This window comes from Kocuria sp. HSID17590, assembly GCF_003989485.1.
In the GTDB taxonomy this organism is placed as follows: Bacteria; Actinomycetota; Actinomycetes; order Actinomycetales; family Micrococcaceae; genus Kocuria; species Kocuria salsicia.
The window spans coordinates 113,550-171,220 of sequence record NZ_RBMB01000003.1; the positions used below are offsets into that span (position 1 = coordinate 113,550).

The window sequence follows — 57,671 nt, forward strand, 5'->3', positions numbered from 1 at the left end:
CCCGTGGGGGAGAAGGCGGAGAACGTGGTGTCCCACGACATCGCCACCGCCCGGCAGATCGGCGTGCGCGGCGTGCCGTACCTCGTGGTGGACCGCCAGTTCGCCGCCCCCGGCGCACAGGACGTGGCAGCCTACCGGCAGCTTCTGCGCCGCTTCGCGGACTGAGTCCGCGCCTCGTCCGGGGGAGGGGACCTGCCTCCGCCCGGCCCGGCCGGTCTCTCTCCGCGGTCCGTTCCGCGAGCCCGCACCACCCACGGGAAACGCCCCGTGCCTCCGGAAAGTTCCGGACGCACGGGGCGTTCCACTGCTGCGGAGGCGGAAAGCCGCCGCTGGCGGGTGCTACTTCTTCAGCTGGGTCTCGATCTGGTCGAGCACGTTGTTGGAGGAGTAGTAGTCCAGGCGGAAGGAGTCCTGGCCCAGGGCGTAGACGGCCTTGTTCTTCACGGCCTCGGTGTTCGCCACCAGGCTGTCCTTGAGGTAGGCGTCCTTGCCCTCGTCGTCGGAGGCGAAGAGGAAGACGGTCTTGCCGGTCGCGGCCTTGGACAGGTTCTCGCCGGTGATGGGCTTGATGTCGCTGCGCTGGCCCATCTGGGAGTTCTTGTCCACGGCGTCCTCGGGGACGTCCGCGAGCTTGAAGCCGAGCTTCTCGAGGAGCTTGCCCTGCGCGGACTCGGAGGTCCAGATGTTGGCGCCGGAGTCGTCCTTGAAGGAGCCGGCGTTGTAGACCATGCCGGTCACGGGCTGCTCGGGCTCCTTGATGTTGTCCTTGACCTCGTTCACGCGCTCGTCGAAGGACTTCACCAGCTCGTCGGCCTTCTGCTGCTTGCCGGTCAGCTCGCCCAGCTGCTGGGAGACCTCTTCCCAGTCCTTGTCGCTGTAGTCCATGACGTAGACGGGGACACCCGTCTCCTTGAGCTGGTCGTAGATGTCCATGGCGGAGTCCGCGCCGCTCTTGGAGACGACGATCAGGTCCGGGTTCTCGGCGAGGATCTTCTCGGCGCTCGGGTCACCGGTGTAGAGGGACTTGACGTTCTTCTCCTTGGCCTTGTCACCCCACTGGGTGAAGAAGCCCTGGTCGTCGGAGATGGAGGTGTTGGCGGAGGTGCCGCCGGAGGCGATCACGGGAGCGTCGATGGCGAGCAGCGAGCCGGTGAGGGTCACGGCGGTGGAGACGATCTTCTCGGGCTTCGACTCCAGCTTCACCTCCTGGCCGTTGTCGTCCTTGACGGTCTTGGGCCAGGTCTCGTCGGAGGCCGACGCCGAGGCGCTGGAGTCCGAGGACGAGCTCTGCGAGCCACCGCAGGCGGTGAGTGCGAAGACGGCGCACAGGCCGACGACGAGCGCCGCGAGCAGGCGGCGCAGGGTGGATGTCTGGGACACGAGTTTCCTCCGTGAGATCGGGACGGGGTCCTGGATTGGCGGGCCAGATGGACAAGCCTGTTAGGAAGCTTAGGCTAACCTAAACTGGAACTGGAAGTGACACGCGGAAGGTGACGCGAAGTTTCCCGGCCTCAGCGGGGGACGATCAGCGGTCCACCGGTGGCCGGGTCCTGGACCACCAGGGCGTCCAGGCCGAAGACCTCGTGCAGCAGCTCGGGCGTGACCACGTCCTGCGGGGTGCCCTGCGCGGCGACGACGCCGTCCCCGAGCACCACCAGGTGGTCGGAGAAACGGATGGCCAGGTTGAGGTCGTGCAGCACCATCACCACGGTCTTGCCCTGCTCGCTCTGCAGCCGGCGCACCAGGCGCAGCACCTCGATGCTGTAGGCGAGGTCCAGGTACGTGGTGGGCTCGTCCAGCAGCAGCGTGGGGGTGTCCTGGGCGAGGGCCATGGCGATCCACACCCGCTGGCGCTGCCCTCCGGACAGCGCGGAGATGGGCCGGGTGCCCAGGTGGGACAGCCCCGTGGCGTGCAGCGCGCGGCGGACCTCCTGCTCGTCCTGCGCGGACCAGCGGCTCATCCAGGACTGGTAGGGGTGGCGGCCGCGGGCCACCAGCCCGGCCACGGTCAGGCCCTCCGGGGCCACGGGGGCCTGGGGGAGCATGGTCAGCCGCCGGGCCCGGTCCGGGCGGCGGATGCCGCGCAGGTCCCGGCCCTCGAGCTCCACGGTGCCCTCGTAGGGCAGCAGGCCGCACAGGGACTTCAGCAGGGTGGACTTTCCGCAGCCGTTGGGTCCGATCAGCGTGGTCACCGCACCGGCGGGGACCTCGAGGTCCAGGTCGCAGAGCACGGGCTCCTGGCCGTACCCCGCGGTGAGGGAGCGGGTGGCGAGTCGGGCGGGGCTCATGCGCTGGCCTTTCGGTTGGTCTTCACGACCAGGTAGATCAGGACGGGGGCACCGCAGAAGGCGGTCACGATGCCGACCGGCAGCTCCCAGGGCAGGACGGTGCGGGCCAGGAGGTCCGCGCCGGAGACGAGCAGTGCACCGCTGAGTGCGGAGCACAGCAGCGGCGGCGTGGGGGTGCCCGCGAGGCGCTGGGCGATCTGCGGGGCCACGAAGGCGACGAACGGCACCGGCCCGGCGGCGGAGACGGCCACGGCCACGAGGACGACGCCGAAGAGCAGCTGCACGGCCTGCGCCGCCCGGATCCCGTGGCCCAGCACCTGGGCGACGTCCGGGCCCAGGGCGAGGGCGTCGAGGCGGAAGGCGAGCCAGCCGGCGAACACCACGGCCACGACCACGCACGCGAGCACGGGCCAGGCCTCGCCCCAGCCGCGCCCGTTGAGCGAGCCCGTGAGCCACAGCTTGGCGGTGGCCGCCTGGTCCACGTTCGTGGTGGCCATGAGCCACGTGGAGATCGCGCCCAGGAACATGGAGATGCCCACGCCGATCAGCACCAGGCGGATCATGGAGTCCCGGTCCTTCCCCGCCACGAACCACACGGCCAGGGCGGTCAGGGTGGCCCCGATCACCGCGACCACCGGGACTCCCAGGACGTTGTAGCCGAAGCCGGCGACGGCCCCCACAACGCCGGTGCCACCGGACGCGGTGATCACGAAGACCGCCGCGGTGGACGCCCCGCTGGTGATGCCGAGGACGTCCGGGCTGGCCAGGGGGTTGCGCGCCACCGACTGGGTCAGGGCGCCGGCGTAGGCCAGCGCCGCGCCCACGAGCAGGCCGAGGACGGCGCGGCCCATGCGCCACGTGAAGACCACCGTCTCCTCGATGTGGCTGCCACCTCCGGCGAGCGTGCGCAGCACCTGCGGCACGCTGAGCTGGTAGTCGCCCATGGCGATGCCCAGGGTGAAGGTGAGGACGCACAGCAGCACCAGCACGAGTCCCACGAGGAACCGGCGGAGGCTGAACGAGACGGACCACGGGCCCGCGCGCAGCGCGGAGATGCCGAGGTCCGGCGCGGTGGTGTGCGCCCGGGCGCGGGGCTCGGCCAGGAGACGGCTCACAGCGAGGTCACCTTCCCCCGGCGGATCAGGACCACGAAGAAGGGCACGCCCACCAGGGCCATGACGATGCCCATCTGCAGCTCTCCGGGACGCCCGATGACTCGCCCGAGGACGTCCGCGCCGAGGGCCAGGGCCGCGCCGAGCAGCGCGGAGTAGGGCACCAGCAGGCGGTAGTCGGGGCCGAGCAGGCCGCGCACCATGTGCGGGGCGGCGAGGCCGATGAAGGCCACGGGCCCGGCGGCCGCGGTGGCCGCTCCGCCCAGCAGGGCCACGGCCAGCAGGCCGAGCACCCGCTGGCGGGTCACGTTCAGCCCGAGCGACTCCGCGACGGGCTCGCCCAGGGCCAGCAGGTTCAGGCCGGGCCCCTGGGTCATGGCGAGCACGGCGCCCACCAGCACGAACGGCGCGGTGACCGCGGCGACCTCCAGGGTGACGCCGGAGACGGAGCCGGTGGCCCACTGGCGCATGCGGTCCAGGGTGTTCTGGTCGGAGAGCACCAGCGCGTTCACCACGGCCATCAGGATCGCGGACAGTGCCGCGCCGGCCAGGATGACGCTCAGCGGGTTGGCCGCGCTGGAGCCGGTGGAGGACAGTGCGAAGACGGCAGCCGTGACCAGCGCGCAGCCGATCAGCGCGGGCCACACGTAGCCCAGGGGAGATGCAGCCCATCCCCACACGATGCTCAGCACCACGGCGGCGGCCGCGCCGGCGTTGATGCCCAGGATGCCCGGGTCGGTGAGGGGGTTGCGCGTGTGGCCCTGGATCACGGTTCCGGCCATGCCCAGCGCCGCCCCCACGAGCAGGGCCACGAGGGTGCGCGGTAGGCGCAGCAGGCCCATCACGGTCACGAGGTCGTCGGCCTGCGCGGCCGGGCTCAGCCGCTCCGGTGCGAACGCGTACGTGAAGGCCTGGGGGATGCGCTGCCACCCCTCGGCCAGGGTGTTCAGGCGCCCGCCCACGAGCAGGCTCAGCAGGCAGAGACCCGCGATCGCCGCGATCAAGAGCACGGGCAGCCAGAAGACGACGCCGCGGCGTCGGGCGGGAGCCACGGAGTCGGCGGCCTCGGGGTCGGGTGTGCCCGCTCCGGCTGCCTCCGGACCGACCGGTGCGGAACCGGTGGCCGTGGAACGGGGCGCCTCGGTGCCGCGTCCTGCGGCACCGGATGCTGTGGAGCCGGATGCCGTGGACGTGCGGGTCGCGCAAGCGCGTGCTCCGGAATCGGAGTCGGTGGCTGCGGCGGGCGAGCGGTCGGCGTTGTCGGCGGAGGCGTCCCGGTCGGGGCCCATGGCCGGTGGGACCGGTCCGGGGGCGGCGGGGGCGTCGGCCGGGGCCGAGGGGCGCGAAGTCACCCAGCAAGGATAGGCATACCTTAGTGAAGCGCCAAAGCCCGTGCGGGGGATGACGGGGGCCGCCCGGGACTGCCCGGGGCGGCCCGGACGCCGTCAGCGGACGTCGATGCCCAGGCGCCGGGCGAGCGCCGGGGCCAGCGCCATGAGCTGCTGCTCGTCGACCACCGTGCCCCGCAGCGCGTCGAGCCCGTCCACGCGGGTGAACTCGAGCCCCCGCAGGTCCACGGCGTCGAACTGGGCGGAGCGGACGTCCAGCGTCTCGGCGCGGCAGCCGCGGAAGGCCACGCGGGTGGCGCGGGCGTTGACAAGGTCCACGTCACGGAACGAGCAGTTCTCGAAGATGACGTCCTGCAGCGTGGTGTCCCGCAGGTTGAGGAAGTCGATCTTGCACCCGGTGACGAGCACCGAGCGCCAGACGCCGCCGTGCAGCACCGCCGCGCCGATCCGCGAGTCCCGTACCGAGGCGGTGGACCACGAGGACTCCGGTGCGGTGAGGGAGGGCGCGCTGAGCTCTGCCACCTCCGTGTCGTGGATCCGCGCGCCCTTGAGGTTCGTGCCGTCCAGCTGCGCGCCCTGCAGGATGCAGTCCAGCAGGGTGAGGCCGTGGAGGTCGCGGTCTGCCCACGCGGCGGCGCGGATCGTGAGGCCCTCCAGGCTCTCCTCCGCGTACACGTCCCCGGAGAAGGTCTCGACGGCGCGCGGTCGACACGGGGCCAGCCGGGGTGCTGTTCGGGAGGTGGCACCGGGGGTGCTGGGACGTCGGGCGGAAGGAGTGGCGGGGCTCATGATCGACGAACCTACCGGCCCCCTCCGACACGCATAACGGGCCCACCTCGTGGAGGTGGGCCCGTTCGTGGAGGCGTGGTGCGACGTCGTCAGCCGATGGCCACAGCGCCCACCAGGACGCCCACCACGAGCATCACCAGCGAGACCACCAGGGCACGCCAGAGCACCTTCTTGTGGTGGTCGCCCAGCTGCACGCCCGCCAGGGAGACGAGCAGCAGGATCGCGGGGACCAGCGGGGACTGCATGTGCACGGGCTGGCCCGTGATGGAGGCGCGGGCCATGTCCACGGCGGGGATCCCGTAGTGCGCGCCGGTCTCGGTGAGCACCGGCAGGACGCCGAAGTAGAAGGCGTCGTTGCTCATGAAGAACGTGGCCGGGATGCTGATGAGCCCGGTCAGCACGGCCATGTACGGGCCCATGCTGGAGGGGATCACGTCCACGAGCCACTGGGACATGGCGTCCACCATGCCGGTGCCGGAGAGGATGCCGGTGAGCACCGCGGCCGCCATCACCATGGAGACCACGGCGATGATCGAGGAGGAGTGGGAGACCAGCATCTTCGCCTGGTCCGTCATCCTGGGGAAGTTCACCACCAGGGCGACCGCGCTGCCCACCATGAACAGGTAGGGCAGGGGGACCACGTCCACCACGAGCAGCACCATGATGGCCACGGTCAGCACCAGGTTGAACCAGAACAGCTGGGGGCGCAGGGACTCGCGGTTGGGGTCCAGGGCGGTGTCGGTCAGGCCCATGCTCACGGGCGCGGGGGAGCCCGAGCCGCCCGCGGCACCCGCGGTGCCGGAGCCCGCGCCCACGGTGGCACCGGCGCCCCAGCGGGCGGGATCGGCCACGGCCAGGCGGCGTCGTTCCGAGCGCCCGAGCAGCACGGCGAAGACGAAGATGACCACGAGACCCGCGCCGAGGGAGGGGAGCATGGGCAGGAAGATGTCCGTGGCCTCGACCTTCAGGGCGGCCGAGGCGCGCGCGGTGGGCCCGCCCCACGGGACGATGTTCAGCGCGCCGTTGGTCAGGCCGGCCACGCACGTGAGCACCACGGGGCTCAGGCCCAGGCGCTGGTAGACCGGCAGCATGGCCGCTGTGACCACGATGTAGGTGGTGGAGCCGTCCCCGTCCAGGGAGACCAGGGCCGTGAGGATCATGGTTCCCACCACCACCTTGGCGGGGTCGTGGCCGGTGGCGCGCACGATCAGGTTCACGAGCTTGTCGAAGAGCCCCACGTCGATCATCAGCCCGAAGTAGATGATCGCGAACATCAGCAGGGCGGCGGTGGAGGACATGTCCTTGACCGAGTCCATGACCATGTCGCCGAGGCCCAGACCCGCGCCCGTGAAGAGGCCGAACACCGTGGGCACGATGATCAGGGCGAGCAGGGGTGTGAGGCGTTTGCTCATGATGAGCCCCATGAAGGTGGCGATCATCAGGAACCCGAGTACGACGAGCATGGGCGTCTCCTGGGGACTGTGGGTGGGTGACGGCGTGTGAGCCGGAGCCGAAGGCGGCGTGTGCTGCATCACACGCTAGGGGCGGGAGGGCCCGCGCGGGCCGTTGTGCTCATTGCCGCTGGATGTGCTCGTTGCGCCGTTTGTGCGCATTGTGCTCACGAGGTGTTCAGAGACCTAGGATGAGCCCATGGCCACCGGACGCACCCCCGCGGGAACGTTCACCACCCGCATGCTGGTGGTGCTGTTCGGCATCGTGGCCGGGATCGTCGTGCTGTGCCTCGCCGCCGTGCTCGTGCTGAGCGTGGAGCGCGTGTACGACCAGGCGGAGCGGGAGGCCCTGGGGATCGGGCGCACGCTCGCCGCGGACCCCGCCGTCGTCGACGCCGCACGGGAGAGTTCCGGCGCCACCTCCCTCGACGCCGCGCGGCTCGCGGACGGGCCCGTCCAGCAGCGCGCGGAGGCGGTGCGCCAGCGCACCGGGGCGCTGTTCGTGGTGGTCACCAACGACCGCGGCGTGCGCCTCTCCCATCCCGACGCCGCCGAGCTCGGCCGGGAGGTCAGCACCTCGCCGGACGCCCTGGGCGGGCGGGAGTCCGTCTCGCGGGACGCGGGGACGCTCGGCGAGTCCGTGCGGGCGAAGGTGCCCGTGCGGGAGGGCGAGCGCGTGGTCGGCGAGGTCAGCGTGGGCGTGCCCGTCTCCGTCGTGACCGGGCAGGTGCGCCAGGCGGCCGTGTCCATCGCGATCATTGCCGTGCTGGCCATGGCGCTCGCCGCGGGGGCGGCCGCGCTGCTCGTGCGGTGGCTGCGCCGCACCACGCTCGGGCTCGAGCCGGAGGAGATGGCGCAGCTCGTGCGGGACCAGGAGGCCGTGCTCTACGGGGTGGAGGACGGCGTGATCGGCATCGGCCCGGACGGCCGGATCAGCATCCGCAACAAGGCCGCGCGCATGATGCTCGACCTGCCGCGGCGCTCGGAGGCCGCGGACGTGGTGGGCAGGCCGTACACGCAGGCCGGTTTCGACGACGCCCTCACCCAGGCCATCACGCGGCAGCGCTCCGGGGAGGGCGCCGAGGCGTCGGTCGTCCGCCTGGACACCTCCCACCGCTCGATCCGCGCCCAGGTGCAGGGCGTCCACCGGGACGGCGTGGACCTCGGCCAGGTGGTGCTGCTGCGAGACCTCACCGCGGTGGAAGACCTGCGCAGCCGGCTCTCCGCGATGCGCGCGATGACCGATGCGCTGCGCGCCCAGCGCCACGAGTTCGCCAACCGGCTGCACACCATCTCCGGGCTGCTCGCCAACGGGGAGAGCGAGCACGCGCGGGACTACGTCGCGCAGATCATGGCCTCCGGGCCCGTGCGGGATCCCGTGGCGAACATCTCCGCCGTGACGGACCCGTTCCTGCGCGCGTTCATCGGTGCCAAGGGGGTCCAGGCCCACGAGCGCGGCGTCGACCTGCGGGTGGGCCCGGAGACGGTGCTGGAGGGCCAGCTCGTGGAGGCGCAGGACGTGACGGCGATCCTGGGCAACCTGATCGACAACGCTCTGACAGCGGTCATCGAGGCGCCCGAGGGTTCTGCGCCGGCCGGGGACAGCTCCCCGGCGGACGGGGACGGCGGGCGCTGGGTGGAGGTGGACCTCATCGGGGAGGGCTCCACGCTCCACCTCGCGGTGGCGGACTCCGGCGCGGGCGTGGCCTCGGGGCTGGACATCTTCGCCTCCGGGGTCAGCACGCGCGAGGAACCGGGCCTGGACGTCCACGGCCACGGGGTGGGGCTCAGCCTCTCCCGGCGGCTGGCCCGCACCATGGGCGGGGACGTGTGGCTCGCGGACCCCGGCGGGGCGGAGGAGGGGCAGGGCGCGGTCTTCGTCGCGCGGCTGCCGGGCGTGCTGGCAGTGGGAACGGACACGGAGCAGGGGGAACCATGAGCGACTTCAGGGTGCTGGTCATCGACGACGACTTCCACGTGGCCGCGCTGCACGTGGGCTACGTGGACGCCGTCCCGGGGTTCACGGCGCTGCCGCCGGTGCACGACCTGCGGGCCGTGAGCAGGGCGGTGGCCGAGACGTCACCGGATCTCATGCTCGTGGACATGTACTTCCCCCAGGGCTCCGGGCTGGACGTGCTGCGCGCCGTGGACGTGGACGCCTTCGTGCTCTCGGCGGCGTCCGAGCGTGCCACCGTCACGGCGGCGTTCCGGCGCGGGGCGCTCGCCTACCTGCTCAAGCCCTTCGAGCCGGAGGCGCTGCAGTCCAAGCTGCGCGGCTACGCCCGCTACCGTCGCCAGCTGGACGCTCCCGGGCCCCTGGACCAGGCGGCGATCGACCGTGCGCGCAGGGCGGTGACGGGTGCGGAGGAGACGTCCTCCGGGCCGAGCGCGTCCGCCACGGAGACCTCGGTGCTCGCCGCCGTGGTGGAGGGCGGGGAGGTCACGGTGATGGACGTGGCCCGCGCCGTGGGGATCTCCCGGGCCACGGCTCAGCGCTACCTCTCGGCCATGGCCCAGCGCGGTGAACTGCGCCTGGAGCTGCGCTACGGCAGCCGCGGCCGCCCCGAGCACCGCTACGTGCACGTGGCCTGACGCGCCGGACCCGCGGTCACCTCGACGCTCACGGCTGCGCTTCGGGACTCACAGCTGCGCCTCGACACTCACAGCCGCACCTCGACGACGCCGGCGACCTCCCGGCACGGGTGCTCCGCGAGGTTCTTGGCAGGGTCCGGAGGTGCAGTGCGTCCGGCATCCAGTGCCAGACGCGAACCCCCGAACGTCCCCGCGAGGTCGAAGACCCAGAAGTGGTTGGGGCACTCCAGATGGTCCGCCCCGGAGCTCGGGCTCCGGCACACCGTGGCGCCCTGGTGGGGGCACTCGTTCGCGAGGGCGTGCAGCCGCCCGGCTCCGTCCCTGGTGAGCACCAGCGCCCGCCCGGCCACGCGCACCGGCACCGCGCTGAGCGGTTCCGCGAGCGCCCGGGCGACCGCGGCGGCGTCGGGAACCTCGTGCCAGCTCACGCCGCGACCGCCAGCAGCCGGTCCGTGGCGGCCACCAGCCGGGGGCGCAGGGAGGCACCGCGCGCGGCGAACGCCCGCTGCCGGCGCACGTACTCCGCCTTGCCCTCCGGTGTCTCGATCCGCACGGGCTCCACGTCCCAGTCCTGGAGGTCGTAGGGGGAGGCCGCCATGTCCGTGGCGCGGACGTCCCACGCCAGCTCGAAGCAGTCGGCCAGCAGGTCCGAGTCCACGGCCGGCAGCAGCTTGTACGCCCACTTGTAGAGGTCCATGGTGGCGTGCAGGCAGCCGGGCTGCTCCATCCTGCGCTGCGTCTCCCGGGTGGGCTGCAGCTGGTTGCGCTCCACCGCCTGCGGCTGGAAGAAGCGGAACGCGTCGTAGTGGGAGCAGCGGATCCTGTGGGTCTCCACCACCTCGTCCGTGCCCTCGGCTCCCAGTCGCAGCGGTGCGTCCTCGTGGCGCACCCCGTTGCTCTCGGCCCGGTACGCCATGGCCCACTCGTGCAGCCCGAAGCAGTCGAAGGTCGCGGGGTTGGCCGCTGTTCTGCCGAGCAGCTCGCGGGTGAACCGCACCGCCGTCTCGCGCTTGGCGAGGAAGGCCTCGGCCGCCACGACGACGCCGCTCGCGCCCTCGGGCGCGCCCGCCGCCGTCAGCTCCGCGGGCGTGGCGGCACGGTAGAACTTCCACTCCTCGCGCTCCGGGGCGTCCAGGAGGATCACCCCGGGGCCCTGGTGCCAGCGCGTGAACTGGCCGGGGGAGAGCGTGTAGTAGGTGAAGAGGAAGTCCTCCACCGGGTGCTTCTCCCCGCGGAACCGCCGGTCCAGGAAGGGCTGGGTCCACGGTCTCACACGTGCCTCGTGGGCCTCTGCGCGGCGGGTCCACTCCTCGCGGGGCATGCACGTGAGCAGGTTTTCCGCGCCGGGGGTGGGCTCAGGCATCGTCGAGGTCCCGGGCGCTGGTGATGAGCCGGTGCATCTGCTCGTTGAGGGCGTGCACCTGGTCCGGGCCGATGTTCAGCCGCTGCATCATGCGCAGCGGGACCTCTCTCGCCCGCTCCCGCAGGGCCGTGCCCTCCGGGGTGAGGGCGACGGCCAGTGCGCGCTCGTTGTGGGGATCGCGCTCGCGCGTCACGTACCCCCGGGCCTCGAGCCGTTTGAGCAGCGGCGAGATGGTGGCGGAGTCCTGGTTCATCTGCTCCGCGAGGTCCTTCACCGTGCGCGGCGCGGAACCCCACAGCGCGAGCATCACCAGGTACTGGGGGTGCGTGAGCCCCAGCGGTTCCAGGACCGGGCGGTAGCTCTGCACCACCGTGCGCGAGGCCACCGACAGCGAGAAGCACAGCTGATTGGCCAGGGCCAGGGGGTCCTCGACGGGGCCCTGCCCCGGCTCCGGGCGCGCGTCAGGTCCCCGGGCGGCGTCGGGCTCCTGCGCCTGGCGCGGCTCCCCGGCCCCGGGAGCCTCTGCGGTGTCGGAAGTCGTCGGGCGTCCAGGCGCGTCAGAGGCGCCCGGCGTGCCAGGGGTCGCGCGGTCGGAGGTGTCAGCGGCCATGGGTGGAAGCCCGGGTCAGCGTCCCGTGCCGCCGTAGACCGTGGCGGTCTCGTCCGAGTCCAGGCCGAAGGCGGTGTGGACGGCTCGCACGGCGTCGTCGAGCCTGTCCACGCCGGTGACGATCGAGATGCGCACCTCGGAGGTGGAGATCATGTCCACGTTGACGTTCGCGTCCGCCAGGGCCTCGAAGAACGTGAACGCCACGCCCGTGTTGGTCTTCATGCCCGCGCCCACCAGGGAGAGCTTGCCCACCTCGCTGTTGTAGTCCAGGCGGGTGTAGCCGATCTTCTCCTCGGCGGCGCGCAGCAGGTTCATGGCCAGCTCACCCTGGGACTCGTCCAGGGTGAAGGACACGTCCGTGAGGGGGTGCTCGCCCGTGGAGACGTTCTGCACGATCATGTCCACGTTGACCTTGGAGTCCGCCAGCAGGCGGAAGATCCGCGAGGCGATGCCCGGGTGGTCCGGCGCTCCGACGATCGTGATCTTGGCCTGGCTGCGATCATGCGCGAGACCGGCGATCAACGGCTGTTCCAAGGGAATCTCCTTCTGGGGCGTGGGCATCTCATCGGGGCTGGGAATCACCCAGGTGCCCTGGTTGTGGGTGAAGGACGAGCGGACGTGCAGCCGCACGCCGAAACGGCGGGCGTACTCCACGCAGCGCAGGTGCAGGATCTTGGCGCCGTTGGCCGCGAGCTCGAGCATCTCCTCGGAGGAGACGCGGTCCAGCTTCCGGGCGGAGGGCACGATGCGCGGGTCCGCGGAGTAGACCCCGTCCACGTCCGAGTAGATCTCGCACACGTCCGCGTCCAGTGCGGCGGCCAGTGCCACGGCGGTGGTGTCCGAGCCGCCACGGCCGAGCGTGGTGATGTCCTTGGAGGTGCGGTTCATGCCCTGGAAGCCGGCGATGATGGCCACGTTGCCGGCCTCGAGCGCCTCGCTCACGCGCAGCGGGCTGACCTCCACGAGCTTCGCGGCACCGTGGGCGCCGTCCGTAATCATCCCGGCCTGGGAGCCGGTGAACGACTGCGCGGGCACCCCGAGGTCCGAGATGGCCATGGCCAGCAGCGCCATGGAGATCCGCTCCCCAGAGGTCAGCAGCATGTCCAGCTCACGGGCCGGTGGCTTGCGGGCGACCTCGTTGGCGAGGTCCAGCAGGTCGTCCGTGGTGTCACCCATGGCGGAGACCACGACGACGACCTGGTGTCCGGCGTTCCGGGTCTCGGCGACCCGCCGGGCGACCCGACGCACGCCGTCGGCATCGGCGACGGACGAACCGCCGTACTTCTGGACAATGAGGCTCATGCATTCCTCTCACGGACAGGCACGCATCCCGACGGGCGGGAGGTGACGGGGATCAGTGCCCATGCTATCGGCTCACCCGCCGCGGCCCCGAGCCGGTGGGACGGCGCAGGTCACACACGTCGGCGGTGACTTCCGGGCCCGACGCCGCGTGTCAGCCGGCCTCGGAGACCACCGTGCGGCCCTCGAACGCGCGGCCCAGCGTGACCTCGTCCGCGTACTCGAGGTCACCGCCCACGGGCAGTCCGGACGCCAGGCGGGTCACCCGGATGCCGAGGGTCTTCAGCAGCCGGGAGAGGTAGGTGGCGGTCGCCTCGCCCTCCAGGTTGGGGTCCGTGGCCAGGACGATCTCCTGGACCGCCTCGTCCGACAGGCGGGTCATCAGCTCACGGATGCGCAGCTGGTCCGGCCCCACGCCCTGCAGCGGGGAGATGGCGCCGCCGAGCACGTGGTAGAGGCCCCGGTAGCTGCGGGTGCGTTCGATGGCCATGACGTCCTTGGACTCCTCGACCACGCAGATCACGCTGCGGTCCCGGCGGGCGTCACGGCAGATGGCGCACTCCGCCTGCTCGGTGACGTTGCCGCAGATCACGCAGAAGGACACAGAGGTCTTCACCGTGGTGATGGCGTCCACGAGCTGCTGGACCTCGTCCTTGTCCGCGTCCAGCAGGTGGAACGCAATGCGCTGGGCGGACTTCGGCCCCACGCCGGGCAGCCTGCCCAGCTCGTCGATCAGGTCTTGAACCGGTCCTTCGTACACCGTGCTCCTTCAGTGGTCTGCGGTGCGGGGGTCGCCCGCTCGATGACGCCGCCCGGGCTGCTTGCTCCGGACTCCGTGCTCCGGGTGCTGGATCGTGGAATCTGTGCCCTGTGCCCTGTGCCCCGGGGTGTGGGTGCAGCTTGCCCGTTCCGGAACACCGGACTCGGTCCTGGCACCGGTTGACGCGCCCTGGAGACCGGGCCGGGATCCGATCCCGCTCCGGCCTGTGCGTTCGGCGCTCGGCACACGGGGCCGGGGCGCACTGGTCACTGGTTCGCGTCGTGTGCTCGTTCGTCGATCAGCATGCCACCCAGGATCCGCTCGATCGCTGCCCGACCATACAGGGACGAGTCCTCGAGGGACTCGTCGTCCGCGCCGGGAACGAAGTTCTCGTCGTCAGCGCTCGACCCCGTGCCGTCACCGCGCTGCCCGCCGTTCTGGTCTGCGGTTCCGGGGGTGGTGGCACGCGCGGCAGCGATCGCGTCGGCGTGGCGTTCGCGCCAGCTGGGACGGCTCCCCGGTTGCCTGCCCTGCGAGCCCGCGGATGCGGTATCGCCACCGTGGTTGCTGTTGCCAGTGCCAGTGCCAGTGCCAGTGCCAGTGCCAGGGCCGGTGCCGTGTCCGCTGCCGGTGGCACCGGGACTGCCGTTGCCGTCGCCGGGAGCACTGCCCCCGTCGGGGCGGGGAGCGGTGCCAGCGCCGCCGCGAGGGCCACTGCGGGCATCGGCGGCCGCCGGTGCGTGTGCTCCGGGCCCCGGTTCCGTGACCCGATCCGGTGCCGGGGTGTCCCGGCGTGGAACCGGTCGCGTCCGGCTCAGCGGGGCGTCGTACATGTCCGCGGGCGGCTCGTCCTCCGGGGGAGGCGGGGGTTCGTCCGGGCTCCAGTACTCGGGCCCGCGGTCCGCGTGACGATCTGTCCCTCGCGATGACTGAGGTGAGGACTGGTGCGGGGACCCGGACGGGGACGAATCTCCGGGCTGACCGGTCTGGGGCGAGGCCCCGGATGCGGCAGAGCCCCCGGGGTGAGACCATCCTCCGGACCGATGCGAGGGTTCGGACTGGGATGACGACTGGGCCGACGACGCTGGACCAGGCACGGATGTCCCCGGTGCCGCCAGCCCGGGATCCACGGTCACCGCCTCCGCAGAGTCCTCCGCAGCAGACTCCCCGGCAGGGGAACCCGGTGCCTCCGACTGCGCGGCCTCCGCTGAGGGACCTGCGGGATCCGCGTGGGCGGGCGGTTCTGAACCGACGGCGTCGGGCGTGCTGGCCGCAATCCGCTCGGGCTCACCGTGCTCCCGCCGGGGGTGCTCCGACGTGGAATCTTCGCCCCCCTGGGGTGCGGACGCAGCGGCGGCGTCAGCGGCGTGGGCCACCTCGGCCGCATTGGAGGTGGTACCCGGGCCTGTGTCCGGCTTCGTGGTGGAACCCGGCTGCGGGATGGCGGCAACGGACCAGGACGTGACGGGCTCGTCATCGTCCTCGGCGAGAGCGGTGGCGGTCCGCGACGGGGCGGGGTCCCGGTTCTGCGGGCCGCGGTGGCGGTTGACCCCGAAGCCCTCGGGGTCGCGGAAGTAGTCGGGCTGATCGCGGGAGCGTCCGTCGGCGGGTGCCCCTCCTGTCGGGCGGCGGCCGCGCGAGGGCCCCTGTGCGCTGGACGCACCCTGCCCGTTGGACCCGTTGGACCCGTTGGACCCGTTGGACCCGTTCGGCCGGTTTGGCGGCCCGTTCGTCCCACCGGGCCCGTTGGTCGGACGGGGGCCCGGGCCGCCGGGTTCCTGTCCCCGGGAACGGCCCTGGGTGTCCCCGGGGCGCACGGCCTCCACGGCGCAGTCCAGGCCCACGACGGTCTGGATGGCGTTACGGACGTCCGCCTCGAAGCGGGGGAAGTTGAGGATGTCGCCGTCGCCCTCGAACGCGATCCGCAGTGTGCCGTTCTCGTACGAGATGGGGGTGCCGCGCACGGTGATGGCCCAGGCGACACGACGGATCTCCGCCAGGGCGGAGACGATCTCGGGCCACGAGGAGCGCAGCAGCTCGAGCTCGCCGCTGGTGACGTCGCTCGGGGCGCTCTGCTCCTCCGGAACCTGCGGCGGCTGCGGGGCGGCCTCCCGGGACGCGGTGCGCTCGGAGACGCTGTCCGTCGAGGTGCCACCGGATGCCGACGTGCTGGAGGTGGCCGTGGCGGACGCGGGGATGCCGGACGAGGGGGCGGCGGGTGCGTCGGCCCGGGAGTGGGCGGCGTCGGGCCCGGAACCCGGGCGCGACTGTGCTGCCGGCGCGGGCTGCTGGGCGGGACGGGAGGTCCCCTCCTGCATCCGGGAACCGGCGAGCGAGGACTGCTGTGAATCGTCGACGGTGCCGTCGGCCGGGGGATGCTGCGCCTGGGGTCCGCGGGCCTGCTCCGGCACGGGCTCACCGGCCGCGGGGTGGGCGCTTCCCTCCGTCTCCTCGGACTCGTCCTGCGGGTCGGTGGGCTCCCGGACGTCCGGGGTCTGCTCGGTGGGCCGACCCTCGGCCGAGCCGTTCGCGTCCGCACCGGCCGGGGTGGAGCCGTCCGGGGCCACGGGCAGCGAGGGACCGTCCTGCTCGCCACCGCGCGGCTGCTCGACGACCGGAGAAGTCTCGTGGCCCGCCGTCGCCGGGGGGGCGGGCGCAGTGGGTTCCGGCGTTGCGGGTTCGGGCGCTACAGGTTCGGGTGCCGCGGTTCCGGCGGACGACGTCGCGGTGTCCCCCGTTCCCTGCCGGATCCCGGCCCCGCGCGGGATGCTCAGCCGACGCTCCAGCCGGTCCACGCGGGAGGTGATGCCGCGCGTGGTGTGGTCCGCGGCGGGCAGCAGGATCCGAGCGCACAGCAGCTCCAGGTGCAGCTGCGGGGAGGTGGCACCCGTCATCTCGTTGAGCGCCTCGTTGATGATGTCCGCGGAGCGGGACAGCTCCGCCGCGCCCAGCTGGGTGCTCTGGTTGCGCAGCCGGTTGATCTGGTCCGTGGGCATGCCGTGCAGGATGTTGTCCGCGGAGTCCGGCACCGCGTTGACCACCACAAGGTCCCGGAAGCGTTCCAGCAGGTCCTCCACGAAGCGGCGGGGGTCCTGGCCCGTCTGGATCACCCGGTCCACCGAGGAGAAGACCGTGGCGGCGTCTCCGGCGGCGAAGGCGTCCACGACGTCGTCGAGCAGGGCGGCGTGCGTGTAGCCCAGCAGGGCGACGGCGAGGTCGTAGGTGATGCCGTTCTCGTCCGAGCCGGCCATGAGCTGGTCCAGCACGGAGAGCGAGTCGCGCACGGAGCCGCCGCCGGCGCGGACCACGAGGGAGAGCACACCCGGTTCGGTGGCCACGCCCTCCTCCCGGCACAGCTGCTCCAGGTACGTCATGAGCGGCTCCGGGGGCACCAGCCGGAACGGGTAGTGGTGCGTGCGGGAACGGATGGTGGTGAGGACCTTGGACGGCTCCGTGGTGGCGAAGATGAACTTCACGTGCTCCGGCGGCTCCTCCACGATTTTCAGGAGCGCGTTGAAGCCCTCTCGCGTGACCATGTGAGCCTCGTCGATGATGAAGATCTTGTAGCGGTCCCGCACGGGCGCGAAGGTGGCGCGCTCGCGCAGGTCACGGGCATGGTCCACGCCGCCGTGAGAGGCAGCGTCCATCTCGATGACGTCCAGGGAGCCGGCACCGTCCCGGGCGAGGTCCCGGCAGGACTCGCAGTGGCCGCAGGGCGTGGCAGTGGGGCCCTCCGCGCAGTTCAGGCAGCGCGCGAGAATGCGGGCCGAGGTGGTCTTGCCGCAGCCGCGCGGCCCGGAGAAGAGGTAGGCGTGGTTCACCCTGTTCTTGCGCAGAGCCGTCATGAGGGGCTCGGTCACGTGCTCCTGACCGATGACGTCCTCGAAGGTCTCCGGGCGGTAGCGGCGGTACAGGGCTGTAGTCACGTAGGAAACCTTAGCGGGGGTCTCGGACACGCACCGGGTGCTCGCGGGGGTGGGGAGCGGGAATGAGAAGACCCCCCGTGCACCCGCCAGAGCCCATATACCCTTGCTGCCTTCCGGCCCTGGGGGAGTTTTACGAGATGGCGCCACACGAGGGGCTGACCCATACTTTAGCCCACTCACGCCAGGAGTTCGAACCGCCCCTCCGCCACCCGGCCGTTGCGACGATTCGCGTCCGGCGCCACAACTCCGCTATGCTGATTGCCGCACGTTGCCCGCGTCAGCGGTTCTCGTGCGAGCCTGGAGGATTCGCCTAGCGGCCTATGGCGCACGCCTGGAACGCGTGTTGGGTTAACGCCCTCGGGGGTTCAAATCCCCCATCCTCCGCCACGACCGAGACCCCCGGACCGCCCCACGACGGACCGGGGGTCTCGTCGTTCCGGCCGTTCCAGGAAGGGAGCCACGAGCTCGTTCCGTCCACCTGTGCGGGGGCGCCGCGTGCCCCACCAATCGGCTCTCGACCAACTCGCCACGACAAATGCTCGGCAACCGCCGCAGGGCACCCGCCAGTGGGTACTCTGTGGGTCATGGTCGAACTGCACCTTCCGGTGTCTCGAGCGGTCGTCATCAGCCTCCCCGGCAGCAACAGGCGACCCGGCTTCCTTGCCCAGCCGCTGTCTGGGGCCTTCGACGTCTCGGACGCCTTCCACGGTGCCACCCAGGACTGGGGCCCTCTCTTCAGCGCGGAGCGTTTCGCCGAGCGGTACGGTCGTCCTCCGTTGCCCGGACAGATCGGGTGCGCCGTCAGCCATGCCCAGGTCATCCGGCAGTTCGCCGTCGAGAGCGGCGAGGAAACGGATCTGCTCCTCGTGGCGGAGGACGACGCGCGGTTCACCGTGGACTTCCCGCTCGTTCTGCGTGCGCTCGCGAGTGCGCCGCTCCCGTACGATGTCGTGGTGCTCGCGGACGGCTGGGGCATCCATCCGCGGCTCCACGTCCGCCGCATGTTCATGGGCATGTCGCAGCTGTCCCTCCTGTCACGTGTGATCCGCGGCGGTGAGCGCAGCTACCGCGTGGGCCGGCTCGCCGGCCAGGGTGACTGCACGGGTCTGTACCTGTTCACGCGTCGAGGTGCGCGACTCTTCGATGCCTTCGTGCGGTCCCTGCCCGATGGAAAGCTCGACTTCGTCTCCGACGCGTGGTCGCTTTTCCGGGACGAGGCGGGGCTGGACGTGGCGTTCCTGCGTCCCAGCCTGGTCACCTTTGCCGGTGTCTCGAGCGTCCGACCCCCGGACGTTCTGGCCCGCGAAGCCGAGGAGGATGCGGTGGCCCCACCGAGGACCTTCCGGACCCGGGTCTCGGAGCGAGTCGCGGTGCGATCGCGGCTCCGTGCCTCGAAGCTTGCCGTCCGCGCCACCGTCGAGGACCTGAGGTTCCGGCGGGGCCGCTGACCGGCGGTGGCCGGGCGACGACGACGTCGTCGGGCCCGGTCCCGCGCGTCTCGGTCGCCGGGCCTCCCGCCCGGATCGCGAGAGCGGCGCCGGACCGTGGACGCGGGCGGGAAACGACCGGATCGCGGGCTGGGTGCACCACCCCGCGGTTCACATCCCGCCGCAGAGTCGGGCCGGTGGCCCCGCCGCGCGTAGGGTGGACTGTGAGCCAGGGCACAGCCGATGATCGGGGAACCATGACACCACGGCCGCACGACGCCGCCGCACCGCGCGCGCAGGATTCCCGCGGGATCTCCGCCCGTCCGGCTCCCATGGAGCGTGACCCCGGAATGCCGGTGTCCACGTGGCGGCTGCGCAGCGACTGCTGGGAGTACCTGGGATTCGCGGTCAAGCGCCTGGCCACGGACCACGACCACGCGGAGGCGCTCGCGGGCGACGGCGAGATCCAGCGCAACCTCCGGGCCCTGGAGACCATCGAGCTCTACTGGGGCGGCTTCGGGCAGCGCTACGTGATGGCCATCCGCGACTTGCTCGAGGCGGGGGACTACCCGGCCGCCCAGGACCGCATCCGGCGCGTGGTCCGGCGGCTGCGCAGGGACACCCTCCCGGACGAGCCCCGGGACGACTTCCTCGACGAGCAGGAGCGCGCCGAGCAGCTCAACGACGAGGAGACCCGGCCGCGTTTCGAGGTCCTGGTGGTCGACCAGATCCGGCCGCAGGACAGGGACGCCCTGCGCGCCGAGACGCTGCGGTTGCGCAACCCCGCTGACGACTTCGTCTACGACTACGTGATCGTCCCGTCCGCGGACGACGCCGTGGCGGCGATCCTCACGAACCCGCACATCCTCGCGTGCGTGCTGCGCCCCGGTTTCAGTGAGCACACACGGGAGAAGTTCAGCAAGGACCTGACGGAGACCGTCGGCCTTGCCCGCGAGCAGGTGGTCCCGGGGGCCGCGTCCGGGCGCAGCTCACTCGCGTCCGTGCAGCGGGTGCTCGGGCTGGCGGACACCCTCTCAGGGCTGCGTCCGGAACTCGACCTCTACCTCGTGGCGGGCGCGCACATCGAGGACCTGGCCGGGGCGCTGACCCGGCGGTTCCGGCGGGTGTTCCGTCGCGAGGACCAGCTGGAGCTGCACCTGTCCCTGCTGCGCCGGGTCTCACACCTCTACGACACGCCCTTCTTCTCCGCCATCCAGGAGCACGCCCGGCGCCCCGTGGGAGTGTTCCACGCGCTGCCCGTGGCTCGCGGGGGCTCGGTGATGTCCTCCCCGTGGATCCGCGACCTCTCGGACTTCTACGGGCTGAACCTGCTGCTCGCGGAGACGAGTGCGACGTCGGGCGGGCTGGACTCGCTGCTCGCACCCACCGGGGCGATCAAGAAGGCGCAGGACCTGGCCACCCGCGCGTACGGGGCCAAGCACACGTTCTTCGTCACGAACGGCACGTCCACGGCCAACAAGATCGTGCACCAGGCGCTCACGGCGCCGAACGACGTGGTCCTCGTGGACCGCAACTGCCACAAGTCCCACCACCACGCCGTGATGCTCACCGGAGCCCGGCCGGCCTACCTGGAGGCGTACCCGCTCAACGACTTCGCGTTCTACGGGGCCGTCCCGCTGAGCCGGATCAAGCAGCTGCTGCTGGACTACAGGGCGCAGGGCCGGTTGGACGAGGTGCGGATGATCACGCTGACCAACTGCACCTTCGACGGCATCGTCTACGACCCCGAGCGGGTCATGGCGGAGTGCCTGGCCATCAAGCCCGACCTCGTGTTCCTGTGGGACGAGGCGTGGTTTGCGTTCGCCGCCTTCCACCCCGTGACACGACGGCGTACGGCCATGGCCTCTGCCCGCAGGCTCGAGCACCGGCTCGGCACTCGCGCCCACGAGGCCGCCCACAGGCAGCAGCAGGAGCGGCTCTACGCGCCGGACGGCACCCCCGCACCGGACGAGGTCTGGCTGACCGAGCGGCTCGTGCCCGCCCCGGACGCCCAGATCCGGGTGTACGCCACGCAGTCCACGCACAAGACCCTCACTGCGCTGCGGCAGGGGTCCATGATCCACGTCTACGACCAGGAGTGGTTCCGGGAGGCGGAGGACCCCTTCCACGAGGCGTTCATGACGCACACCTCGACCTCCCCGAACTACCAGATCCTCGCGTCCCTGGACATCGGGCGTCGGCAGGTGGAGCTCGAGGGCTACGAGCTCGTGCAGAAGCAGCTGGACCTCGCCACGAGTCTTGCCCAGGCGATCGCCCGGCACCCGCTGCTGCGCAGGACCTTCACGGTGCTCACGGCACACCACCTGATCCCGCCGGAGAACCGGCAGACCCAGCGGCCCATGCCCATGCGGGACGGCACCGCGTCCATGTGGAAGGCGTGGGCCGAGGACGAGTTCGTGGTGGACCCCTCGCGCATCACCATCGAGATCAGCCGCACGGGCGTGGACGGGGACACGTTCAAACACGAGTACCTCATGGACCGCTACGGGATCCAGGTCAACAAGACGAGCCGCAACACCGTGCTGTTCATGACGAACATCGGCACCTCCCGCAGTGCGATCGCCTACCTCATAGAGGTGCTGGTGAAACTGGCGGAGCGCTTCGAGGAGGACTGCGCGCAGAGCGCCCCGAGCGTCGTCGCCCCGGACGAGCGGGAGATGCCGCCGCTGCCGGACTTCAGCTCCTTCGCCCCGCCCTACGCCACGGACGGCGTGCTGCCCGACGGGGACATGCGCGCCGCCTTCTACCGCGGTCAGCGAGGGGCCGTGGAGTACGTGCTGGGGGACGCGCTGCGCGAGCGGGTGGCGCGCGGCGAGGAACCCGTCTCGGCGGCCTTCGTGACGCCCTACCCGCCCGGCTTTCCGATCCTGGTGCCGGGCCAGGCCATCACGGCGGAGGTCCTCGCGTTCATGGCTGTGCTCGACACCCGCGAGGTCCACGGCTACGACCCCCGCCGTGGCTACCGCATCATGCGCCGCTGACCCGGCCCACGCCTACTTGCGGCGCGGCGTGAACGTGGTGGAGCACTTCCAGGTGGTGCCGCCGCCGGTGGCGACGACGTCCACGCGCACCGTGCGACCCGGCGTGGCCCCCGCAATGGGATAGCGCACGGCGGCCGTGCCACGGGTGGAGGCCTTGGTGGACTTGGTGTTGGTGGTCGTCTTGTAGTGGGCGCTCGTGGTGACCTTCGCGCCGTTGCCCACCTTGGACACGTTGACGACGGTGGTCGTGTACTGGCGCGGCTGCTTGACGGAGACGCTCGCCTGGCAGGGCCGCACGGTGGCGGCCTCCGAGGGAGCGGTTCCGGCGACGGAGAAGCCCGCCGCCAGCACGAGCGCCGCGAGGGCGGTGGCGGAAGAGCGGCGAAGGGTGGAGACGGTGACCATGACAGGGTCCTTTGTTCCGGACGACCGAGGCACCCAGCCCGATACACAGGGGGACCGGCAGCCCGCCGGTCCGCGCCGTCGTCGTCACGTCCGATGGGGATGGCAGAACTGTAGCCCGCCCAGTGACCGCCCGGTAGGTTTGCGCATGAAAACGGCCCCCGCGTCGGATTGTGACGCGAGGGCCGGTGCTACGGGGAGGCCACTCAGGAGACCGCGCTGAGCACCGGGGGCTGGACGGGCAGGCGCACGGGGTGGAAGTCGGCGTCGAACTGGGCGCCGAGGCCGCGCTGAATGAAGCGGACGGTGGCCTGCGTGCGCTCGTTCTGCGCGCGGGTGCTCTCCACGCTCTTGCTGCGGTCCGCCGTGGCTGTCAGCGAGCCGTGCACCAGCTGGGACAGCTCGGCGGTGTCGCCCTGCGGCAGGTAGCCCTCGTCCATGGCGCGCTGCAGGATCTCCGAGAGCACGGCCTGCAGCTGGGCCACGTGCTTGCCCAGCTTGGCGAAGTCCTCCGGGGAGAGCACCGTGCGCATCGCCTGGCCCGGGGGCAGGTGGCGGCGGCTGAGGTCCTCGATCTGGAAGCGGATGTACACGCCCAGCTGGTCCACCGGGTTCTCGACAGCGGCGAGCTCCCGGTTCAGGTCCGAGACGAAGCGCTCGGTCTTGTCCAGGGCGTAGGCCACGAGCAGCTCGCCCATGTCCGCGAAGTAGTTGTAGACCGCCGTACGGCCCACACCGGCGGTTTTGGCCACGCGGGTCATCGTGAGGTCCGTCAGTCCGTTGCTGTAGAGCAGCTCTCCGAACGCGTCGAGGATGGAGCGCTGCGTGCGCTCGCGCTGCGCGGCGTTGCTGGAGGCTGAGATGCGGGGCATGACGACACCTTATCCGATTCTGTCAGCAAAATGGAGGGTTTGCCGACGGCCGTGGGCTCTTGCCTCCATTCCACCCCATGCGAGCCGGGAATGCCCCGCGGAACAGGACATTCCCGGCAGGCTTACAGGAATCTCAGTGCCGGTGTTCTGTCACGCCTCAGCGGCGAGACCGCCCTGCCACAGGGAGTCGAAGGGCAGGTGCGAGCTCAGCCGGTGCCGGATCCCGGCGGTGACGAAGCTCTTGGCGGTCCGGGCAGCATCCAGGGGAGCCGCACCCTTGGCGAGCTCGGCGGTGATGGCGGCGGCCAGGGAGCACCCGGCGCCGGAGACGGGCACCTCGCTGACCTTGGGCTCGCTGAGCACCTCCAGGGTGGAGCCGTCGTAGAACACGTCCACGGCGTCCGGACCGGCCAGGCGCACGCCACCCTTGGCGAGCACTGCGGCGCCCGAGGAGTCGTGGATGCGCTGCGCGGCCTCCTTGAGGTCCTCCACCGAGTCGATGGACTCCATCCCGGACAGCGAGAGAGACTCGAAGTGGTTGGGCGTCACGAACGTGGCCAGCGGCAGCACCTCCGCCTTCAGCGCCTGGTCCGTGTCCAGGGCGGCGCCGGGCTCCTGGCCCTTGCAGATCAGCACGGGGTCCAGCACCAGGTGCTTGGGCTGCAGGTCCTTCATGGCGGTGGCCACGGTGCGGATGGTGTCCGGGTGGCCGAGCATGCCGATCTTCACGGCGTCCAGGTCGAACGCGGAGGTGATGGTCTGCAGCTGGTTCGCCAGGGTCTGCTGGTCCACGGGGGTCACGCGGTGGTCCCACCCGTTCTCCGGGTCGAACGCCACGATGCACGTGAGCGCGAGGGAGCCGAAGACTCCTAGGGAGGTGAAGGTCTTGATGTCCGCGAGCGCGCCGGCGCCGCCGGTGGCCTCGGAGCCCGCGACGGTCATGGCGACGGGCGGCTGGTTTCGTGTGGTTTCGCTCATGGACAGTATTGTGCTCCGCCCGGCACCGGCCCCGCGAGTTCCACGCCGGGCCGTGACGGGCCGCCCCCGCCCGGGTGCCGCGCCCCACTACACTGGGTGCGACGTCGGGTGGCAGGCGACGTCCCCTCGACGTCCCTCGACTCCAAGGACACCCGTGTCTTCCCACGCCACCCCGCCGCGCCCCTCTGCCGCCGCGCCGCACGCCGTCGCCTCCCCGTCCGGTGACGACCCCGCCGCGCCCCGTCCCGCACGCGGGGCCGCCTTCGCGAGCCGCCCCCGCACGTACTTCGACCTCGTCCTCGCGGGCTACTGCGTGATCCTCGTGCTCTCCAACATCGGGGCCACGAAGGGCGTGCAGTTCGGGCCGGTCATCACGGACGGCGGCTTCTTCCTCTTCCCCCTGGCCTACGTGCTGGGGGACGTGGTCTCGGAGGTCTACGGCTTCCGCGCCGCCCGCCGGGCGATCCTCACCTCGTTCTTCTTCGGGGCGTTCTCGTCCCTGGTGTTCTGGATCGTGATCGCCCTCCCGGCCGCCCCGTTCTACGAGAACCAGTCCGCGTTCGAGGCGGTGCTGGGCCCGGTGCCGCTGATCGTGGCCGGCTCCCTGCTGGGCTACCTGGTGGGGCAGCTGCTCAACGCCTACGTGATGGTCAAGGTCAAGGAGCGCACCAGCGAGAAGCACCTGTGGGCGCGGCTGATCTCCTCGACCCTGGTGGGCGAGCTCGTGGACACGCTGATCTTCTGCGCGGTGGCCGCACCCGTGATCGGGATCGACTCGTGGTCCGCGTTCGCGAACTACGCCGTGGTGGGCTACGTCTACAAGTGCCTCGTGGAGGTCGTGATCATGCCCGTGACCTACGCGGCGATCGCCTGGATCAAGCGCCGGGAGCCCGGCTACGCGCAGGCCGCCACGAACCAGGGGTGAGGCTGGCGGGCAGCGGCGGCAGCGGCGTCGTCGTACCCAGGAGGAGCGCTCAGCGGCCCAGGTAGGCGAGCTGCGCCGCGATCGAGTGCTCGGCCGCGCGGCGCGCCCCGCCGGGGACGTCCGCGTAGACCACGTCCGTGACCGCCTCGACGCTCGCCCCGGAGCCCAGCCTGTCCACGACGCCGCGCACCTCCTCCAGACGCGCTCGCCGGTGCTGCAGCAGCTCCAGGCACGTCTCGCGCAGGTCCGGCAGCGGATCCCCGTGGGCGGGCAGGCCCACGGCACCGGCGCGCTGCGAGAGCCGTTCGAGGGAGGCGAGGTAGTCGGTCAGGGAGCCGTCCGGGTGGTCGATCATGGTGGTGCCGCGGCCCAGCACGGTGTCCCCGGTGAGCACGGTCTCCGGGACGTCGTGGGGCAGGCGGAGGCACACCGAGTCCGAGGTGTGCCCGGGGGCGGCCATCACGCGGATGCTCACGCCGGCGGCCAGGACGGAGTCCCCGTCCCGCAGCGGTTCGCCGCTGTCCCGGCAGAACTCCGGCAGCGCCGCGCGCACGGGGGCGCCGGTGATCTCGTGGAGCCGGTCGATGCCGTCCGTGTGGTCCCCGTGGCGGTGCGTCACGAGGATCAGCGCCACGGTGCCCGTGGCCGCGACGGCCTGCAGGTGCTCCTCGTCCGCGGGCCCCGGGTCCACCACCACCACCTCCGGGCCGGGCCACTCGCCGCGGCCCTGGGCGGACGGGTGGTTGCCGTAGCGCGGGTGCTCCGGGCCCTCACCCCGGCCCGAGAGGATCCAGGTGTTGGTCCCGTCCAGCGTCATGGGGCCGGGGTTGGGGGCGAGCACCACACCCGCCGAGCAGCTCACGCGCTGCAGCTTGCCGGGGACGGCCTCGTAGGGGCGGGCCAGGCTCACAGGCGGCCTTCCTGCACCGCCGCCGCGATCGTGTCGAAGGCCGTGATGGTGCTCAGCAGCATCCAGGCGTCCTGGGGGACCGGCCAGCTGGAGAGCTTCACGGCGACCACACGGGCCGGGCGGTTCACGTAGATCATCTGGCCGTGGATGCCCAGGGCGAGCACCACGTCCGAGCCCTCGCGGGGAATCCAGAACTGGTTGCGGTACATGCCGCCGGGCATCCGGGTGTCCGTGGGGGAGTCCGCGAAGACCTGCCGGGAGTCCGGTGCACCGGTGAGGGTGTCGTGGATCCACTCGGCCGGGGTGACCCGCGCGCCCGTCATGGACACGCCGTCGCCCAGCACCACGCGGCCCACACGGGCCATGTCCCGCAGGGAGGCAGAGATGCCGCCGTCGAACATGCCGGTGCCGGTGGAGTCCACGCCGATGTTGGCGTCCTCCTCCGCACCGATGCGGCTCCACAGCAGCCGGGACATCAGCTGCGGCATGCGGGCGCCGCCAGCGGCCTCACAGATCCAGCCGAGGACGTCCGTCTCCGCCGAGCGGTACTCGAACAGCCCGCCGTGCTCCCGGACCTTCTGCAGGCCCAGGAGGAACTCGTACATGCTGCGCGGGCCCGGGTGGGTCCACGCCTTCCAGCCGATGGCCTCCTCGAGCTGGCGCACCTCGGCGTCCGGGTCCGTGTACTCCTCGGAGAACCGCACACCGGTGCGCATGTCCAGCAGCTGGCGCACGGTGGCGCCTGCGTAGCCGGAGTACGCGAGCTGCGGCACGTACGCGGTCACGGGCGCGTCCGGGTGCAGCAGACCCGCGCCCCACAGGGAGCCCGCCACCAGGCTGACCAGGGACTTGCTCACGGACATCAGCAGATGACGGGTGCCCGGGGCCATGCCGCTCGGGTAGTGCTCCGCGAGCAGGCGGCCGTCGTGCTCCACGAGCCAGCCGTCCGTGTACGTCCAGTCCATGACCTCGCGCACCGTGAGGAACCTGCCGTCCACCGTGACGAGGGGCAGGTCCTCCACGGGGGCGGGTGCGCTCTCGAACGGGGCGGTGGGTGCTGCGGCGCGGGAGATCACGGCGGTGGGCAGGATGTCCGCGATGTGCTGGAAGGACCATGCGAGCTGCTCGGGCGTCTGCCAGTTGTTGAGAGTGACTCCCGCGCCGGGGGAGCTACTGGTTTCGCTCAGCAAGTCAGGCCTTCAAACCTGCGGATCCCCTGGCCCCTGCCGGGCGTACCAGGGGAGTCACGGCGTACATGTTCCGGAAGGACTCGATCAGGTGCTTGGCCCTGATGCTCAGACCGAGGCCGTCCCGGGTGGCGCGCTGCAGCCGTCCCACCGAGACGATGATGCCGAGATCTGCGCCCTTCCAGCGGAACTCGCCGGGACCGTAGATCCGCATGAAAAAGACTTCCGACGAGTTCTGGAGCTGGTGCCAGTCTAGCGCCGCGCGGCGGAAGACCAGTTCCCCGTCCGCGTTCACGAAGTACTGGCCTGTACGGGGTGCCTTGTCGATCCGGGCCACCCCGGGACCGGTCTCCTTGACCACCGCCTGGCTCCACACGTCCACGGCCGCGAGCTCCGCCCAGCGCTCGTTGATCTCGTCCACGTCCAGCTGCACCTCGACGTCCATGTACTGCAGCAGGTGGAACAGGAACAGCGGGATGTCCGCGTACGCGCCCGCCGTGACCTGCGTGATGGCGGTGGCGCCGGAGATGCGCGGGTTCAGCTCGCCCAGGTAGACGTCCTTGGTGTCCGTGTCCACGAGCACGTCCACCTCGAAGAAGCCCTTGTAGCCCTCCTGGCCCAGGCGGTCGCCCAGCCTGCGCACCATGGAGGCCGCCACGGCCCGGGTCTCGTCGTCCAGGACGTCCGGGAAGGTCTCGTTGCCGCACCAGCCGCCGCGGTACGGGGTCAGCTCGGCGTAGCCGGTGAGCTCGGTCATGAACGGGCCCACGATGGTGCCGGCGCTCGTCTGCACCGCCTCCACCGCCACGGGCACGTTGTTGATGCGCTTCATGACCTTGACCTCGTGGCCCACGATCTCGTCCGCGTGCTTCTTCCAGTCCTCCTCCGAGGCGATGAAGAACGTGGTCTTGCCGGAGTCCCCGTAGGCGGTCTGCACCACCAGGTCCGTGCCCAGGCCGTTGTCCTCGGACTGCGCGCGCAGGTCCTCCCAGGAGTCCACGCTGGTGAGGATGTTCGGCACGGACGGCACGCCCACCTCGTTGCCGAGGCGCGTGGTCACGAGCTTCGAGTCGAGCATCTCGCGCAGCTCCGCCTTGGGCAGGATCAGGTCGTAGCCGAGCTCCTCGCAGATCTCCTCCGTCTCCTCGTTGAAGAAGACCAGGGCGATCTTGGGCCGCTTGCCGTGCGGGGTGCGGGACTCGATGTGCGCGCGCACCTCGTGGTGGCGCAGCAGCCAGTTGTTGATGTCCTCGCCGGACTCGAACTCGCGGGCCGGCTTGTCCTTGGGCGTGAAGATGCGCGGGTGGGCACCGTCCCAGCCGTCGTAGTAGGAGACGTAGGACAGGTTGCGGACCCAGCGGTCCAGGCCCAGCAGGTTGAACGGCGTGGCGCCCACGAAGAACACGGGGACGTCGTTGACGCGGAAGAAGTGGCGTACCTCGGACATGTTGCGCAGCACCCGGCGGGTGGGGCCCACGACGTCGAACGGCACGTACTTGGCGTCCGCGGCCACCCCGTAGCCTCCCGCGGAGGTCTCCGGCGAGTCGTCCACGGAGCACGGGCGGCCGGTCTCCGGCTCGGCAGGCACGTCCTCCGGCAGTGATTCGACGGGGGGAGTGGCGAGGTCTGGCCCCGCGGCGTCGTCGACGGCGGGCGTGGCGGCCATGGTCTGCGAGACCTGCGCGCGCAGCAGCTCCTCCTCCGACGCACCCCGTCCTGAAGTCCCCTGAGTTTCCGAACGGCCTGCGGTGTCGGTCACGATGACCACTCCTCTGCATCGGTGTGAGTTCCGTTTATACAGGCCGCCGTTTGTGAGGAGCAACACAGAGGAGCCGAGCACGGGTAATTGCGCACAACGTGTCGTGATGTGGAGAGCCCGCGCGGCGATCAGGACCAGACCGATCATGAGTTCGGATGATATCCGCCGTGGTCATGGGGACGGCGTGCGCGACGTGCGGGGGTGGGCCCCGCGGCGTCGTCGTCCTCAGATGTTCGGCTGGGTCGTGCCGTAGTAGCTGCCCAGAAACTCGTCCCGGTACTCGAAGTAGGTGCCGTCGTCGATGGCCGCGCGGGCCCCGGCCACGAGGTCCAGGACGAAGCGCTCGTTGTGGATGGACGCCAGGGTGGCGGCGTTGCGCTCCTTGGACTTGAACAGGTGCCGCAGGTAGGCACGCGTGTAGTGCGTGCACGTGTAGCAGGGGCACGTGTCCGAGATGGGGGTGAAGTCCCGCTTGAAGCGGATGTTCGTGAGGTTGAACCGGCCCGTGGGCGAGTAGACGGCCGAGGAGCGGGCCACTCGGGTGGGGGAGACGCAGTCGAAGGTGTCCACCCCGTTGTCGATCGCGGTGAAGATGTCGTCCGGCTCGGAGATGCCCAGCAGGTGCTTGGGGGTGTTCTCCGGCAGCTCCTCCGTGCACCAGCGCACGATCGTACCCAGCTGCGACTTCTCCAGTGCGCCGCCGATCCCGAAGCCGTCGAAGCCCATCCCGGAGAGGTCCCGGCACGCCTGGCGGCGCAGGTCCTCGTACTGCGCGCCCTGAATGACGCCGAACAGCGCCTGGTAGGGCTTGTGGGTGCGCTCCTGCGTGAGCCTGCGGTGCTCGGCGACGCAGCGCAGCGCCCACTTCCGGGTGCGCTCCAGGGCGGTCTCCTGGTACTCGCGGGTGTTGTGGAGGGTGGTGAGCTCGTCGAACGCGAACATGATGTCCGCGCCGATGTTGTGCTGCACCTGCATCGACACCTCGGGGGTGAAGCGGTGCAGGTCACCGTTGAGGTAGGACCGGAACCACACGCCGTCGTCGTCCACCCGCGCCATGCGCTTCTGGCCCGGCGCCATCTGCGAGTCTCCCAGGGGGCTCGCGCCGGTGGACATGTCGATGACCTTGCCCAGACCCGAGCCCAGGGACATCACCTGGAACCCGCCGGAGTCCGTGAAGGTGGGGCCCGGCCAGTTCATGAAGGTGCTGAGCCCGCCGGCCTCGTCCAGGACGTCGTCCCCGGGTTCGAGGAACAGGTGGTAGGCGTTCGCGAGCATCGCCTGCGCGCCCTCCGCCGCCATGGACTCGGGCAGCACGGCCTTCATCGCGGCCTGGGTGGCCACGGGGATGAACGCGGGCGTCTGGATCTGACCGTGCGGCGTGGTGATGGTTCCGGTGCGCGCCTGGAACTGCCCGCCGTTCTCGCGGATCCGCGCCTCCGGTACACCCTTGCCGTCACGCAGACGGGTGTGGAACTGGAAGCTGAACGCGGGAACGGAGTCTGGGGAAGGCACACCACCATTGTGCCGGACCGCGGAATCCCCATGGTGCCGCTTCCGGCGTGACGACGCTGATCCCGCAGAACAATCCCTGGTGCATTGCCGGTGCATCCCGCCACCGGCCTCCCATCGCTGTCCCTCGCACGGCCGCTGACGGCACTCCACGAACACCCCCGAGTCGATTTCCTGACGGATTCGCCGCCCTACACGCAGGTCGGCCTTGAAACTCTCAGGGGCCGTCGTCAGGTCACGGACGAATACCTCGTCACACTGGCCGCACTTGCCGGGGTGGAGCTCGCAACCTTTGACCGGGCGCTGGGCGCGAGTCATCCGGAGCAGGTCACCCGTCTGGACTGACTGCGGGCCACCCGGTCCCTCGGGGAGCACCGGATTGTGGCCAGCAAGGCGAGGGCGTCAGCCGCCGTGCGAGGCGTGTCCCAGCCGCTGGGACACCTCGTCCGCCGCGGCGGTGCACGCCGCCGCGATCTGCTCCACCTGGTCCTCCGTGACGCGGTAGCGCGGTGCCGCGATGATCACGGCGGCCACGAGCTCGTCCCGGTGGTCGAAGACGGGCGCGGCCACGCCCACCTCGTCCACGCGGGTCTTGCCGTAGTTCACGGCCACCCCGGTCGCGCGCCCCTCGGCGAGGCTCTCCAGGTAGCCGGCGACGGCGTCGTCGGCCGTGGAGTGGTGGGTCACGGTGCCCGCGAGCAGCAGCGCGCGGACCCGTTCCGCCGGCTGGTGCGCCAGGAAGACCTGCACGGAGGAGCTCAGGGCGGTGTCGTACCGGGTGCCGAGCGGGATGGTGTGCCGGATCTCCTGCGGGCTGGGGATCTGCTCCACGCACACGGTCTCGGAGCCGTTCCAGACCACCAGGGCGCTGGTCTCCCCCGTCTGCTCGGTGAGCTCCTGCAGCACGGGGTAGGCCACGCGGCGCTCGTCGAGATCGGCCAGCAGCGGCCCGGCCAGCGTGATCAGTCCGAGTCCCAGCCCGTAGCGCCGGGTCTGCGGGTCTCGCTCCACCAGGTGCTCCTGCTCGAGGGTCGCCAGGATGCGGGACACGGTGGACTTGTGCAGCCCGATCCTCCCGGCGATGTCCGTGACGCCGAGCAGGGGCTCGTCGTGGGAGAAGCAGCGCAGCACGCTGACGGCGTTGGCGATGACGGGGGTGGTGCGGGAGTCGGCTGCGGACTCGGATCTCGGGGGTGCCATAGGACTTCACATTCTCGCGCAGAGGGGACCGGTGCCGTGGCAGGCCGAGGGGGTGGCGCCGTGCGGTCACGGTGCCACCCCCGCGGTGGTGCGGCCGACTAGGCCGGGATGATGTTGTGCTCAGGGCCGTACGGGAACTTGGTGATGTCCTCCGTGGTGTCCTCCCCGATCACCACGATGTCGTGCTCGCGGTAGCCTCCGGCACCGGGCTCGCCCTCCGGGATGGTGATCATCGGCTCCATGGATACCACCATGCCCGGTTCCAGGACGGTGTCGATGTCCTCGCGCAGCTCCAGTCCCGCCTCGCGGCCGTAGTAGTGGGAGAGCACGCCGAAGGAGTGGCCGTAGCCGAACGTGCGGTTGGCGAGCAGCCCGTGGGAGATGTAGATCTCGTTGAGCTCCGCGGCGATGTCCTTGCACACCGCACCCGGTTTGATGAGCTCCAGGCCCCGCTCGTGCACCTGCACGTTGATCTCCCACAGCTCGCGCGAGCGGGCGTCCGGCTCACCCAGGAACAGGGTGCGCTCCAGGGCCGTGTAGTAGCCGGAGGTCATGGGGAAGCAGTTCAGGGACAGGATGTCCCCGCGCCGCAGCTTCCTGGTGGTGGCCCAGTTGTGGGCGCCGTCCGTGTTGAGCCCGGACTGGAACCACACCCAGGTGTCCCGAACCTCGCGCAGGGGGAACGTCCGCGCGATCTCGTGCACCATGGCCTCCGTGCCGGCCAGTGCCACCTCGTACTCGCTCACCCCCTCGCGGATAGCCTCCCGGATGGCCTCGCCGCCGAGGTCCGCGATACGCGCACCGTGGGTGATGACCGCGATCTCCTCCGCGGACTTGATCATGCGCTGGCGCATGGCGTCCAGGGAGACGTCCACCAGCTCGGCGTCCGGGAACGCATCCTGGATGCGTTGACGGTTGAGCAGGGGCAGGGCGTCGTCCTCCACACCGATCCGCCGCGCTGTCACGTTGCGCTGGCGCAGCACCTCCTGCAGTGCGAAGTAGTAGTTGTCCCGGCGCCAGTCCGTGTAGATCACGTTCTCGCCGTAGCTGGTGCGCCACGGCATGCCGGCGTCGATGTTCGCGGTCACCGTGACCGAGTCCAGTGCGGTCACCACGAGCGCGTAGCTGCGGCCGAACGTGGTGAACAGGAAGTCCGAATAGTACTTGATGCCGTGGTAGCTGGTGAGGATCACGGCGTCGATCTGCCGGGCGGCCATGATCGCGCGCAGTCCGGCCAGGCGGCGCTCGAACTCGGCGTCCGAGAAGGTCAGCTGCTCCTTCTCGCCGTTGTGCATGACCTTCAGGCGGGCCAGCTCGGAGACGTCGGTGGCTTCCGTCGTGCGCGTGGCTTCGGTGGCGGGTGAGGTGTTCATGATCCTCCTTGGTGGTGTGCTGTCGTGTTCTGGTGGGGTGGTCGTTCTCGCCTGGACGGGGGACTTCTCGGGCGGGGTGGCGGGTGAGGCGGGGGACGACGACGCCGCGCGGCGTCGCCCCCGGTATGGCGGTCAGTCGGTCAGGGGCTTGTCGCACGTCTCGTGGGAGAAGGCGACGGCGACGAGCGAGACTGCGGCGGCGACCATGAGGTACCAGGCCGGCGCGAGATCCGAGTCGAAGGCTGAGATCAGCAGCGTGGCCATGAAGGGGGCGGTGCCGCCGAAGACCGCGTTGGACAGGTTGAAGCTGACCGCGAAGCCGCTGTAGCGGATCCGGGTGGGGAACTGCTCGGCCAGGAAGCTGGGCAGAGTGCCGTCGTTGAGCGTGAGCATGGCCCCGAGGAGCACCTGAACGAGCAGCACCACCGCGAACGTGCCCTGGTCCAGGAGCATGAACAGCGGCACCGTGAAGAGGATGAAACAGATCCCTGCGGCCAGAAGCATCTTCTTGCGGCCGAAGCGGTCCGAGGCCAGGCCGGTGAGGAAGATGAAACCGATGTAGGACAGCAGTGCCAGGGACGTGGCCAGGAAGGATTCCGTCTTGCCGAATCCGATCTCCTCGGAAAGGTACGTGGGCATGTAGCTGAGCAGCATGTAGAAGCCGACGGCGTTGAGCAGCACCGCGCCGCACGCCCGCAGCAGGGTGGCCCAGTGGTGGCGGAACATGTCCCTCACCGGGGCCTGGATGACCTCCTCATCCTTGGCGAGCTCCTGGAAGACCGGAGTGTCCTCGAGCTTGGTGCGCACGTAGCGCCCGATCAGGCCCATGGGGGCGGCCAGCAGGAACGGGATGCGCCAGCCCCACGAGTTCATCTGGTCCCCGGAGAGCAGCGCGGACAGTGCGGCCACGAACAGCGAGCCGAACAGCAGACCGGCTGCGGTGCTGGCCGGAACCACGGCGGCGTAGATTCCGCGCCGGTTGGACGGGGCGTACTCGACCAGGAACGCGGAGGCGCCAGCGTACTCGCCCGCCGCGGAGAAGCCCTGGACGATGCGCACGATCAGCAGCAGGATCGGGGCGAAGATGCCGATGCTCGCATGGCCGGGGATCAGGGCCATGCAGAACGTGGCGCCCGTCATGATCAGGATGGACAGCGAGAGCGCGGTGCGCCGGCCCAGCTTGTCGCCCAGGTGGCCCCAGAAGAAGCCACCCAGGGGCCGCACGAAGAACGAGATGGCGAACAGCGCGAACGTGGCCAGAAGCGCCGTCTGCGGATCGGAGTCCGGGAAGAACACGACGGCGATGGTCGCGGCCAGGTAGCCGTAGATCGCGTAGTCGAACCACTCCACGAAGTTGCCGATGAAGCTCGCGGAGATCACGCGGCGTCGGGTGGCGGCCGAGACCGGGGCAGACGGCGCCTCGGGACTCCCCGCCGCGGGCGCGGGTTGGGCTGTGGCTTCGTGGGTCATGGGTCCCCCAGGGTGTGATGTTGCAATGTCTGCAACGCGGTTGCTTCAAAGTAGTAGTGGCCGATCGTTCCGTCAAGGGGTAGAGCTCTGTCTGCTTGCCGGATCGAGAGCGGGTGAGCGGCCTACTCCTCACAGAACACGCGTGTCGTTACGGTCGTGTTGCAACACCGTTGCGAGCGAGGGAACGATTTCCTGGGTGGGTGCGGACGGGGGGACGCATCTGAGGGAGAATGGGGCGTCCCCGTGTCACCCCGTGGAAAAGGCGCTCCAGCACACGTGAGTCAGATTTCCGAGTTCTTCACGATCCAGCCGTCCCAGCGCGACCACGTCCCGGCGGTGCGGATCGCCCTGTCGGTGGCGATCCCCCTGCTGGTGCTGCTGCTCGTGGATCGTACGGACCTGGCCATCTACGCGGCGTTCGGGGCCTTCACCTCCATCTACGCGCGCAACGAACCCGCCCGCGCACGTGCGGCACACCAGTCCTGGGCGGGTCTGCTGGTGGTGCTGTGCGTGATGCTGGGTGCTCTGCTGTCGGACGTGGGGGCACCGGAGCCTGCGGTGCTGGCCGTCACGGCGGTCGTGGCCGGGGTGGGTGCGCTGCTTGCGGCATACCTCACGCTCAAGCCGGCGGGCTCGCTGTTCTTCATCTTCGCGACGGGGGCGATCGGCACGCTGCCCGACGCGGCCCCCGTGTGGCAGGCCGGTGTGGTTGCCGCCGTCTCCGCAGCACTGTCCGTGGGCCTCGGTGCCGCTTTCACCCTCGTGGGCGAGGGCGTGCGGGGCCCCGTCGCACCCGTTCCTGCGCACCACGGCCTGAGCTGGGCGCAGCTGTGGGCCCACGCCGGGCGGTTCTTCGTAGCCACGGGCCTGGCCGCGCTGCTGGGCAGCCTGAGCGGACTCTCCCACAGCTACTGGGCCATGGTGGCGGCCGCGGCCCCAATTGCCGCGCCGGACCTCACCGCCCGCACCCTGCGCGCGGTGCACCGCGTGATTGGCACCCTGGGAGGTGTGGGGGTCACCGCGTTCCTGCTGTCCCTGCAACTGCAGAGCTGGCACATCGTGGTGTTCGTGATCCTGCTGCAGTTCCTCGCGGAGCTGTTCGTGGGGCGCAACTACTCCGTGGCGCTTCTGTTCATCACCCCGCTGGCCCTGCTGATGACCGAGCTCGCGAACCCTGGCGGGGCGTCCTCGCTGCTGCAGGCACGCGCGGTGGAGACGGTCATCGGTGCCGCGTGCGGACTCGCTGTGGTCTACGTGTTCCGATCACGCGAGGAGCGCATCGCGGACACGCAGGCCCTGCCGCTCATCCGGCAGGCCACTGGAATGATGCCCAGGGTCCCGACGCGGGACGAAGACTGAGAAGGCCTCAGCGGCCCCAGCCGGCGTGGGCGATGGCCTGGCGGATGAGGTCCTCGCGGCCGCCCTCGAACTCATCCTGGACGTCCAGCGAGAGGGCCTCGTCCGGGGTCATCCACGAGAGCTGCAGCGCGTCCTGGCGGGGCTCGCACTCACCGCGCACGGGGATGATGTAGCTCAGCGCCACGGCGTGCTGGCGGTCGTCGGTCAACCCCGTCTCGGACGGGGACGGGAAGAACTCCGAGACCGCGAACGGCACCGTGGTGGAGGGCATCTGCGGCATCGCCAGGCGCCCGAGGTCCTTCTCCAGGTGGCGCAGCAGCGCGGCGCGCACCGTCTCTCGGTACATCACACGCCCGGAGACGAACGTGCGCACCATGCGGCCTTCGTCGTTGGCGGTGAGCAGCAGCCCGATCTCAGAGAGACACCCCAGTGGGTCCAGGCGCACGGGAATGGCCTGGACGTACACGATGGGCAGCGTGGCGCGTGCTCGGTTGAGGTCCTCTTCGCTGAGCCAACCAGGGTTCGGGTCCGGTGTGCGTACTGAACTCATGAGTCGTTTCTACCCTCGTCACACCCTTTCGGGCCAGAGCGGATTCGCGTGCCGCGCCGGGTTCAGCGGTCAGCCGAAAGCGCCGCGGCCTCGAGGACCGTCCACGCCTGCACCTGGGTGCTCAGCTCCACGGGGGCTCCGGTGCGCTGGGTGTCGTTCGCGTGGCGGGAGGGCTCCGGGGAGAACACGGCCACCGTCTCGTGATCCACGGTCTGCGCGGTGACGCCGGGCCGGGAGAAGTCCACGTCCGGGTCGAACTCACGGCGGCCGTCCCACAGGGCGTCGGCGGTGGCGGCGACGAGCGCGCGAGCAGTCATGCGCGCTGTCGGCTCCAGCTGCGACGACGCCGCCGCCTCGCCCAGGTAACGCGCCAGGATCCCGGTGAACAGCCCGGCGTCTCCACCGCCCTGGCCCTTCAGGACGGGCAGGCCGTGCGGTCCCTCGACGGTGAACTCGCGGGCCGCCCCGTGGACGAGGCGTGCCGCACGGTCCAACCACAGCTTCCGCTGCGCCGGGTCCGTCACGTGCTGCGCGAGTTCGAGCGCCGCACCCAGGACCGGTCCACTGTTGTACGTGTACACGTGCGGGTCCACGGCGGTCGTCTCCGTGCCGGAGCCCGCCGCGATCAGCCGGACACCGTCCAGGAACACGCCGCGCTCGGCGTCGAAGAGCGTGTCGAAGAGCCACATCAGCAGGGCGTGGGCCTCCTCGACGCGGTGCATCCGCAGGAAGCTCAGCGCCACCGGCGCCGTGGACGCGGTGTTCTTGTAGTCGCGGGTCGTGTTCCACCACGAGCCGCCGCCCAGATTCTCGTCGCACCCCGCCTCGAGTCGCCTGGCCAGCGCCACGCCGTCGTCCTTCACCGTGCGCGTGGTGCGGCCCGTGGCCGCGACGTCCTCGTGGCGCAGCCTGCCCAGCGCGAGGGACAGCCAGGCCATGTCGTCGAAGAACACGTTGTTCGTCACCCGGCCGCCGCTGTGCACGGCGATGCCCCGCAGCAGCTGGTGCGCGCGGGAGCGGGCCCAGGCGGCGGCGTCGGCGTGAGCGGCACGGCGCTCGCGGGCGGCGGCGTCCAGGAACGCCTCCATGAGGTGCGCCTGCCACCAGTAGTGCCAGGGGCCGCGACGCGGGTGCGGGAATGCGACGGCGCCCAGGTACGTGCCCGGCACGCGGAACGCCCGGGAGCCGAAGAGGTGGTCCACGGAGTGGGCGGCCTTGGCGGCCCGGTGGGCGGGGGACTCGGACATGGCGGGGCTCCTGCGACGGCGGACGGGGTGTCCCAGAAGCCTACCGGGCGCCGCTGCGGGGGGGGGGGGGGGAGCTCAACGCATTCGGTTGGAAGGCCAAGTGGTACCTCCAGGACACCCTGGAGGAGGCCGGGATCGAGTACCGCAAGGGTCGGCTGCCGCCGCGTCCCTTCGTGGAGGTGGACGGGATGCTCTACACCGGGCAGACCCCCCAGTCCGCGGACGCGCTCGCCGCGCGGATCCTCGCGGACTTCTCACGAGAGCACGCGCGGGACGCGCGGGCAGTCCGGCTCGTAGCCCAGGCTGGTGGTGCAGCCGGGATGTGGGTAGCGCGGGCTGTCGGCGGACGAGGACGGCGTGGCGTCGCGGCGTCGTCGCGCCCTTCAGACCAGAGCGCTCTGCCAGCTCGGCGCTGCCGCCTCAGGCCAGCGCGGCCCGCAGCAGGGGGTCCGCGACCTGCTCCGCGAGCCATGGGCTGAACGCGAAGGGGGCGTCCGCCACTGCGCTCGCGAGGCGGGCCGGGTCCACCCAGGCGTACTCGACGACCTCCGCGGCGGCGGGCTCTGGCTCGGCATCGGTGAGGCACACGTAGACCGGGCAGAACTCGTTCTCCACGATCCCGGAGGCGTCCGTGGCGCGGTAGCTGAACTGCGGCAGGATCACCGCGAGGTCCCGGACCTCCATCCCGAGTTCCTGGCGGGCCCTGCGGGCGATCGCGTCCTGGAACGGCTCGTCTGGGCCGGGGTGGCCGCAGAAGCTGTTGGTCCACACGCCGGGCCAGGTGCGCTTGTCCAGCGCGCGGCGGGTGACCAGCACCTGGCCGTCCGTGTTGAGCACGTGGCACGAGAACGCGAGGTGCAGCGGGGTGTCCTCTGTGTGGACCTGCGACTTCAGGGCCGTGCCGATCGGGTGGTGCTGGTCGTCCAGGAGCACCACGTGCTCCGGGCTGCTCTGCTCGTTCACGAGGCCACCTCACGGTCGTGTGCTAGTTTCCAGCCCATGGTATCGGCAGGGGGAAGGCGTTCCGGGAGGCGCCGCGTGGCCCCTCCGCTTCGCACGGTCCGCGGAGTGGGCCCCACCCGGGTGCGGATGCCGGGCCCGGGCGCCCCCGACCCGGTTCTGGCGGCCTGCGGGGTGCCGGCCACGGCTGTCGAGTACGTCGCCGCCCGTTTCCCCGACGCCGCCGCCTGGTTCGCCGAGCAGGTGGCCGCCGGTCGTGTGGTCGGGGACGGCGGCGTCGTCGTGACCCCGGAAACGCCCTACGACCCCGGAGCGTCCGTGTGGTTCCACCGCCCCGTGCCGGACGAGGACGCCCCGCCCGTCACGCTGGAGGTGCTGTACGCGGACGAGTGGATCATCGCCGTGGACAAGCCGCACGGGCTGTGCAGCACGCCCAAGGGAGAGAACGTGCGCCGCTCGGTGGTGGTGGCCGCGCGCTGCCAGTTCCACAACGACGAGATCGCCGCCCTGCACCGCCTTGACCGCTCCACCGGAGGGGTGCTGCTGCTCTGCAGGCACGCCGAGGACCGGGGAGACTTCCACCGGATGTTCCAGGAGCGCACGGTGCGCAAGACCTACTGGGCCGTGGCCCGAGTGAACGACCGTGTGGACCGCGAGACGGTACGGGTGGAGTCGCGGATCCGCAAGATCCAGGGCGTGGTGCAGGCGTTCGAGGAGCCGGGCGAGGTCAACGCCGTCACGGACGTCCGGCTCGCGAAGCGCTTCACGGATGACGACGGCGAGTGGGGTCTCTACGAGGTGGCGCCCCTGACTGGGCGGACGCACCAGATCCGGGTGCACATGACGTCCCTGGGCCTGCCGCTGCGCGGAGACAAGCTCTACCCCGACCCTCGCGAGGACTTCGACGTGGAGGACCCGGACAACCCGCTGCAGCTGATCGCCCGGTCCATCGCGTTCACGCACCCCAGGACGGGGCGGGAGACGGTCGTCGAGTCGCGGCTGACCCCGAGCAGCCACGAGGCGTGGCGCAGGGGGCACGCGGCACTCGCGGAAGGGCCCCTGGGGATGCTTGGCAGGAATGCGTCGTAACTTTTCCGTTATGTTGTGATCTGTTGCATACGAATGCAGTTTCTGCGAGGTAGCGTTACCCGCGGGTCTTCCCCCCCTCATCGGGCCCACGTGCCGGAGATGCTGTACTCCTTCAGCTCCGGACGGCGCGCATCCGCCGCCACCAACTGTCCTCACCGTGTGCACCCGCGCGCTGCCCCGTGGCCAATTGTCACGGCGTCCTCGCGAGCGCCCACCCTGACGAAACGGGCCCCATGTCCTCTCTCAACTCCTGCCCGCGCCGTGCGCGGAACCCGCTGTCGGCCACCCTGTCCGGTACCCTCGCCGCGCTGCTGCTGGCCGTGGCCCTGCTGATCGCGGGGCTGAGCACCGCCGCACCCGCGAGCGCCGCCGGGAAGGACATCGTCACAGCGTCCGCGGCAACTCGTACCGCGGACGCCCAGAAGATGCTGTCGCTGATCAACGCGCACCGCGCGTCCAAGGGGCTGTCCCCCGTGAAGTACTCGGCGTCCCTGTCCGGAATCTCGCAGGGGCAGTCGGACCGGCTGGTCAAGCAGGAGGTCATCGACCACTCCAACACGTTCCTCACGGACCCGCGCGCCGGTTCCTACACGGCGGTGGGGGAGATCCACGCACTGTCCTGGCAGCACTCCGTGACCGATCTGGTGACGTGGTGGAAAGGCTCCACCGCGCACAACAAGGTGCTCACCGACCCCAAGATGCAGGTCATCGGCATCGGCCTCACCTACGTGGACGGGTCCCTGTCCGGCAATGGGCAGGGCTGGCGGCTCGTGGGCACCGTCGACTCCTACGGCTACGCGAACGGCGGGGGACCGGCGGATGCGCGCACCACCGTGGCGGGGGGCGCGTCCCAGCCCACGAAGGTGGCTCCCGCCGCTGCTGCTCCCGTGGTGAAGGGGTACACCGTGCGCGGCGGGATCAAGACCCGCTACACCGCGCTCGGTGGAGCAGCCGTCTTCGGCCAGCCGACCATGAACGAGCGCGGCGGACTGGTCCGCGGTGGCGTCTACCAGAACTTCCGCACCTCCACCGGAGCTGGCTACAAGTTCCTCTGGTCCTCCGCCAGCGGCGCACACGCGGTGAAGGAGAGCGGGGCCATCGGTCGGGCCTGGCAGAAGGCCGGGTACGAGCGGGGCTGGGGCTACCCCACCACCGAGGAGTACAGCGCCGGCAACGAGGTCCGGCAGCGGTTCTCCAACGGGTACGTGGCGCACTGGTCCCGCGTGACCGGGAAGACCTGGGTCACGCGCTGACGGCGGCAGCGGCAGCGGTGGCGCGGCCCGGTTGGTGACGACCCTGCCCGGTGTGCGACGTCGTTGGCCGCGGCTTCGGGACCCCGCCAGCCTGCTGCCTCAGCGGGAAGCGGGTCGCTTTGGCGAAGGCGTGGGGTCGCCGAGATCCCGTCGCCCGGAGCTTTCGGCGGGGCACGACGTCGTCGGCCGCAGCCCCGGGCGCCGCGTCAGCCCGCGACCTGGCACCGTGGACACCACGCGATGGTGCGCAGGTGCTGGACCGCAGTGCGTGAGGGTGCGGGATCTACGGTGAGCAGGGCGTCGTCGATCTCCCCGCGCTTGAGCTGCACCCCGCAGCGTCGGCACGGCTGACCATCCCTGCCGTAGGCCCAGAACAGGGGGCGGCCCTGCGGCGCCTGGCCCACGGTGGAGCGCATCGAGCGGTCCTTGTTCAGGTGCAGCAGCTTGTGGGCGAGCACGACGATCTCGCGCAGCCTGCCCTCCGGCAGGGAGTCCACCCGGGCCCACGGGTTGGTGCGGGTCATGAACAGCACCTCCACGCGGTAGACGTTGCCGATCCCCGCGAGGTTGCGCTGGTCCATCAGGGCGGTGCCGATCGCGCGGTCCGGCTGGGCGTTCAACCGTTCCAGGGCCTTCTCGAGGTCCCAGTCCGGGCCGAGGATGTCCGGGCCCAGGTAGCCCACGAGCTCCTGGTCCTCCAGCCGGGTGGGCACCAGGCGCACGTCCTTGACGTCGAAGCCCACGGCTTCCACGTCCTTGGTGCGCAGGATCGCGCGGATGGTGTGCGAGCCCTGCCCGACGGACACGTCGGCGCTGATCCGGGTGCGCGACTCGGCTGCGGAACGCACGCTGCCGCCTCGCCGGGCCTGTCCGCGCGGGCGGTAGGGGCTCGCGCCGGGCCGGCTCCGTTGCAGGCCGCCCCGCCCAGACGACGACGTCGCCCTGCCTGGTCCGCGTGCATCTGCGCCGCTCCTACCCGCGTCGGCTCCGCTGGTGCGGGGCTCCCCCAGGTGCCCGGCGTCGTCGTTGTGAGCCCTGTCGAAGACCCGCCACGTGCCGTCCATCATCAGGTGCGAGTGCAGGGTGAGGGGCTCGGCACCGGACTTCATCTCCTCAGTGTTCGGGGCGGCGGAGAGCCGGATCAGGATGTGCTTCCCGCGCGGCACCACCGCCACCACGGTGCGCCCGGAGACGTCCGAGGTGGCAAGGGCGGGCACCCGGAAGTCCGAACTCTCGATCACCGCACCCTCCAGCGCCTCGCGCAGCATCTTGCACTGGCGGTAGACGGAATCGCCTTCGGGCACGGGGCCTCCTGGGTTGTGGGTGTGGCGATCAGCGTACGTCGTGACTCCCCAAGCGTGGCCGAATGGCCCTTGTGGACGGCGGGGCCCGTGGTGTCGCGGATGGTCGATCCAGGCGTGCGGCCACCCCACGGATGGCGCGGATCACCGCGTCCTGCCGGCTGTTGCCGTCGGCCTACGCGAGGCCGGCGAGAACGTGCTCGTCCGTCAGTCGCAACGTCATGGCCATGAGGGCCATGGTGTCGGGGCGGTATCACCCTGGGGGGATAGGGACGACCGCAGAAGTCAGGACCTGCCCCCACCCACGGGCGCCCGCATCCGCACGCCCTTGGGGGTCTGGTAGAAGCCGCCCGCGAGCAGCCCGTCCCGCACCGCGGTGACCAGTTCCTCCGAGGAGAGCACCGAGTCCCCGTTGACCTTCTCCACCACCAGGGAGTCCACGGCCTTGCGCTGCACCAGACCGGCAACCGCCTCCGCCGCGAGGTGCAGCAGGCCCGCATCCGCGACGAACGCCAGCGCCGTCTTCCCACCGCGTTCCAGGTACAGGGTGAGCGCACCGTCCACGAGCACCACCACGGCACCGGCCTTGCGCCCCGGCCGGTGCTTCGTGCTGGACTCCAGCACCACCGCCTCCGGCCAGTCCAGTGCGGCGCCGTACGGGTTCGCGGGGTCCGTGGCCGCCAGGGCGAGGACCTGGGGCCCTGCCTTGCGGGCGGCGTCGTCGTCCGTGAAGCTGCGCAGCACGTCAACCGTTGCCGGTTGCGTGAACTGGGCGGCACCGAGACCCTCGATGAAGTAGCCGCGCCGCGCCCGCCCCGCGTCCTCCAGGGCACGCAGCACCTTGTAGACGGTCGAGAAACCGCCCGGCACGTCCTCCACCGACACGGGTCCGCGCGTGAGGATCCCGTAGCGGTCCAGCAGCAGCTCCGCCTGGGCCTGTGCCCGCACGGTGGAGTTCAGCGGCTCGGGGCGCAGCGCAGACCACCGGCCCGCCCTCGTGCGCTCCTCGCCGCCCCCGGAGGCACGCGCCACGCGCGTGCCGGACGGAGCCGCGTCGTCGGAGGAACCCGCGGGGTCGAAGCCGGCCGGACCACGACCCACCGCGCGCAACCGCGCCGCACCCCGGCGCCCGGCCGAGCGGGAACGCCCCGGCCGCTTGGGCGTCTTGTGCGCGGAGTGACCACCGGAGATCAGCGCGCGCACCGGGGCGTACGTGTCGTTGGTGATCAGCCCCGCCCACAGCAGGTTCCACAGCGCAGTGCGCAGGTGGGGCATGTCCACGCTCACGCCCGCGGCGGCGAGGGGCTGGATCAGCTGCCACGCGAAGTACGCGCCACCGCCCTGCAGGACCGTCAGCAGCTCCCGTTCGAGCGGAGAGTCCAGGGCTTCCGCGGTGGCGTCCAGCTGGGCGACGGGCGGCAGCGAGAGCTCCGCGGACTCGGCCAGGTGGAACGCCACCCAGCCGTCCTCACCACCCAGGGACCCGGCGCCGGAGAAGACGACCCCGCCCGTGGCCATGAGCTCGTCCAGCATGGGGGGCCGGTAGTCCACCACGCGCTGCGCGAGCACGAGCGGCTCCCACGCGGACGCCGGGATCGGCACCCCGGCAAGCTGGTCGATCACGGTGAGCACCCCGTCCAGCCCGCGCAGCTGGTGTCCCTTCACGGCGTGCTGCCACGCGGGCAGGAACGTGGCGTACGCCTGCGGGTCCACCGGCTCCACGTCCGCGCGCAGCGCCGCCAGCGAACGGCGCCGCAGGGTCCGCAGCACCTCGATGTCGCACCACTCCGAGTCCGACGCCGCCGGGTCACCGCTCGGACGGAACGCCCCCTCGCTCACGCGGCGCTGCCTGGCCAGGGACCGCAGGGCGGACTCCACCACGGCAGGGCCCAGGCTCAGGGCCTGCGCGGCCTCGGCCACACTGAACGGCCCGTGCGTCCGGGCGTACCGGGAGACGAGGTCCCCCACGGGATCCGCCACCGGTTCCAGGAACGCGAGCGGAACCCCCATGGGCAGGGGCTGACCGAGCGCGTCCCGCATCCGGGCGGCGTCCTCCACCGCGCAGTACACCTCGCGCCCGCCCACGCGCAGCACGATCGCGCGGTTGGTCTCCACGAGGGCGTCCAGCAGCTCGCGCGCGGCCTCCGGGGAGATTGCCCGGTACGCGGGGTCCTCGGCCCGCCCCGTGTCCTCCTCGTCCTCAGGGCCGCCCGACGCCGCCGTGTCACCCGGGCCGCCTTCGTCGCCGATCCGGGCGGACGCGGCGGTGCTCGCCGCCTCCAACGCCGCTGACGACGCCGCCTCCGACGCCTCGGTGCTGGGCGCCGGAGCGTCGGGGGGTGCAGCACCTGCCCCGGTGGAGGCGGACCCCGCGGCCGGCGACCCCGCAGGAACGGAACCGTCCCCGCGCAGGCGCAGGGCGGCGTCGTCGGCGGTCATGGGCCCGAGCAGGCGCAGCAGGTCCGCCGCGCCCTCCACCCCGCGCAGGCGGCGGTCGGGGGCGAGGCGCTGCAGCTGCAGGACGGTGGTCTCGATGACCTCGGGGTCCAGCAGCTCGCGCAGCTCGGCGCGGCCCAGCAGCTCGTTGAGCAGGGCGGGGTCCAGGGACAGCGCGGCGGCCTTGCGCTCGGCCAGGGGTGAGTCGCCCTCGTAGAGGAACTGCGCCACGTATCCGAACAGCAGGGTGCGCGCGAACGGCGAGGGGGAGTCCGTGGTGGTCTCCACCACCCGCAGCTTCCGCCCGGCCAGGTCCCGCTGCAGCTGGAGCAGGGCGGGGACGTCATACACGTCCTGGAGGCACTCGCGCACCGTCTCCAGGATGATCGGGAACTGCGGGTACTTCCGGGCCACGTCCAGCAGCTGGGCCGAGCGCTGGCGCTGCTGCCACAGGGGCGTGCGCTTGCCGGGATCGGCGCGCGGCAGCAGCAGGGCGCGCGCCGCGTTCTCCCGGAACCGGGACGCGAACAGCGCGGAACCGCCCACCTCCTCGGTGACGATCTGCTCGAGCTCCTCCGGCTCGAAGAGGAACAGCTCTGCACCGGGAGGCTCCTCGTCCGTGGCGGGCACGCGCAGCACGATGCCGTCGTCCGCGGCCTGCGCGGAGGCATCCAGGCCCCAGCGCTCGTCCAGCCGCGCGCGGACGGCCAGCGCCCACGGGCCGTGCACGGGCGTGCCGAACGGGCTGTGCAGCACCACGCGCCAGTCCCCGAGCTCGTCCCGGAACCGCTCCACCATGAGCGTGCGGTCGTCCGGCACGTGCTCGGTGGCCTCCCGCTGCTCCGCGAGGTAGGCCAGCAGGTTGTCCTGGGCCCACTCGTCCAGCCCGGACCCCGCCAGGCGCTCGCGGGCCTCGGCGTTCGCGGCACCGGCCAGCTCCCGGGTGAAGCGCCCGACGGCGCGCCCCAGCTCCACGGGCCGGCCCAGCCCGTCCCCGTGCCAGAACGGCAGCTTGCCCGGAACACCCGGCGCCGGGGCCACGACCACCCGGTTGTGGGTGATCTCCTCGATCCGCCAGCTGGAGGCGCCCAGCGCGATGATGTCCCCCACGCGGGACTCGTAGACCATCTCCTCGTCCAGCTCGCCCACGCGCTTGGGGGACTTGGAGTCCTGCTCACCCACCAGGAACACGGGGAACAGTCCCCGGTCCGGGATGGTGCCGCCGCTCGTGGTCGCCAGGCGCAGCGCTCCCGGGCGGGCCTGCAGCGTGCCCGTCTCGCGGTCCCACACCAGGCGCGGGCGCAGCTGGGCGAACTCGTCCGAGGGATACCGCCCGGCGAGCAGGTCCAGCACGGCGTCGTACGCGGAGTGCGGCAGGGAGCGGAACGGGGCGCTGCGGCGCACTGTGTCGTACCAGGCCTCCACGTCCACGTCCTCGGCGGCCACCGCGGAGACCGTCTGCTGGGCCAGGATGTCCAGGGGGTTGGCGGGCACTGAGAGCGGTTCCAGGTTTCCGGCGAGCATCTGCTCCGCGATCACCGCGGCGTCCCGCACGTCCCCGCGATGCTTGGGGTAGATCCGCCCGATCGACACCTCACCCACCTGGTGCCCGGCACGCCCCACGCGCTGCAGCCCGGAGGCCGCCGAGGGCGGGGACTCGATCTGGACCACCAGGTCCACGTGGCCCATGTCGATGCCCAGCTCCAGGGACGAGGTGGCCACCACGCACCGCAGCCGCCCGGTCTTGAGGTCCTCCTCGATCAGGCTGCGCTGGTCCTTGGACACCGAGCCGTGGTGGGCGCGCGCGAGCACCGGGGACGCGCCCTCGTGCCGGTTGCTCTGCCGGGGGATCGCGGCGTGTGGTGTGGGTCCGGGGGCGACGTCGCCCCCCTCGACAGCGATTCCCGCGGCCCGCCGCCCGCTCTCGACCAGCAGGCCGTTCAGTGCGTCGCCCACGGCCACGGGATCGCCGCCCTCGCGGTCATTCCCGCCGCCACCGCGAGCCTGCTCGGCGGCGTTCTCCAGACGGAACTCGTGGATCTCGTTGAGCCGCGCGGTCAGCTTCTCCGCGAGCCCGCGCGAGTTGGCGAAGACGATCGTGGAGCGGTGCGCCTCCACGAGGTCCACGATCCGCTCCTCCACGTGCGGCCAGATGGACGCGGTGGCCTGCTGCCCGGGGGCGTCCAGGTTCCCGTCCAGCGCGGCGGAACCACCCGCGGACGGCGACGCCGCCGCCCCGCCCAGCACGGTCATGTCCGGGATCGGCACGGAGACAGTGAGGTCCCACGTCTTCTCGGACGGGGGCCGCACCACGTCCACGGGCTGCGAACCGCCCAGGAACCCGGCCACGGTGTCCACCGGCTCCACGGTCGCCGAGAGCCCGATGCGCTGCGCGGGCCGCTCCAGCAGGTCGTCGAGGCGTTCGAGGCTCACCGCCAGGTGCGCGCCGCGCTTGGTGCCCGCCACGGCGTGGACCTCGTCGATGATCACCGTGTCCACGTGGCGCAGCGTCTCCCGCGCCTTGGACGTGAGCATGAGGTAGAGGGATTCCGGGGTGGTGATGAGGATGTCCGGCGGGTGGGCCAGCAGGGCGCGGCGGATCGCCTGCGGGGTGTCCCCGGAGCGCACGCCCACGGAGATCTCCGGGGGATCGCCCCCGGTGGCCTTCACAGCCTGGGTGATGCCGATCAGCGGCGCACGCAGGTTGCGCTCCACATCCACGCCCAGGGCCTTGAGCGGGGAGATGTAGAGCACCGTGGTGCGGTCCTCGTCTGGGAACTCCTCGCGGTCCGTGCCAGAAGGGGCGCGGAGCCGTGCGGGAGGGGTCTCGGGCGTTCCCGACGCTGTCCGCACACTGCCCGCGGGAACGGCACCAGACGCCGCGGTGTCGTCGTCGGAGGTGCCAGAGGGGAGTGCCGACGCGGACTTGGCGCCGAGCAGGCGGTCGATGGACCACAGGAACGCGGCCAGTGTCTTGCCGGAGCCGGTGGGGGCCACCACGAGGGCGTGGTGGCCCGCCGCCACGGCCTCCCATGCACCGCGTTGGGCGGCCGTGGGGCCGCCGAACGCGGCCCCGAACCACTGCGCGGTCGCAGGGGAGAAGAGGTTCAGAACCGGATCAGGACCCAAATGCCCTGACCTGCAGCTGGGAGACCTTCGGGTTGCCGCACGCCTGGCCCGGGTAGGAGAGGACCAGCGAGTCGTAGCTGCCCGGCGGGTAGACGCGCAGGCCCGTGACGTCCTGCGGGTTGCACACCTGCCCGACCACACCGGGCTGGGTGATCTGCAGACTGGACGTGGCCGAGGCGCCCGGCTGCAGCACGACGGCGCCCGCGCCGCCGGTCTCCTCGCGGGATGCGGGGGCACCCACCGCCGCACCGCTCGCGTTCACGAACGAGACGCCCGGGTAGCCGCTGAGTGTGCAGGGCGTGGAGCCGGTGTTGGTCAGGGTGACGCTCGCGATGACGTGGCCCGCCGCGCCCTGCTGGGGCGCCGCGGAACCGCTGAGCTGGCCCGCCGCGCACGTGCCCGCACCCGCCTGGGCGTCGGCCTTCTGCTGGTCGAACGGGCTGGCCGTGGGCATCCCGACCTCCGGAGCGGAGGCCCTGCGGGTCTCCTCCGGCTCGGACTGGGAGGCCTCGGCGGCCTGTGCAGTCTGCTCGGAGGACGACGGCGTGGGGGACGCCGAGCCGCTCGCGTCCGCGGCGCTGGGGGACGCGGAGCTCGGGGAGGTGCTGCTGCTCGGGGCCGCGGATCCGGACGAGTTCTCGGAGGGGGGGTCGTCCGAAGAGCCGCACGCGGAGAGCACGAGCAGCGCACTCAGCGCGGTCACGGCAAGCAGCGGACGGGTGGCTGAACGGGTGCCCCTGGGGGTGGGCGATGTGGTGATCATGGCAACAGTGTCCTACTTTTCAGCCCGCAATGCGGCACGCATCACCTGTGCCAGGTGAACTCCTTCCGCATCCGTGCCCTGCGCGATCTGCGTGCGGCACGAGAAGCCGTCCGCCAGCACGATCGTCCCGGGCTCCGCGGAACGGATTGCGGGGAACAGGTTGCGCTCGCCGAGGCGCTGGGAGACCTCGTAGTGACCCGGCTCGAATCCCCAGTTCCCAGCGAGCCCGCAGCACCCGCCGCCCACCACGGAGGTGTCCACACCCAGCTCGCCCAACACCGTCAGCTCCGGCGAGTAGTCCCCCAGGGACTTCTCGTGGCAGTGCACCTGGCACACTGCGCTGCTCGGTCCCTGGCGCGTCTGCAGCGTGTCGAACGGCCAGTCCCCGCCGTCCTGCAGGTGCTTCGCCGCGAACTCCCCCAAGGACACGGTCAGCCCGCGCACCGCGTGGGCCCGCGGGTCCTCCGGCAGCAACTCGGTGATCTCGTGCTGCAGCATCACCGTGCAGGAGGGCTCCAGCCCGATGATCGGGTACCCCGCCTCGATCAGCGGCGCCATCACGTCCAAGGTCTGCAGCAGCGTCCGGCGGGTCATGTCCAGCTGGCCGGTGGAGTGCCACGTGAGCCCGCAGCACACGTTCCCCATGGGCATCAGCACGCGGTAGCCCATGGCCTCGAGCACCTCCACGGCGGCCTTGCCAGGTCCGTCCGCGGAGAAGTTGGTGAAGGTGTCCGGCCACAGCACCACGGACGGCTGCTCGTTCGACGACGACGCCCGCGCGCCACCGCGTGCCCGGCCCGCCGCGGCGTCGTGCCGGGTGCGGTCCCTGAACCACGAGGTCAGGGGCGTGTCGTTGAAGCGGATCATGCGCCGTCGTGGCTCGATCCCACCGAGCTTCTTGGTCAGTGCCTCCACCGGGGCGAACCGCTCCAGAACGTTGACCGCACGCAGGGAGCCGGGGACGGCCGTGGCGATACGCATCAGCAGCGGCATCCACCCCATGGTCAGGTGGGCCATGGGGCGGCGGTTGCGCCCCACGAAGGAGGTGAGGCCCTGGCGGAAGTGGTGGTGCAGGAACTCTGCCTTGTAGGTGGCCATGTCCACGTTCACAGGGCACTCGGTGGCGCATGCCTTGCAGGACAGGCACAGGTCCAGGGCCTCGTAGGTCTCCTTGGACTTCCAGCCGTCGGTGAGGTGCTCGCCGCGCAGCATCTCCGCGAGGGAGCGCATGCGCCCGCGGGTGGAGTGCACCTCGTCCCCCGTGGCGTGGAAGGAGGGGCACATGGCACCACTGTCCGAGCGGCACGCGCCCACGCCCACGCAGCGGTTCACGGCCTGGCCGAAGGAGCCGCCGTCGTGCGAGAACGCGTGCACGGGCGTGAGGTCGAAGGTCCGCGCACCGGGACCGGGGCGGATGCCGCGGTCCATGGGCTCGGGGTCCACGAGCACCCCGGGGTTGAAGACGTTGTCAGGGTCGAAGATCCGCTTGTACCGGGCGAAGGTCTTCAGCGCCTCGGGCGTGTAGATGGTGCCCAGCAGCTCCGAGCGGGCGCGGCCGTCACCGTGCTCGCCGGAGACCGATCCGCCGTAGCGGTGCACGAGTTCCGCCGCGCGTTCGATGAACTCCCGGTACTGCGCCACTCCCGCCTCGGTGTTGAAGTCGAAGGAGATGCGGATGTGCACGCAGCCCTCGCCGAAGTGCCCGAAGGGGATGCCGCGCAGGCCCATCTCTTCCAGCAGGCGGTAGAGGTCCCCCAAGTACTCGCCCAGCCGCGCCGGGGGCACTGCGGAGTCCTCCCAGCCGGGCCACGCCTCGCCGCCGTCCGGCAGGCGGGTCACGATGCCCGCGCCGGCCTCGCGGATGTGCCACAGGGCGCGGGCCCGGGCCGGATCGCCAACCACCACGGAGTCGACGACGGCGTCCCCAGCCAGGGCGGGCAGCGTGCGGGCCGCTTCCAGCGCCTCCTCGGGGGTGTTTCCGGCGACCTCGCAGTAGAGCCACCCGCCGCCGCTGGGCAGCTCCTGGCCGGCGTTCTCCTGACCCGGACGGGTGCGCAGCGCGTCGAGGAGGTCCGAGCCCATGCCCTCGATGGTCGTCACGCCCCTGACCCGGAACGACGGGGCGGCGGTGGCCGCCGCGATCGCGTCCTCGAAGCCCATCACCGCCAGCGCTGTGTGCGCGGGCCTGGGCATGAGCTTCACGGTGAGCTCGGTGATGATCCCGCACGTGCCCTCGGACCCGGCGAAGGCCTTGGCCGTGTCGAAGCCGTTCTCCCGCAGCAGGTAGTGCAGCCCGTAGCCCGAGACCTGGCGGGGGAACTGTCCCAGCTCTGTGCGCAGCATGGCCAGGTGGGAGTCCCGCAGCTGCTCAAGCTGTGAAGTCAGCGCGGCGTCCGAGGTGCCACCGGCATCCAGGGTGACCAGGCGCCCGTCGGCAAGCATGACCGTGAGCGAGACGAGGTTCGCGGCGCTCGTGCCCCACGCCACTGAGTGGGAGCCGCACGCGTTGTTGGCCACCATCCCGCCCACGGTGCAGCGCGAGTGCGTGGAGGGATCCGGACCGTAGGTGAGGCCGAACTCGGAGGCGGCGTCCCGCAACTGGTCGCAGACCACACCGGGTTCGATCCGCGCCGTGCGGGCGGCGGGGTCGATCTCCAGTATGCGGTTGAAGTGGCGGGAGGTGTCAACCACCAGACCCTCACCGATGGCGTTGCCCGCCACGGACGTGCCACCGCCGCGGGAGATCACGGGCCAGCCGTTCTCCCGCGCGGTGGCGAGCAGCTCCCGGACCTCCTGCACCGAGCGCGGCTCCGCCACGGCCCGGGGCAGCCTGCGGTAGATCGAGGCGTCCGAGACGTAGGCGGCGCGGGTGGTGAGATCCTCCCGGAGAGTTGTCATGCCCCAACTTTCGTCCACGGGACGCGAGGTTTCCAACTCCGTGTCAGTAAGCGGGACTCACCACTCCGGGGCGATCGTGATCTCCGCGCCCTCGAGGTCCTCGGACCACTCCACCTGGCAGGTGAGGCGGGAGTTGTCGTGGCGGGTGTCGTCCAGCATCTCGAGGAGGTCCTCCTCCTCCTCGTTGGGGCCGCCCGTCTTCACGAACGCCTCCTGGTTCAGGTAGGAGTGGCACGTGGAGCAGGACGCGTTGCCGCCGCACGTGGCCAGGATGGGGAACTTGTGGCGGGTGAGGCACTCCATGAGCGACTCGTAGTCCTTCCACTCCACGCCCTCGGTGCGCTCGCCCTCGCGGTCGGTCACATTGATCAGGATGCTGCTCACGTGCTGGGACCTCCTGGGGTGCTACCCCGTCCGGAATCTTCTGGGAACCAGCCGCTATTCTAGGGTTGCCCGTCAACTTCGGCCCCATCGGATGGCGAAGTGTGATGAGCCCCGCCCCGCGCCGGGGCGGTGCCCCTCAGCCCATGCGGCGCACGGTCAGCGCCTGGGCCACCCGTCCCACAGGGCCCTGCTCGTCGAAGAGCTCCGAGTGGGTCAGGCCCACGCCGTCCCCGCCGAACTCCACATTCACATCCAGGCCCACCCACGCGGAGACGGGGGCGCGGAACATGTGGATGCTCAGGTCCACGTTGGGGAACGCCCACGGTCCGATCTCCACGCGCGGTGCGAGCCCGTTCGCGGAGTCCACGGCGCTGATGAAACGGGCGGTGTTCGAGGACTGCTCACCCGCCACGATGTCGTTGCCGATCCGCAGCCAGCCGGCACCACTGCCGGGGCGGGGCGCGCGGGCCACGCGGCCCTCCAGGGACCCGATGAACCCGCCGTCCCAGACCTCCGACATGTCCAGCGGCTCGCACTTCTCCAGCGGGGTCAACGGTTCGATCTCCCCGCCGGCCACGTCCTGGGTGTCCGAGGTCTTCAGCCGCCACAGGCTCAGCCGGATGCAGTCGCGCCCGCCGCTGCTCATGGTGGCCTCGAGCAGCTCGATCGTCTTGCCGGGGCGCAGCACCCGGGTGTGCACCTCGATCTCGCCGCCCGCGATGAAGCCCAGGATGTCGAACGAGAAGCGCACCGGGAGCACGTCCTCGCGCGGGTGGTTGCGCTCGATCTCGTGCACCAGCAGCCCGGAGGACGCCGCCATGTGCTGCTCCAGGGGGCTCCACGCGCCCTGCGTGTGCACGGTGGTGCGGAAGGTGTGCTCACCCGTGCGGACGTAGTGGGCGTTCGGGACGTCCTCGCCGTTGCTACCCAGGTGGCCCACGGGCTGCTCGTCGCTCATGCTGTGCTCCTCGTCGTGTCCGGGCCGTGGGTGCGCGGCGCGTCCCAGGGGACACCCCCATCCACGACCGAAGTGTGTGCCGGATTACACCCTAGGGGGAGGGCCGTGTGAACGCCTACCGGCGCGTAGCGCGGGCTCGCGCCTGCCTCGCAGAAGTTCTCGGCGAGTCGAGCACCTGTCCCGGACTCCGGGTGGGATCAGGGCAGGGCCAGCCGGAACACCTTGCGCCACGCCTGGAAGACCTGCTGGGGCAGCGGGCCGGAGGTGTACCGGATCCCGTACTGCCGGCAGATCTCCTTCACGCGCGGTGCGATCTCGGCCAGCCTGTTGGAGGGCATGTCCGGGAACAGGTGGTGCTCGATCTGGAAGGACAGGTTGCCGCTCATGAAGTGCATGAGGTGGGAACCGTCGATGTTCGCGGATCCCATGGCCTGGCGGCGGTACCAGTGTCCCCGCGACTCGTTCTCCACCTCGTCCTCCGTGAAGGTCTCCGCGCCGTCCGGGAAGTGGCCGCAGAAGATCACCGCGTGCGCCCAGACGTTGCGGATCACGTTCGCCGCCAGGAAACCCTTGATCGAGGCCTTCCCCGACCCGGTGAGGGATGCCAGCAGGGGGGAGACCACGAAGTCCTTCGCGGACTGCCGCCCGAGCTTCTTCATCACCCGCTTGAAGTCCTCGAACGTGGCGCGCCCGGACTTGTTACCGGCGAAGAACTGGTCCAGCTCCACGTCGTAGATGGCGATGCCCCACTCGAACGCCGGGGCCAGGAAGAGGTTGATCACCGGGTTGAGCAGGTTCACGGGTTTCCACGGCTGCTCCGGGTCCATGCGTAGCACGTTGTATCCCACGTCCCGGTCCTTGCCGAGCACGTTGGTCCAGGTGTGGTGCGTCTCGTTGTGGGTGCGCTGCCACCCCGCGGACGGCGCCACGAAGTCCCACTCCCACGTGGTGGAATGGATCTCCTTGTCGTTCATCCAGTCCCACTGCCCGTGCAGGACGTTGTGGCCGATCTCCATGTTCTCGAGGATCTTGCCCACGCTGAGGCAGCCCACGCCGGTCCACCACAGGGGCTTGTGGCGGGAGAAGAGCATGCAGGCGCGTCCGGTCATCTCCAGGCTGCGCTGCAGGGCCACCACGCGGCGGATGTAGCGGGCATCCGACTGGCCGCGTTGGGAGAAGATCTCCTCCCGCACGGTGTCGAGCTCGACCGCGAGCTCGTCGAGTTCCCGCTCGGTGAGCTGGAGCGGATCACGAGGAGGCCGGGGTGCCGGCGAGGTGGCCGTGGCGGCGGAGGGTGCGGATGGTGCGAGCGTCAAGGGGTGCTCCTTCATTCCATGGGGTTGCCCGCCAGGGGATCGGTGCCGGCGGGAAGAGCGGGGTGTTCTCAGACGTCGAAGACGGCGTAGGGGGCGGGGCGGGTCACGCAGGTCTGGACGGGACCGGGCTCCCGGTGCAGTTCCCCGGTGCGGATGTTCGTCACGGCCCCGTCCGTCAGGGGGATCAGGCAGCTGTGGCAGATGCCCATCCGGCAGCCGTGGGGCAGCGGGTGCTCGGCGTGCTCGGCGGCTTCCAGGATGGTCTCGCTCTCACCCACCTCCACCGTGAGGTCGCTGCGCTCGAGACGGATCTCACCGCGCTGCCCGTCGGTGGGAGCGCGGGTCACGTTGAATCTTTCCACCACCGGGGCGGTACCGGAACCGTCCCCCAGTTTCTCCACGGCCGTGACGAAGGAGTCCGGGCCGCACGCGTACGTGCTGCGCTGCGGGTGGTCGGGACACAGTGCGCTCACCGTCGCCGCGTCGGAGGCGTCCAGTCGGCCCCGCTCCTCCGTGAACCAGAAGACCGGACGCAGCCCGGGGAACTGGTCGGCGAGTTCCAGGATCTCGTCGTGGAAGATGCACGACTGCCGGTTCCGGGACACGTAGACCAGGACGACGTCGTGGTCGGGTCTGCGCGGCATCAGGGTGCGCAGCATGGACATCACCGGTGTGATGCCGGAACCGGCAACCACGAACAGCAGTTCCGTGGGCATGTCCGGGAGGACGAACTGCCCCTCCGGACGCTCAAGGTAGAGGACGTCCCCCGGTGTGGCCCGGTGCACCAGGTGCTCGGAGACGACCCCCTGGGCCTTGACCGTGACGGACGGGTCGCCGGCTTCGGGGGCGCTGATGGAGTAGGGGCGCCAGATGCGTTTGCCGTCCACTTCCACGCCGATGCGCGCCCACTGTCCCGCCTGGTGGGGGATCCACCCTTCACCCACGGCGAAAAACGCGGTCACGGTGTCGGGCGTCTCGCGCTGGATGCGCGTGATCCGCCCGCGCGTGTAGTGGGCGCTCGAGAGAGCGCCGAAGATCTGCGCGAATGACCGGGGATCCTGGGGATAGCTCAGGATGCCGGCAGCTGTGTGGAGGAACCTCGCGATTCCGAATCGGCCCATGTCCAAGTTCTATCCGACGGTAAGCAAGCTTGCAATCATCGCCGGGCCGCGCGGACCTGTCAGTTGCCCGAGTGCTCGGGCAAGTTTCGGGGCAGGTGCCACGAAAAACACCCCGAACGCGGGGTTCGGGGTGTTCTCGATGCCTTGGGGCACGTGGCGGTGACGGTGGGATTTGAACCCACGTTGGCTTTGACACCAAACATCATTTCGAGTGATGCACCTTCGGCCGCTCGGACACGTCACCAACTCCCAGCACCTTACAGCCCGGAGCGCAACCCCTCCAAACCGGCGCGGGGTCGGCTTACGGCCGGGCCCGGGTCTCGGGGTGCGCGCCCACGGCGCGGTGCCGCCCGACGCGGGCGGGTGCCGGAATGCCCCGGCGCCGGACGGAACGGGGGCGAGGTGGCGCGGGAGTGGCGTCGTGCTGCGAAGCGTTCAGCGGCGCCCGCGGAAGAAGTCGTGGAGCAGGGCGGCACACTCGGCCTCGCGCACGCCGCCGGTGACCTCCACCCAGTGGTTGAGGTGGGGATCCCGCACGATGTCGAGCACGGAGCCGCACGCCCCCGCCTTCGGGTCCCACGCACCGAAGACCACGGTGGGGACCCGGGCAAGCACCACGGCCCCGGCGCACATCGCGCACGGCTCCAGGGTGACGACGAGCGTGCACCCCTCCAGCCGCCACTCGCCGCATCGGGCCGCGGCCTCGCGCAGGGCGAGCACCTCCGCGTGGGCGGTGGGGTCACCGCACTCCTCGCGACGGTTGCGGCCGGTGCCGATCACCCGGTCGTCAGCGTCCAGGACGACGGCGCCGATGGGCACGTCCCCGGACGCGGCCGTGAGCGCGGCCTCGGAAAGGGCCAGGTCCATCCAGCCCGCGAGCTGGATGGACCTGGCAGTGCGTGGAAGAGCCATGTGTGCCTAGCGCTGGACCCGGTTCTGGTTGAACCAGGCCGTGGTGGGCGCCTTGAACGCGGTGACGATCCAGAGGATGTCCACGATGATCTTGATGACCCCGAGGACGATGCCGGCAATGTAGATCCCGGTGCTCATTCCGCTGGTGCCACTGAACAGGCCGAAGATGCCGGACACGATGGCGATGGCGGCGAACACGGTGCCCAGGATGCGGGCCCAGTTCTTGTCCTTCTTGAGGCCGAAGTAGACCAGCAAATAGAGGCCGATCGTGATCACGAGACTGATGATGCCGACCACTGCCCCCATGGTGCCCACCATCTGGGCCATGTCTGGGGCGCCAGCCTGCGAGGAGGCGGCGCCGCCCTGCTCGCGGAGCAGTGCGTCCTTGTCCGCGGTGAGGATCCCGATGATGCTGAGGATGGTGCTCACCACGGAGATTCCCAGGGAGATCAGCGTCAGCTTGAGCAGCCGGTCCACCGTGGAGGGGCGCTCCATCATGTCGGTGTACTGCCCGGGGTTGTACTCGGTGGTGCCGTACTTCCCACCGGCCTGACCGTACTGCTGGCCGCCGGGTGCGCCGTTGGCCGGGACCTGGCCGTAGGGCTGGCCGTTCGGTGCGCCCTGGGGTGCGCTGTTGACGGCGCCCTGGCCCAGCGGCTGGCCCGCGCCCGGCTGTCCGGGGGCTCCGGGGCCGGGGTTCTGGGGTTCGTTGGGGGCGGTGCTCATGGGGGTCGTCCTTCCTGTTGGTGGTGCGGGCGTGGGGGGGGGTCTACTCGTAGCGCAGAGCGGTGATGGGGTCCTGGCGGGCGGCCCGCATGGCGGGGATGGTGCCAGCCAGGAAGGCGATGAACATGACCGAGAGGATGATCAGGGCGATGTTCACGGGGTTGAACAGGAACAGGCTCAGCCCGGGCAGCGAGGACAGCAGCCCGTTGGAGAGTACCCCGCTGAGGATGCTCCCGGCCGCCACGGCCACGCCGGCGCCGATCGCGGAGCCCAGGAAGCCGATGAAGATCGCCTCGAGGGAGAACAGGCCGAAGACCTTGCCCCCGCTCATGCCCAGCGCCTTCATCAGCCCGATCTCCCGGGTGCGCTCCTGCACGGACATCAGCAGCGTGTTCACGATGCCGAAGCCCGCGGCGAGCAGCGCGATGATGGCGAAGGAGTTGAGGATCCACACGATGCCGTTGATGACCGCGCGGAACATGCCCAGCTGGTCCTCCACGGTGCGTCCGAGCATGTCCTCGTCCGAGAGCTGCGACTTGATGGCGCCCACCTTGGACATGTCGTCCACGGTGGCGGTGGCGGTGAAGTACGAGTTCGGGACCTTCCGGGGGCTTCCGGAGACCTGGTAGTCGTAGAGCTTCTTGTTCAGGCCCGCGGAGGGGATGGGGTTGTCGGAGGAGCCCGCCAGTGAGGCCTGGGCGACGCCCGAGACCTTG

The 57,671-nt window shown here is 71.0% G+C and carries 46 protein-coding genes, 2 tRNA genes and 1 other RNA gene (2 of these 49 cut by a window edge); 11 read left to right on the top strand and 38 right to left on the bottom strand.

Going from position 1 to position 57,671, the window contains the following annotated elements; all coding sequences use genetic code 11:
- Nucleotides 1–165 carry the end of a DsbA family oxidoreductase gene (locus D8M39_RS01440; protein ID WP_161971371.1) on the top strand. 528 nt of this gene lie to the left of the window's left edge, so 165 of the gene's 693 nt are visible here — the last part of the coding sequence; its start codon lies off the left edge, out of view; its stop codon occupies nucleotides 163–165.
- Between the two features lie 174 nt (nucleotides 166–339).
- Here D8M39_RS01440 and fepB read toward each other — a convergent pair whose 3' ends face one another.
- The 6 genes from fepB to D8M39_RS01470 all read right to left on the bottom strand — a co-directional run bounded on the left by fepB (nucleotide 340) and on the right by D8M39_RS01470 (nucleotide 7,001).
- Nucleotides 340–1,380 (bottom strand): Fe2+-enterobactin ABC transporter substrate-binding protein, encoded by a 1,041-nt coding sequence (fepB, locus tag D8M39_RS01445; protein WP_055085266.1) that lies wholly within the window; start codon nucleotides 1,378–1,380, stop codon nucleotides 340–342.
- A gap of 131 nt (nucleotides 1,381–1,511) precedes the next feature.
- On the bottom strand, nucleotides 1,512–2,288 hold the full coding sequence (locus tag D8M39_RS01450) for an ABC transporter ATP-binding protein (protein WP_055085264.1): 777 nt from the start codon (nucleotides 2,286–2,288) through the stop codon (nucleotides 1,512–1,514).
- Nucleotides 2,285–3,403 carry an iron chelate uptake ABC transporter family permease subunit gene (locus tag D8M39_RS01455; RefSeq protein WP_202975503.1) on the bottom strand — a complete coding sequence of 373 codons (1,119 nt, stop codon included), beginning with the start codon at nucleotides 3,401–3,403 and terminating at the stop codon, nucleotides 2,285–2,287. The genes D8M39_RS01450 and D8M39_RS01455 overlap by 4 nt, the downstream gene beginning before the upstream one ends.
- Complete coding sequence (locus D8M39_RS01460; RefSeq protein ID WP_202975718.1) at nucleotides 3,400–4,752, bottom strand: iron chelate uptake ABC transporter family permease subunit; 1,353 nt, start codon at nucleotides 4,750–4,752, stop codon at nucleotides 3,400–3,402. The genes D8M39_RS01455 and D8M39_RS01460 overlap by 4 nt, the downstream gene beginning before the upstream one ends.
- Before the next feature lie 93 nt (nucleotides 4,753–4,845).
- On the bottom strand, nucleotides 4,846–5,538 hold the full coding sequence (locus tag D8M39_RS01465) for a pentapeptide repeat-containing protein (protein ID WP_126874245.1): 693 nt from the start codon (nucleotides 5,536–5,538) through the stop codon (nucleotides 4,846–4,848).
- Between the two features lie 89 nt (nucleotides 5,539–5,627).
- A complete protein-coding gene (locus D8M39_RS01470) occupies nucleotides 5,628–7,001 on the bottom strand; it encodes a CitMHS family transporter (protein ID WP_055086493.1) in 1,374 nt (457 codons plus the stop codon).
- A gap of 187 nt (nucleotides 7,002–7,188) precedes the next feature.
- Here D8M39_RS01470 and D8M39_RS01475 point away from each other — a divergent pair, with 187 nt between their 5' ends.
- Nucleotides 7,189–8,928 (top strand): ATP-binding protein, encoded by a 1,740-nt coding sequence (locus D8M39_RS01475; RefSeq protein ID WP_055086491.1) that lies wholly within the window; start codon nucleotides 7,189–7,191, stop codon nucleotides 8,926–8,928.
- Entirely contained in the window at nucleotides 8,925–9,581 is a 657-nt protein-coding gene (locus D8M39_RS01480; RefSeq protein ID WP_055086489.1) for a response regulator, read from the top strand. Before D8M39_RS01475 ends, D8M39_RS01480 begins: the two co-directional genes overlap by 4 nt.
- Nucleotides 9,582–9,649: 68 nt before the next feature.
- On the opposite strand, the gene D8M39_RS01485 is transcribed toward D8M39_RS01480, so the two are convergent.
- The 7 genes from D8M39_RS01485 to ffs all read right to left on the bottom strand — a co-directional run bounded on the left by D8M39_RS01485 (nucleotide 9,650) and on the right by ffs (nucleotide 17,699).
- Nucleotides 9,650–10,009 carry a Rieske 2Fe-2S domain-containing protein gene (locus tag D8M39_RS01485; RefSeq protein ID WP_055086487.1) on the bottom strand — a complete coding sequence of 120 codons (360 nt, stop codon included), beginning with the start codon at nucleotides 10,007–10,009 and terminating at the stop codon, nucleotides 9,650–9,652.
- Complete coding sequence (locus tag D8M39_RS01490; protein WP_083482581.1) at nucleotides 10,006–10,944, bottom strand: 3-methyladenine DNA glycosylase; 939 nt, start codon at nucleotides 10,942–10,944, stop codon at nucleotides 10,006–10,008. Before D8M39_RS01490 ends, D8M39_RS01485 begins: the two co-directional genes overlap by 4 nt.
- The gene (locus tag D8M39_RS01495; protein WP_126874246.1) at nucleotides 10,937–11,554 is read right to left on the bottom strand and encodes a MarR family winged helix-turn-helix transcriptional regulator; all 618 of its coding nucleotides are present in this window, start codon (nucleotides 11,552–11,554) and stop codon (nucleotides 10,937–10,939) included. Before D8M39_RS01495 ends, D8M39_RS01490 begins: the two co-directional genes overlap by 8 nt.
- A gap of 15 nt (nucleotides 11,555–11,569) precedes the next feature.
- Nucleotides 11,570–12,856, bottom strand: a complete 1,287-nt coding sequence (locus D8M39_RS01500; RefSeq protein WP_094393120.1) for an aspartate kinase — start codon at nucleotides 12,854–12,856, stop codon at nucleotides 11,570–11,572.
- A 151-nt stretch (nucleotides 12,857–13,007) separates the two neighbouring features.
- A complete protein-coding gene (gene recR, locus D8M39_RS01505; protein WP_094393119.1) occupies nucleotides 13,008–13,613 on the bottom strand; it encodes a recombination mediator RecR in 606 nt (201 codons plus the stop codon).
- A 266-nt stretch (nucleotides 13,614–13,879) separates the two neighbouring features.
- Nucleotides 13,880–17,539 (bottom strand): DNA polymerase III subunit gamma and tau, encoded by a 3,660-nt coding sequence (locus D8M39_RS13120; protein WP_126874247.1) that lies wholly within the window; start codon nucleotides 17,537–17,539, stop codon nucleotides 13,880–13,882.
- A gap of 63 nt (nucleotides 17,540–17,602) precedes the next feature.
- Nucleotides 17,603–17,699, bottom strand: an RNA gene (ffs, locus tag D8M39_RS01515) — signal recognition particle sRNA small type.
- A 139-nt stretch (nucleotides 17,700–17,838) separates the two neighbouring features.
- Between ffs and D8M39_RS01520 the strand changes: the two genes are divergently transcribed.
- The 3 genes from D8M39_RS01520 (at nucleotide 17,839) to D8M39_RS01530 (ending at nucleotide 21,968) form a co-directional block, all read left to right on the top strand.
- Nucleotides 17,839–17,926: transfer RNA gene (locus D8M39_RS01520), tRNA-Ser, on the top strand.
- Between the two features lie 197 nt (nucleotides 17,927–18,123).
- Complete coding sequence (locus tag D8M39_RS01525) at nucleotides 18,124–18,987, top strand: glycosyltransferase family 25 protein (RefSeq protein WP_126874248.1); 864 nt, start codon at nucleotides 18,124–18,126, stop codon at nucleotides 18,985–18,987.
- Nucleotides 18,988–19,223: 236 nt separating this feature from the next.
- Nucleotides 19,224–21,968 (top strand): aminotransferase class I/II-fold pyridoxal phosphate-dependent enzyme, encoded by a 2,745-nt coding sequence (locus D8M39_RS01530; protein ID WP_055082184.1) that lies wholly within the window; start codon nucleotides 19,224–19,226, stop codon nucleotides 21,966–21,968.
- A gap of 12 nt (nucleotides 21,969–21,980) precedes the next feature.
- On the opposite strand, the gene D8M39_RS01535 is transcribed toward D8M39_RS01530, so the two are convergent.
- The 3 genes from D8M39_RS01535 to D8M39_RS01545 all read right to left on the bottom strand — a co-directional run bounded on the left by D8M39_RS01535 (nucleotide 21,981) and on the right by D8M39_RS01545 (nucleotide 24,220).
- Nucleotides 21,981–22,373: a hypothetical protein gene (locus tag D8M39_RS01535; protein WP_055082186.1), complete on the bottom strand. Its 393-nt coding sequence runs from the start codon at nucleotides 22,371–22,373 to the stop codon at nucleotides 21,981–21,983.
- A gap of 203 nt (nucleotides 22,374–22,576) precedes the next feature.
- Nucleotides 22,577–23,242: a TetR/AcrR family transcriptional regulator gene (locus D8M39_RS01540; RefSeq protein ID WP_055082188.1), complete on the bottom strand. Its 666-nt coding sequence runs from the start codon at nucleotides 23,240–23,242 to the stop codon at nucleotides 22,577–22,579.
- Between the two features lie 150 nt (nucleotides 23,243–23,392).
- Complete coding sequence (locus D8M39_RS01545; RefSeq protein WP_055082191.1) at nucleotides 23,393–24,220, bottom strand: hydroxymethylpyrimidine/phosphomethylpyrimidine kinase; 828 nt, start codon at nucleotides 24,218–24,220, stop codon at nucleotides 23,393–23,395.
- 154 nt (nucleotides 24,221–24,374) lie between these two features.
- Between D8M39_RS01545 and D8M39_RS01550 the strand changes: the two genes are divergently transcribed.
- Nucleotides 24,375–25,145 (top strand): queuosine precursor transporter, encoded by a 771-nt coding sequence (locus D8M39_RS01550; RefSeq protein WP_126874249.1) that lies wholly within the window; start codon nucleotides 24,375–24,377, stop codon nucleotides 25,143–25,145.
- Nucleotides 25,146–25,194: 49 nt separating this feature from the next.
- On the opposite strand, the gene D8M39_RS01555 is transcribed toward D8M39_RS01550, so the two are convergent.
- The 4 genes from D8M39_RS01555 to tgt all read right to left on the bottom strand — a co-directional run bounded on the left by D8M39_RS01555 (nucleotide 25,195) and on the right by tgt (nucleotide 30,513).
- Nucleotides 25,195–26,049, bottom strand: a complete 855-nt coding sequence (locus D8M39_RS01555; protein ID WP_126874261.1) for an MBL fold metallo-hydrolase — start codon at nucleotides 26,047–26,049, stop codon at nucleotides 25,195–25,197.
- A gap of 2 nt (nucleotides 26,050–26,051) precedes the next feature.
- The gene (locus D8M39_RS01560; RefSeq protein WP_126874250.1) at nucleotides 26,052–27,245 is read right to left on the bottom strand and encodes a serine hydrolase; all 1,194 of its coding nucleotides are present in this window, start codon (nucleotides 27,243–27,245) and stop codon (nucleotides 26,052–26,054) included.
- Nucleotide 27,246: 1 nt separating this feature from the next.
- Nucleotides 27,247–29,001: a biotin carboxylase gene (locus D8M39_RS01565; RefSeq protein WP_238693901.1), complete on the bottom strand. Its 1,755-nt coding sequence runs from the start codon at nucleotides 28,999–29,001 to the stop codon at nucleotides 27,247–27,249.
- Between the two features lie 225 nt (nucleotides 29,002–29,226).
- Nucleotides 29,227–30,513, bottom strand: coding sequence for a tRNA guanosine(34) transglycosylase Tgt (gene tgt, locus D8M39_RS01570; protein ID WP_126874251.1), 1,287 nt, complete (start codon nucleotides 30,511–30,513; stop codon nucleotides 29,227–29,229).
- 84 nt (nucleotides 30,514–30,597) lie between these two features.
- Between tgt and D8M39_RS01575 the strand changes: the two genes are divergently transcribed.
- On the top strand, nucleotides 30,598–30,855 hold the full coding sequence (locus tag D8M39_RS01575; RefSeq protein ID WP_126874252.1) for a hypothetical protein: 258 nt from the start codon (nucleotides 30,598–30,600) through the stop codon (nucleotides 30,853–30,855).
- Nucleotides 30,856–30,912: 57 nt separating this feature from the next.
- Here D8M39_RS01575 and D8M39_RS01580 read toward each other — a convergent pair whose 3' ends face one another.
- From D8M39_RS01580 to D8M39_RS01590, 3 genes are all read right to left on the bottom strand, one after another.
- A complete protein-coding gene (locus D8M39_RS01580; RefSeq protein WP_126874253.1) occupies nucleotides 30,913–31,710 on the bottom strand; it encodes an IclR family transcriptional regulator in 798 nt (265 codons plus the stop codon).
- A 98-nt stretch (nucleotides 31,711–31,808) separates the two neighbouring features.
- Nucleotides 31,809–33,083 (bottom strand): M24 family metallopeptidase, encoded by a 1,275-nt coding sequence (locus D8M39_RS01585; protein WP_055086270.1) that lies wholly within the window; start codon nucleotides 33,081–33,083, stop codon nucleotides 31,809–31,811.
- A gap of 132 nt (nucleotides 33,084–33,215) precedes the next feature.
- Complete coding sequence (locus D8M39_RS01590; protein WP_055086272.1) at nucleotides 33,216–34,553, bottom strand: MFS transporter; 1,338 nt, start codon at nucleotides 34,551–34,553, stop codon at nucleotides 33,216–33,218.
- A 276-nt stretch (nucleotides 34,554–34,829) separates the two neighbouring features.
- Between D8M39_RS01590 and D8M39_RS01595 the strand changes: the two genes are divergently transcribed.
- A complete protein-coding gene (locus tag D8M39_RS01595; RefSeq protein WP_055086275.1) occupies nucleotides 34,830–35,912 on the top strand; it encodes an FUSC family protein in 1,083 nt (360 codons plus the stop codon).
- Between the two features lie 7 nt (nucleotides 35,913–35,919).
- Here the strand turns inward: D8M39_RS01595 and D8M39_RS01600 are convergent, their stop codons facing one another.
- The 3 genes from D8M39_RS01600 to idi all read right to left on the bottom strand — a co-directional run bounded on the left by D8M39_RS01600 (nucleotide 35,920) and on the right by idi (nucleotide 38,672).
- Nucleotides 35,920–36,462: an NUDIX hydrolase family protein gene (locus D8M39_RS01600; protein WP_055086277.1), complete on the bottom strand. Its 543-nt coding sequence runs from the start codon at nucleotides 36,460–36,462 to the stop codon at nucleotides 35,920–35,922.
- Nucleotides 36,463–36,524: 62 nt separating this feature from the next.
- Entirely contained in the window at nucleotides 36,525–37,709 is a 1,185-nt protein-coding gene (locus D8M39_RS01605) for a glycoside hydrolase family 76 protein (protein WP_055086279.1), read from the bottom strand.
- Nucleotides 37,710–38,129: 420 nt separating this feature from the next.
- Complete coding sequence (gene idi, locus D8M39_RS01610; protein ID WP_055085530.1) at nucleotides 38,130–38,672, bottom strand: isopentenyl-diphosphate Delta-isomerase; 543 nt, start codon at nucleotides 38,670–38,672, stop codon at nucleotides 38,130–38,132.
- 75 nt (nucleotides 38,673–38,747) lie between these two features.
- Here idi and D8M39_RS01615 point away from each other — a divergent pair, with 75 nt between their 5' ends.
- Nucleotides 38,748–39,758 (top strand): pseudouridine synthase, encoded by a 1,011-nt coding sequence (locus D8M39_RS01615; RefSeq protein WP_238693902.1) that lies wholly within the window; start codon nucleotides 38,748–38,750, stop codon nucleotides 39,756–39,758.
- Nucleotides 39,759–39,991: 233 nt separating this feature from the next.
- Nucleotides 39,992–41,011: a CAP domain-containing protein gene (locus D8M39_RS01620; protein WP_055085532.1), complete on the top strand. Its 1,020-nt coding sequence runs from the start codon at nucleotides 39,992–39,994 to the stop codon at nucleotides 41,009–41,011.
- 206 nt (nucleotides 41,012–41,217) lie between these two features.
- Here D8M39_RS01620 and D8M39_RS01625 read toward each other — a convergent pair whose 3' ends face one another.
- From D8M39_RS01625 to D8M39_RS01680, 12 genes are all read right to left on the bottom strand, one after another.
- Nucleotides 41,218–42,315, bottom strand: a complete 1,098-nt coding sequence (locus D8M39_RS01625; protein WP_055085534.1) for a DNA-formamidopyrimidine glycosylase family protein — start codon at nucleotides 42,313–42,315, stop codon at nucleotides 41,218–41,220.
- A gap of 282 nt (nucleotides 42,316–42,597) precedes the next feature.
- A complete protein-coding gene (locus D8M39_RS01630; protein WP_126874255.1) occupies nucleotides 42,598–47,877 on the bottom strand; it encodes a DEAD/DEAH box helicase in 5,280 nt (1,759 codons plus the stop codon).
- The gene (locus D8M39_RS01635) at nucleotides 47,867–48,640 is read right to left on the bottom strand and encodes a DUF4232 domain-containing protein (protein ID WP_055085538.1); all 774 of its coding nucleotides are present in this window, start codon (nucleotides 48,638–48,640) and stop codon (nucleotides 47,867–47,869) included. Before D8M39_RS01635 ends, D8M39_RS01630 begins: the two co-directional genes overlap by 11 nt.
- Nucleotides 48,641–48,652: 12 nt before the next feature.
- Nucleotides 48,653–51,538 (bottom strand): FAD-binding and (Fe-S)-binding domain-containing protein, encoded by a 2,886-nt coding sequence (locus D8M39_RS01640; protein ID WP_055085540.1) that lies wholly within the window; start codon nucleotides 51,536–51,538, stop codon nucleotides 48,653–48,655.
- A 57-nt stretch (nucleotides 51,539–51,595) separates the two neighbouring features.
- Nucleotides 51,596–51,922: a 2Fe-2S iron-sulfur cluster-binding protein gene (locus D8M39_RS01645; RefSeq protein WP_055085542.1), complete on the bottom strand. Its 327-nt coding sequence runs from the start codon at nucleotides 51,920–51,922 to the stop codon at nucleotides 51,596–51,598.
- Nucleotides 51,923–52,058: 136 nt separating this feature from the next.
- On the bottom strand, nucleotides 52,059–52,880 hold the full coding sequence (locus D8M39_RS01650; protein ID WP_055085543.1) for a thioesterase family protein: 822 nt from the start codon (nucleotides 52,878–52,880) through the stop codon (nucleotides 52,059–52,061).
- A 197-nt stretch (nucleotides 52,881–53,077) separates the two neighbouring features.
- Nucleotides 53,078–54,211, bottom strand: coding sequence for a fatty acid desaturase (locus D8M39_RS01655; RefSeq protein ID WP_371413722.1), 1,134 nt, complete (start codon nucleotides 54,209–54,211; stop codon nucleotides 53,078–53,080).
- 53 nt (nucleotides 54,212–54,264) lie between these two features.
- The gene (locus D8M39_RS01660) at nucleotides 54,265–55,317 is read right to left on the bottom strand and encodes a flavin reductase family protein (RefSeq protein ID WP_055085548.1); all 1,053 of its coding nucleotides are present in this window, start codon (nucleotides 55,315–55,317) and stop codon (nucleotides 54,265–54,267) included.
- 154 nt (nucleotides 55,318–55,471) lie between these two features.
- Nucleotides 55,472–55,561: transfer RNA gene (locus tag D8M39_RS01665), tRNA-Ser, on the bottom strand.
- Nucleotides 55,562–55,752: 191 nt separating this feature from the next.
- On the bottom strand, nucleotides 55,753–56,229 hold the full coding sequence (gene tadA, locus D8M39_RS01670) for a tRNA adenosine(34) deaminase TadA (RefSeq protein WP_055085550.1): 477 nt from the start codon (nucleotides 56,227–56,229) through the stop codon (nucleotides 55,753–55,755).
- Nucleotides 56,230–56,235: 6 nt separating this feature from the next.
- Complete coding sequence (locus D8M39_RS01675) at nucleotides 56,236–56,955, bottom strand: hypothetical protein (protein ID WP_094395195.1); 720 nt, start codon at nucleotides 56,953–56,955, stop codon at nucleotides 56,236–56,238.
- Between the two features lie 43 nt (nucleotides 56,956–56,998).
- Nucleotides 56,999–57,671, bottom strand: the 3' portion of a protein-coding gene (locus tag D8M39_RS01680; RefSeq protein ID WP_055082158.1) for an ABC transporter permease. The gene runs 611 nt beyond the window's last position; the window shows 673 of its 1,284 coding nt (coding positions 612–1,284); its start codon lies beyond the right edge, outside the window; the stop codon is at nucleotides 56,999–57,001.

Excerpts from the sequence above, each read along its gene's own strand:
- D8M39_RS01450 (WP_055085264.1), bottom strand. The coding sequence starts at position 2,288 with ATGAGCCCCGCCCGACTCGCCACCCGCTCCCTCACCGCGGGGTACGGC.
- D8M39_RS01465 (WP_126874245.1), bottom strand. The coding sequence starts at position 5,538 with ATGAGCCCCGCCACTCCTTCCGCCCGACGTCCCAGCACCCCCGGTGCC.
- D8M39_RS01470 (WP_055086493.1), bottom strand. The coding sequence starts at position 7,001 with ATGCTCGTCGTACTCGGGTTCCTGATGATCGCCACCTTCATGGGGCTC.
- D8M39_RS01475 (WP_055086491.1), top strand. The coding sequence starts at position 7,189 with ATGGCCACCGGACGCACCCCCGCGGGAACGTTCACCACCCGCATGCTG.
- D8M39_RS01480 (WP_055086489.1), top strand. The coding sequence starts at position 8,925 with ATGAGCGACTTCAGGGTGCTGGTCATCGACGACGACTTCCACGTGGCC.
- D8M39_RS01490 (WP_083482581.1), bottom strand. The coding sequence starts at position 10,944 with ATGCCTGAGCCCACCCCCGGCGCGGAAAACCTGCTCACGTGCATGCCC.
- D8M39_RS01495 (WP_126874246.1), bottom strand. The coding sequence starts at position 11,554 with ATGGCCGCTGACACCTCCGACCGCGCGACCCCTGGCACGCCGGGCGCC.
- D8M39_RS01500 (WP_094393120.1), bottom strand. The coding sequence starts at position 12,856 with ATGAGCCTCATTGTCCAGAAGTACGGCGGTTCGTCCGTCGCCGATGCC.
- D8M39_RS01525 (WP_126874248.1), top strand. The coding sequence starts at position 18,124 with ATGGTCGAACTGCACCTTCCGGTGTCTCGAGCGGTCGTCATCAGCCTC.
- D8M39_RS01530 (WP_055082184.1), top strand. The coding sequence starts at position 19,224 with ATGACACCACGGCCGCACGACGCCGCCGCACCGCGCGCGCAGGATTCC.
- D8M39_RS01535 (WP_055082186.1), bottom strand. The coding sequence starts at position 22,373 with ATGGTCACCGTCTCCACCCTTCGCCGCTCTTCCGCCACCGCCCTCGCG.
- D8M39_RS01540 (WP_055082188.1), bottom strand. The coding sequence starts at position 23,242 with ATGCCCCGCATCTCAGCCTCCAGCAACGCCGCGCAGCGCGAGCGCACG.
- D8M39_RS01545 (WP_055082191.1), bottom strand. The coding sequence starts at position 24,220 with ATGAGCGAAACCACACGAAACCAGCCGCCCGTCGCCATGACCGTCGCG.
- D8M39_RS01580 (WP_126874253.1), bottom strand. The coding sequence starts at position 31,710 with ATGGCACCCCCGAGATCCGAGTCCGCAGCCGACTCCCGCACCACCCCC.
- D8M39_RS01585 (WP_055086270.1), bottom strand. The coding sequence starts at position 33,083 with ATGAACACCTCACCCGCCACCGAAGCCACGCGCACGACGGAAGCCACC.
- D8M39_RS01590 (WP_055086272.1), bottom strand. The coding sequence starts at position 34,553 with ATGACCCACGAAGCCACAGCCCAACCCGCGCCCGCGGCGGGGAGTCCC.
- D8M39_RS01600 (WP_055086277.1), bottom strand. The coding sequence starts at position 36,462 with ATGAGTTCAGTACGCACACCGGACCCGAACCCTGGTTGGCTCAGCGAA.
- D8M39_RS01605 (WP_055086279.1), bottom strand. The coding sequence starts at position 37,709 with ATGTCCGAGTCCCCCGCCCACCGGGCCGCCAAGGCCGCCCACTCCGTG.
- D8M39_RS01620 (WP_055085532.1), top strand. The coding sequence starts at position 39,992 with ATGTCCTCTCTCAACTCCTGCCCGCGCCGTGCGCGGAACCCGCTGTCG.
- D8M39_RS01635 (WP_055085538.1), bottom strand. The coding sequence starts at position 48,640 with ATGATCACCACATCGCCCACCCCCAGGGGCACCCGTTCAGCCACCCGT.
- D8M39_RS01640 (WP_055085540.1), bottom strand. The coding sequence starts at position 51,538 with ATGACAACTCTCCGGGAGGATCTCACCACCCGCGCCGCCTACGTCTCG.
- D8M39_RS01650 (WP_055085543.1), bottom strand. The coding sequence starts at position 52,880 with ATGAGCGACGAGCAGCCCGTGGGCCACCTGGGTAGCAACGGCGAGGAC.
- D8M39_RS01655 (WP_371413722.1), bottom strand. The coding sequence starts at position 54,211 with ATGAAGGAGCACCCCTTGACGCTCGCACCATCCGCACCCTCCGCCGCC.
- D8M39_RS01660 (WP_055085548.1), bottom strand. The coding sequence starts at position 55,317 with ATGGGCCGATTCGGAATCGCGAGGTTCCTCCACACAGCTGCCGGCATC.
- tadA (WP_055085550.1), bottom strand. The coding sequence starts at position 56,229 with ATGGCTCTTCCACGCACTGCCAGGTCCATCCAGCTCGCGGGCTGGATG.
- D8M39_RS01675 (WP_094395195.1), bottom strand. The coding sequence starts at position 56,955 with ATGAGCACCGCCCCCAACGAACCCCAGAACCCCGGCCCCGGAGCCCCC.